The 55,409-nt window shown below is 73.0% G+C and carries 52 protein-coding genes (1 of these 52 running past the window's edge); 25 read left to right on the forward strand and 27 right to left on the reverse strand.

Annotated elements, in window-relative coordinates:
* Window positions 1-385 precede the first annotated feature (385 nt).
* Window positions 386-2,152 carry an RICIN domain-containing protein gene (locus ACZ3TI_RS32365; protein ID WP_465732538.1) on the forward strand — a complete coding sequence of 589 codons (1,767 nt, stop codon included), beginning with the start codon at window positions 386-388 and terminating at the stop codon, window positions 2,150-2,152.
* A gap of 149 nt (window positions 2,153-2,301) precedes the next feature.
* On the opposite strand, the gene ACZ3TI_RS32370 is transcribed toward ACZ3TI_RS32365, so the two are convergent.
* The 3 genes from ACZ3TI_RS32370 to ACZ3TI_RS32380 all read right to left on the reverse strand — a co-directional run bounded on the left by ACZ3TI_RS32370 (window position 2,302) and on the right by ACZ3TI_RS32380 (window position 3,622).
* Window positions 2,302-2,493 (reverse strand): DUF397 domain-containing protein, encoded by a 192-nt coding sequence (locus ACZ3TI_RS32370; protein ID WP_465732540.1) that lies wholly within the window; start codon window positions 2,491-2,493, stop codon window positions 2,302-2,304.
* Between the two features lie 75 nt (window positions 2,494-2,568).
* Window positions 2,569-2,760, reverse strand: coding sequence for a DUF397 domain-containing protein (locus ACZ3TI_RS32375; RefSeq protein WP_465732542.1), 192 nt, complete (start codon window positions 2,758-2,760; stop codon window positions 2,569-2,571).
* A gap of 1 nt (window position 2,761) precedes the next feature.
* Window positions 2,762-3,622, reverse strand: a complete 861-nt coding sequence (locus ACZ3TI_RS32380; RefSeq protein ID WP_465732544.1) for a helix-turn-helix domain-containing protein — start codon at window positions 3,620-3,622, stop codon at window positions 2,762-2,764.
* Between the two features lie 262 nt (window positions 3,623-3,884).
* Between ACZ3TI_RS32380 and ACZ3TI_RS32385 the strand changes: the two genes are divergently transcribed.
* Both ACZ3TI_RS32385 and ACZ3TI_RS32390 read left to right on the forward strand, forming a co-directional pair.
* Window positions 3,885-4,253, forward strand: coding sequence for an ATP-binding protein (locus ACZ3TI_RS32385; protein ID WP_465716813.1), 369 nt, complete (start codon window positions 3,885-3,887; stop codon window positions 4,251-4,253).
* Window positions 4,250-4,498, forward strand: a complete 249-nt coding sequence (locus tag ACZ3TI_RS32390; protein ID WP_465732546.1) for a hypothetical protein — start codon at window positions 4,250-4,252, stop codon at window positions 4,496-4,498. The genes ACZ3TI_RS32385 and ACZ3TI_RS32390 overlap by 4 nt, the downstream gene beginning before the upstream one ends.
* Before the next feature lie 174 nt (window positions 4,499-4,672).
* Here the strand turns inward: ACZ3TI_RS32390 and ACZ3TI_RS32395 are convergent, their stop codons facing one another.
* Window positions 4,673-5,041 (reverse strand): nuclear transport factor 2 family protein, encoded by a 369-nt coding sequence (locus ACZ3TI_RS32395; RefSeq protein ID WP_465732548.1) that lies wholly within the window; start codon window positions 5,039-5,041, stop codon window positions 4,673-4,675.
* A 144-nt stretch (window positions 5,042-5,185) separates the two neighbouring features.
* On the opposite strand from ACZ3TI_RS32395, the gene ACZ3TI_RS32400 reads away from it, so the two are divergent.
* Window positions 5,186-6,061, forward strand: coding sequence for a LysR family transcriptional regulator (locus ACZ3TI_RS32400; protein WP_465732550.1), 876 nt, complete (start codon window positions 5,186-5,188; stop codon window positions 6,059-6,061).
* 55 nt (window positions 6,062-6,116) lie between these two features.
* On the opposite strand, the gene ACZ3TI_RS32405 is transcribed toward ACZ3TI_RS32400, so the two are convergent.
* Window positions 6,117-6,704 carry a TIGR03086 family metal-binding protein gene (locus ACZ3TI_RS32405; protein ID WP_465732552.1) on the reverse strand — a complete coding sequence of 196 codons (588 nt, stop codon included), beginning with the start codon at window positions 6,702-6,704 and terminating at the stop codon, window positions 6,117-6,119.
* Between the two features lie 65 nt (window positions 6,705-6,769).
* On the opposite strand from ACZ3TI_RS32405, the gene ACZ3TI_RS32410 reads away from it, so the two are divergent.
* A complete protein-coding gene (locus ACZ3TI_RS32410) occupies window positions 6,770-7,561 on the forward strand; it encodes an AraC family transcriptional regulator (RefSeq protein ID WP_465732554.1) in 792 nt (263 codons plus the stop codon).
* Here ACZ3TI_RS32410 and ACZ3TI_RS32415 read toward each other — a convergent pair.
* From ACZ3TI_RS32415 to ACZ3TI_RS32435, 5 genes are all read right to left on the reverse strand, one after another.
* Window positions 7,543-8,250 (reverse strand): VC0807 family protein, encoded by a 708-nt coding sequence (locus ACZ3TI_RS32415; RefSeq protein WP_465732556.1) that lies wholly within the window; start codon window positions 8,248-8,250, stop codon window positions 7,543-7,545. The two genes, ACZ3TI_RS32410 and ACZ3TI_RS32415, sit on opposite strands and share 19 nt — an antisense overlap.
* Before the next feature lie 137 nt (window positions 8,251-8,387).
* Entirely contained in the window at window positions 8,388-9,371 is a 984-nt protein-coding gene (locus ACZ3TI_RS32420; RefSeq protein ID WP_465732558.1) for an ABC transporter substrate-binding protein, read from the reverse strand.
* Between the two features lie 136 nt (window positions 9,372-9,507).
* Entirely contained in the window at window positions 9,508-10,338 is an 831-nt protein-coding gene (locus ACZ3TI_RS32425) for an ABC transporter ATP-binding protein (protein WP_465732560.1), read from the reverse strand.
* On the reverse strand, window positions 10,338-11,384 hold the full coding sequence (locus ACZ3TI_RS32430; RefSeq protein WP_465732562.1) for a FecCD family ABC transporter permease: 1,047 nt from the start codon (window positions 11,382-11,384) through the stop codon (window positions 10,338-10,340). Before ACZ3TI_RS32430 ends, ACZ3TI_RS32425 begins: the two co-directional genes overlap by 1 nt.
* Entirely contained in the window at window positions 11,381-12,424 is a 1,044-nt protein-coding gene (locus ACZ3TI_RS32435) for a FecCD family ABC transporter permease (protein ID WP_465732564.1), read from the reverse strand. Before ACZ3TI_RS32435 ends, ACZ3TI_RS32430 begins: the two co-directional genes overlap by 4 nt.
* Before the next feature lie 98 nt (window positions 12,425-12,522).
* Between ACZ3TI_RS32435 and ACZ3TI_RS32440 the strand changes: the two genes are divergently transcribed.
* Window positions 12,523-13,152, forward strand: a complete 630-nt coding sequence (locus ACZ3TI_RS32440; RefSeq protein WP_465732566.1) for an HAD family hydrolase — start codon at window positions 12,523-12,525, stop codon at window positions 13,150-13,152.
* 52 nt (window positions 13,153-13,204) lie between these two features.
* On the opposite strand, the gene ACZ3TI_RS32445 is transcribed toward ACZ3TI_RS32440, so the two are convergent.
* Window positions 13,205-13,435: a hypothetical protein gene (locus tag ACZ3TI_RS32445; RefSeq protein ID WP_465732568.1), complete on the reverse strand. Its 231-nt coding sequence runs from the start codon at window positions 13,433-13,435 to the stop codon at window positions 13,205-13,207.
* Between the two features lie 473 nt (window positions 13,436-13,908).
* Here ACZ3TI_RS32445 and ACZ3TI_RS32450 point away from each other — a divergent pair, with 473 nt between their 5' ends.
* The gene (locus ACZ3TI_RS32450; RefSeq protein WP_465732570.1) at window positions 13,909-14,292 is read left to right on the forward strand and encodes a cold-shock protein; all 384 of its coding nucleotides are present in this window, start codon (window positions 13,909-13,911) and stop codon (window positions 14,290-14,292) included.
* An 11-nt stretch (window positions 14,293-14,303) separates the two neighbouring features.
* Here ACZ3TI_RS32450 and ACZ3TI_RS32455 read toward each other — a convergent pair whose 3' ends face one another.
* The 4 genes from ACZ3TI_RS32455 to ACZ3TI_RS32470 all read right to left on the reverse strand — a co-directional run bounded on the left by ACZ3TI_RS32455 (window position 14,304) and on the right by ACZ3TI_RS32470 (window position 17,986).
* Window positions 14,304-15,158: a 1,4-dihydroxy-6-naphthoate synthase gene (locus tag ACZ3TI_RS32455; RefSeq protein WP_465732572.1), complete on the reverse strand. Its 855-nt coding sequence runs from the start codon at window positions 15,156-15,158 to the stop codon at window positions 14,304-14,306.
* Window positions 15,151-15,960 carry a futalosine hydrolase gene (locus ACZ3TI_RS32460; protein ID WP_465732574.1) on the reverse strand — a complete coding sequence of 270 codons (810 nt, stop codon included), beginning with the start codon at window positions 15,958-15,960 and terminating at the stop codon, window positions 15,151-15,153. The genes ACZ3TI_RS32455 and ACZ3TI_RS32460 overlap by 8 nt, the downstream gene beginning before the upstream one ends.
* 23 nt (window positions 15,961-15,983) lie before the next feature.
* Window positions 15,984-16,514 (reverse strand): hypothetical protein, encoded by a 531-nt coding sequence (locus ACZ3TI_RS32465; RefSeq protein ID WP_465732576.1) that lies wholly within the window; start codon window positions 16,512-16,514, stop codon window positions 15,984-15,986.
* An 83-nt stretch (window positions 16,515-16,597) separates the two neighbouring features.
* Window positions 16,598-17,986 (reverse strand): MFS transporter, encoded by a 1,389-nt coding sequence (locus ACZ3TI_RS32470; RefSeq protein ID WP_465732749.1) that lies wholly within the window; start codon window positions 17,984-17,986, stop codon window positions 16,598-16,600.
* Window positions 17,987-18,641: 655 nt separating this feature from the next.
* On the opposite strand from ACZ3TI_RS32470, the gene ACZ3TI_RS32475 reads away from it, so the two are divergent.
* Entirely contained in the window at window positions 18,642-19,523 is an 882-nt protein-coding gene (locus ACZ3TI_RS32475; protein ID WP_465732751.1) for a DUF3027 domain-containing protein, read from the forward strand.
* A 92-nt stretch (window positions 19,524-19,615) separates the two neighbouring features.
* Here ACZ3TI_RS32475 and ACZ3TI_RS32480 read toward each other — a convergent pair whose 3' ends face one another.
* A complete protein-coding gene (locus ACZ3TI_RS32480) occupies window positions 19,616-19,993 on the reverse strand; it encodes a hypothetical protein (protein WP_465732578.1) in 378 nt (125 codons plus the stop codon).
* Window positions 19,994-20,122: 129 nt separating this feature from the next.
* Here ACZ3TI_RS32480 and ACZ3TI_RS32485 point away from each other — a divergent pair, with 129 nt between their 5' ends.
* A complete protein-coding gene (locus ACZ3TI_RS32485) occupies window positions 20,123-23,419 on the forward strand; it encodes a sacsin N-terminal ATP-binding-like domain-containing protein (protein WP_465732580.1) in 3,297 nt (1,098 codons plus the stop codon).
* Between the two features lie 3 nt (window positions 23,420-23,422).
* Here ACZ3TI_RS32485 and ACZ3TI_RS32490 read toward each other — a convergent pair whose 3' ends face one another.
* The 3 genes from ACZ3TI_RS32490 to ACZ3TI_RS32500 are packed head-to-tail and all read right to left on the reverse strand — an operon-like array spanning window position 23,423 to window position 26,558.
* The gene (locus ACZ3TI_RS32490) at window positions 23,423-23,680 is read right to left on the reverse strand and encodes a hypothetical protein (protein WP_465732582.1); all 258 of its coding nucleotides are present in this window, start codon (window positions 23,678-23,680) and stop codon (window positions 23,423-23,425) included.
* A 29-nt stretch (window positions 23,681-23,709) separates the two neighbouring features.
* Entirely contained in the window at window positions 23,710-26,202 is a 2,493-nt protein-coding gene (locus ACZ3TI_RS32495; RefSeq protein ID WP_465732584.1) for an HAD-IC family P-type ATPase, read from the reverse strand.
* A gap of 53 nt (window positions 26,203-26,255) precedes the next feature.
* Window positions 26,256-26,558 carry a DUF2530 domain-containing protein gene (locus ACZ3TI_RS32500; protein WP_465732586.1) on the reverse strand — a complete coding sequence of 101 codons (303 nt, stop codon included), beginning with the start codon at window positions 26,556-26,558 and terminating at the stop codon, window positions 26,256-26,258.
* Between the two features lie 207 nt (window positions 26,559-26,765).
* Between ACZ3TI_RS32500 and ACZ3TI_RS32505 the strand changes: the two genes are divergently transcribed.
* The gene (locus ACZ3TI_RS32505) at window positions 26,766-28,226 is read left to right on the forward strand and encodes an NCS2 family permease (RefSeq protein ID WP_465732588.1); all 1,461 of its coding nucleotides are present in this window, start codon (window positions 26,766-26,768) and stop codon (window positions 28,224-28,226) included.
* 112 nt (window positions 28,227-28,338) lie between these two features.
* Here ACZ3TI_RS32505 and ACZ3TI_RS32510 read toward each other — a convergent pair whose 3' ends face one another.
* On the reverse strand, window positions 28,339-28,788 hold the full coding sequence (locus ACZ3TI_RS32510; protein ID WP_465732590.1) for a VOC family protein: 450 nt from the start codon (window positions 28,786-28,788) through the stop codon (window positions 28,339-28,341).
* A 132-nt stretch (window positions 28,789-28,920) separates the two neighbouring features.
* Between ACZ3TI_RS32510 and ACZ3TI_RS32515 the strand changes: the two genes are divergently transcribed.
* Both ACZ3TI_RS32515 and ACZ3TI_RS32520 read left to right on the forward strand, forming a co-directional pair.
* Window positions 28,921-29,844, forward strand: coding sequence for a DUF4231 domain-containing protein (locus tag ACZ3TI_RS32515; protein WP_465732592.1), 924 nt, complete (start codon window positions 28,921-28,923; stop codon window positions 29,842-29,844).
* Between the two features lie 223 nt (window positions 29,845-30,067).
* Complete coding sequence (locus tag ACZ3TI_RS32520) at window positions 30,068-31,810, forward strand: hydrogenase maturation protein (protein ID WP_465732594.1); 1,743 nt, start codon at window positions 30,068-30,070, stop codon at window positions 31,808-31,810.
* Window positions 31,811-31,905: 95 nt separating this feature from the next.
* Here ACZ3TI_RS32520 and ACZ3TI_RS32525 read toward each other — a convergent pair whose 3' ends face one another.
* Window positions 31,906-32,745, reverse strand: coding sequence for an MHYT domain-containing protein (locus ACZ3TI_RS32525; RefSeq protein WP_465732596.1), 840 nt, complete (start codon window positions 32,743-32,745; stop codon window positions 31,906-31,908).
* Window positions 32,746-33,040: 295 nt separating this feature from the next.
* Window positions 33,041-33,472: a VOC family protein gene (locus ACZ3TI_RS32530; protein WP_465732598.1), complete on the reverse strand. Its 432-nt coding sequence runs from the start codon at window positions 33,470-33,472 to the stop codon at window positions 33,041-33,043.
* Between the two features lie 124 nt (window positions 33,473-33,596).
* Between ACZ3TI_RS32530 and ACZ3TI_RS32535 the strand changes: the two genes are divergently transcribed.
* Complete coding sequence (locus tag ACZ3TI_RS32535) at window positions 33,597-34,031, forward strand: MarR family winged helix-turn-helix transcriptional regulator (protein ID WP_030235202.1); 435 nt, start codon at window positions 33,597-33,599, stop codon at window positions 34,029-34,031.
* Window positions 34,032-34,418: 387 nt separating this feature from the next.
* Entirely contained in the window at window positions 34,419-35,708 is a 1,290-nt protein-coding gene (locus ACZ3TI_RS32540; RefSeq protein WP_465732753.1) for an MFS transporter, read from the forward strand.
* Window positions 35,709-35,774: 66 nt separating this feature from the next.
* Here the strand turns inward: ACZ3TI_RS32540 and ACZ3TI_RS32545 are convergent, their stop codons facing one another.
* Window positions 35,775-36,323, reverse strand: a complete 549-nt coding sequence (locus ACZ3TI_RS32545; RefSeq protein ID WP_465732600.1) for a GNAT family N-acetyltransferase — start codon at window positions 36,321-36,323, stop codon at window positions 35,775-35,777.
* A 44-nt stretch (window positions 36,324-36,367) separates the two neighbouring features.
* Here ACZ3TI_RS32545 and thpR point away from each other — a divergent pair, with 44 nt between their 5' ends.
* Window positions 36,368-36,955 (forward strand): RNA 2',3'-cyclic phosphodiesterase, encoded by a 588-nt coding sequence (gene thpR, locus ACZ3TI_RS32550; RefSeq protein WP_465732602.1) that lies wholly within the window; start codon window positions 36,368-36,370, stop codon window positions 36,953-36,955.
* Window positions 36,956-37,161: 206 nt separating this feature from the next.
* On the opposite strand, the gene serC is transcribed toward thpR, so the two are convergent.
* Window positions 37,162-38,280, reverse strand: coding sequence for a phosphoserine transaminase (gene serC, locus ACZ3TI_RS32555; protein WP_465732604.1), 1,119 nt, complete (start codon window positions 38,278-38,280; stop codon window positions 37,162-37,164).
* A 150-nt stretch (window positions 38,281-38,430) separates the two neighbouring features.
* Window positions 38,431-39,531 (reverse strand): citrate synthase 2, encoded by a 1,101-nt coding sequence (locus tag ACZ3TI_RS32560; protein WP_465732606.1) that lies wholly within the window; start codon window positions 39,529-39,531, stop codon window positions 38,431-38,433.
* Window positions 39,532-39,948: 417 nt separating this feature from the next.
* Here ACZ3TI_RS32560 and pdxH point away from each other — a divergent pair, with 417 nt between their 5' ends.
* From pdxH to ACZ3TI_RS32605, 9 genes are all read left to right on the forward strand, one after another.
* Window positions 39,949-40,581 carry a pyridoxamine 5'-phosphate oxidase gene (pdxH, locus tag ACZ3TI_RS32565; RefSeq protein ID WP_465732755.1) on the forward strand — a complete coding sequence of 211 codons (633 nt, stop codon included), beginning with the start codon at window positions 39,949-39,951 and terminating at the stop codon, window positions 40,579-40,581.
* Window positions 40,582-40,742: 161 nt separating this feature from the next.
* Complete coding sequence (gene fxsA, locus ACZ3TI_RS32570; RefSeq protein ID WP_465732608.1) at window positions 40,743-40,934, forward strand: FxSxx-COOH cyclophane-containing RiPP peptide; 192 nt, start codon at window positions 40,743-40,745, stop codon at window positions 40,932-40,934.
* A 243-nt stretch (window positions 40,935-41,177) separates the two neighbouring features.
* Entirely contained in the window at window positions 41,178-42,569 is a 1,392-nt protein-coding gene (locus tag ACZ3TI_RS32575) for a TIR-like protein FxsC (protein ID WP_465732610.1), read from the forward strand.
* Window positions 42,559-46,572 (forward strand): FxSxx-COOH system tetratricopeptide repeat protein, encoded by a 4,014-nt coding sequence (fxsT, locus tag ACZ3TI_RS32580; protein WP_465732612.1) that lies wholly within the window; start codon window positions 42,559-42,561, stop codon window positions 46,570-46,572. Before ACZ3TI_RS32575 ends, fxsT begins: the two co-directional genes overlap by 11 nt.
* Before the next feature lie 44 nt (window positions 46,573-46,616).
* Entirely contained in the window at window positions 46,617-47,864 is a 1,248-nt protein-coding gene (locus ACZ3TI_RS32585; RefSeq protein WP_465732614.1) for a radical SAM protein, read from the forward strand.
* A 444-nt stretch (window positions 47,865-48,308) separates the two neighbouring features.
* Window positions 48,309-49,385, forward strand: a complete 1,077-nt coding sequence (locus tag ACZ3TI_RS32590) for an aKG-HExxH-type peptide beta-hydroxylase (RefSeq protein WP_465732616.1) — start codon at window positions 48,309-48,311, stop codon at window positions 49,383-49,385.
* 305 nt (window positions 49,386-49,690) lie between these two features.
* A complete protein-coding gene (locus tag ACZ3TI_RS32595; protein WP_465732618.1) occupies window positions 49,691-49,876 on the forward strand; it encodes a hypothetical protein in 186 nt (61 codons plus the stop codon).
* Window positions 49,877-49,943: 67 nt separating this feature from the next.
* Window positions 49,944-52,346 carry an FxsB family cyclophane-forming radical SAM/SPASM peptide maturase gene (locus ACZ3TI_RS32600; protein ID WP_465732620.1) on the forward strand — a complete coding sequence of 801 codons (2,403 nt, stop codon included), beginning with the start codon at window positions 49,944-49,946 and terminating at the stop codon, window positions 52,344-52,346.
* A gap of 191 nt (window positions 52,347-52,537) precedes the next feature.
* Entirely contained in the window at window positions 52,538-53,251 is a 714-nt protein-coding gene (locus ACZ3TI_RS32605; protein WP_465732622.1) for an AAC(3) family N-acetyltransferase, read from the forward strand.
* Window positions 53,252-53,310: 59 nt separating this feature from the next.
* On the opposite strand, the gene ACZ3TI_RS32610 is transcribed toward ACZ3TI_RS32605, so the two are convergent.
* Together ACZ3TI_RS32610 and ACZ3TI_RS32615 are read right to left on the reverse strand one after the other, a co-directional pair.
* Entirely contained in the window at window positions 53,311-53,973 is a 663-nt protein-coding gene (locus tag ACZ3TI_RS32610) for a DUF4097 family beta strand repeat-containing protein (RefSeq protein WP_465732624.1), read from the reverse strand.
* Window positions 53,974-54,190: 217 nt separating this feature from the next.
* Complete coding sequence (locus ACZ3TI_RS32615) at window positions 54,191-54,385, reverse strand: DUF397 domain-containing protein (protein WP_465732626.1); 195 nt, start codon at window positions 54,383-54,385, stop codon at window positions 54,191-54,193.
* A gap of 199 nt (window positions 54,386-54,584) precedes the next feature.
* Between ACZ3TI_RS32615 and ACZ3TI_RS32620 the strand changes: the two genes are divergently transcribed.
* Window positions 54,585-55,409 carry the 5' portion of a TIR-like protein FxsC gene (locus tag ACZ3TI_RS32620; protein WP_465732628.1) on the forward strand. It continues 666 nt past the right edge of the window, so 825 of the gene's 1,491 nt are visible here — the first part of the coding sequence; it begins with the start codon at window positions 54,585-54,587; the stop codon falls past the right edge of the window.

Here is a 55,409-nt window from a genome sequence, read left to right on the forward strand (position 1 = left end):
CCTCCCTACCCGCCTAATATCCCCCCACCGCCCCCGGCGGGGGACCCCTACCCGCACGCGCGCTTAGGGTTCCGTACCGGCTGGGGGGGGGGTAGTGGGAAGTCGGCCGGGCCGACTTCCCACTCCCCGCCGGTCGGTGCCCGAAAAAAGACTTTCTCGATGCGCGGCAACCTTCCCGGGGGCGGTGGCAACTGGGTGGTGTCCGGACAGGCGGTCTGGTCAGAGGCAACGGCTGAAAGAGAGCATCGACATGTTCCCTCGCCCATCCACGTCGCCGGAGGCGTCTCCCGGCGGCCGCGCCCGCCGTGGTCGCGCGTCGCGCTCGCACCGTGGCCGTCGGCTGTACCGGCGTCGGAGTTTCTGGGCGGCCGTCGGCCTGGCGGTCGTGGGCGGCTCCGTGGTCGTGGTCAACACGGCCTCGGCGGGCACCGTGGACACGAACTCCTGGTACGTGCTGGTCAACCGCAGCACCGGCGAGGTGCTGGACGCCCCCGCCTACGCCACGAACGACGGTGTCCCGCTGGCGCAGTGGAGCCGTAACGGCGGGACCAATCAGCAGTGGAAGTTCATCGACTCGGGCGACGGGAACTACCGGCTGCAGAACCGGCACTCCGGCAAGGTGCTGGACGACTACAACTGGTCGAAGACCGAGGGCTCCGAGCTGGTGCAGTGGCGCGACCTGAACGGCGCCAACCAGCAGTTCCGCATGGAGAAGTCGTCGGACGGCTACGTGCGTCTGATCAACCGCTTCAGCGGCATGGCCGTCGAGGTCCCGGGCGGCTCCAAGGCCGAGGGGAGCCACATCGCCCAGTACCACGACTGGGCCGGCCCCCAGCAGCAGTGGCAGCTCGTCCCGGCCGGTAGTGCCGGCGGCACCGGGAACACGGGGAGCTCCGGTGGCAGCACCACGCCCGCCCCGTCCCCCACGGCTGCCCCGCCCACCGCCACCACCAAGCCCACGACGTCTGCCACGGCCTCCGCGCCGGGCGGTGGCGTCACGACGGGCCAGGCGCCGAGCGGCACCCGCCCGGCGTCGGCGCCGCCGGCGTCCCCGACCGCAGGCGGCGGCAGCTCGCAGAAGAGCTTCATGGGCGGCAACACGGTGCTCATCGGCGGCATGATGGAGGACTCCACGGCGAACGCCGCGCCGTTCGACGTGCGGTACGCCTATATCCACAGCCAGCCCGCGCCCTCGTCCGACGCCTACACGGCCTCGCGCTGCAAGTCCGAGTGGTCAGGCTGGTGGGGCTGCTGGACCGGCGACACCACGGCGCCCGGCACCCAGGTGACCCTGAACAACGACCGCGCGTCCAAGGCGACGTACCAGGGCAAGCCGCGCCCGCAGAAGTACCTCTTCACGTGGTACTCGCTGCGCGACCTCGGAGACATGGCGGGCCAGGGCGACGGTCCCGGCGAGGTCCAGGCCATCAACCGGGCCGACCTGCTCACCAAGTACCTGAACGACTACCGCTTCTTCCTCCAGAAGGTCGGCAACGCGCAGGACATGGTCGACATCGAGCCGGACTTCTGGGGCTACGTCCGGTCGCTCGGCAACCCGCACCAGGTCTCCGCGCAGGTCAAGGCCGCGAACCCGACGGACTGCGGATCGCAGGAGAACAGCGCCTCCGGCCTGGCCCAGTGCATGATCGCGATGAGCCACAAGTACGCGCCCAACACCGGCGTGGGCCTGCACCTGTCCTGCTTCGACTGGCAGCAGAACACCTCGCAGTGCGTCAAGGACTACGCGGACCTCGGGGCGAAGAACGCCGACTTCCTCGTCACCGACGTGACGGACCGCGACGCGGGCTGGTATGCGCTGCCCGCCCACGGCAGCAAGGACACCTTCTGGAACGACCAGAAGGGCTTCGCCGCCCTCGCGTTCTACAAGACGATGTCCGAGTCGGTGGGCAAGCCGGTGGTCCTGTGGCAGATCCCCCTGGGCAACATGGCGGGGAACAACACCCCCGGCCACTACAAGGACGACAAGGTCGACTGGTTCTTCTCGCACATGGACCAGGTGGCGAACGCACACGTCGGCGCCCTCCTGTTCGGCGCCGGCTGGTCGGAACAGACCACGCCCGAGACCGACGGCGGGAACCTGATCAACAAGACGACCGCCAACCACAACTCGGGCGGCACGCCGCTCAAGTAGGCACCCCCAGCCGGTCGAAAGCGGCAATCGGGTGCACAAAGGCAAAGCCCCAGGCCTCTGGCCTGGGGCTTTGCCCCTGGTCGGGCAGCCTCGTTCAACGCCAAAATGGAGCGGGAAGTCGGCGTGGCCGACTTCCCGCTCTGGGGTGCTCAGGCGTGGTGGTCGAATTCGCCGGTCTTGATGCCGTGGAGGAGGGCGGCGAAGGCGGCGGGGGTGGTGCGGAGGATGGTGTGGCCCTCGTCGGACTCGCGGAGTTCGACGGCCCCGTTGGCGGTCCGCACCTCTACGCAGTCGCCACCGGATCCACTGAAGGACGACTTCTGCCAGTTCGAGCCGGACATGTTGGCCTCCGCAGGGTTGGGTGGGTGGTGTGGCCCCTGCCCCTCGTGCGTTGTGAGCGCGAGGGGCAGGGTGCGTTAGGCGTGGTGGTCGAATTCGCCGGCCTTGATGCCGTGGAGGAGGGCGGCCATCGCGGCGGGGGTGGTGCGGAGGATGGTGTGGCCCTCGTCGGACTCGCGGAGTTCGACGGCCCCGTTGGCGGTTCGGACTTCCACGCACATCTCGCCGGAGCTGCTGAAGGACGACTTCTGCCATTGACTTTGAGACATCTCAGCCTTCCAAGTTCTTGATTGTCTGTTGGATCAGATCCTGCGAGTCCTCATGGCTGAGGGCAGATCGATCGATACGGTCGAAGATCTTGCGATAGGACTCAAGCTCACTCGGACTATCGAGGAAGATGGGGCCTTGCGACAACTCCACCTCGACGGTGTCTAGCTCGGGGACTTCCCCGAATGAGTAGACGAGATTCTCGATCGGGCCTGGGTAGGTGTGAGCAGTGAAGGGGACGACGCGGATGCTTACGTCCTCCCTGAGGGAGTCGTCTAGCAGAGAGTGAAGCTGGTTCCGCAGCACATCGGGACCTCCAAAGCGTGTGACGAGACTGGACTCGTGCACGTAGATCTCAAGCACCTTCCGTGGGTTCTGAAGGATCCTCCGTCTGCGCTCCAAGCGAAATGTGGTACGTAGGTTGAGCTCGCCAGCCGAAAGTGGTGGAATCCGACGATTGAAGATTCCACCCGCGTAGGCCTCCGTCTGCACTGGCCCAGGGAAGATGGTGGAGGTCCAATACCTGATCGTGCTTTCCGCGAAGTCCTCATGCTCGGCAGACTCAAGGATCGGGTCAGGGAGTCGGTCGCGATACTGATCCCACCAGGACTTTCGGCGTGAAGTGATCAGGCCGACAAGGGCGTTGATGAGTGGCAGGTTCTCACACTTGCATGCGTCGGCAATGCTCTGGATTCGTTCGGCGCTGGCGCTGGTCTTTCCGTTCTCCATCTGCGTGACCTGGGGTGCGCTTACTCCGAGCATGTGAGCAAGTTGGTTGCCGCCGAGACCGGCTTGCTCGCGCATCCTCCGGAGTTCGGCGCCCAGACGGCGCTGACGGAATGTTGGGTTCTGTCGACCAGGCATGGAGTCCTCTCAGATCATGTGGGGCCAGTGTGCCGCGCCGCCAGTCGATGGAGCCATCTGTCCCCCGGGAGGGCGAACTTCGGTGCATCTACCTAATCTTAGGTCGATGTGCGCTATGGTCGATGTCACATCGATCCGACGGATCGTCAGTAACGCCTGCTAGCAAGCACCGCAGAGCAGCCATGTCCTTTTCACCTGGCCTGGCTCACGGCGACATGTGTTCCGCCGGTTCTTCCCTCACTCACGCCTCGGGAGAAGTCCCATGCGTCACCTCAACACGCCCTCGATCGCCATCGCCCGTCAGTCCCTCGGCGACACCATGACCCGCGTCGGCTGGTCCCCCTCCGCCATCTTCGACGCGCAGCTCGCGCTCGTTGAGCTCCTGGTCAACGCCTGGCGGCACGGCGCGACCCCTGCGCCGATCGTCCAGATCATCTCCGCGAACCAGACCCTCCGTGTCTCCGTCACGGACGAGAGCCCGATCCCGCCCTCCCCGCAGGCGCCCGACCTGCTCGCGGAGTCCGGGCGCGGCCTCCAGCTGGTCGCCGGCCTCACGCACCGCTGGGGTGTCGACCCCCAGGAGCGCGGCAAGTCCGTCTGGTTCGAGCTGACGCTGGACGGTGCCGCGTGAAGCGCCACCCCATGAAGCCGACCGACCCCCGGATCCGGCACTTCACGGACGAGCACATCCGCACCCTCCTGGCCGAAGTCCAGGAGCGCGGTAAGAAGTTCGGCCTGATCTGGCCCTCGGCCTCCACCGACCAGACCCTCGACGGCCGCGTCCTCGTCTGCTTCAACACCGCGCCCGCGTCGACGCTCCTCAACCTCCTCACCCTCCTCCTCGACGCCGAACGCGAGACCCCGTGCGATTCCTGATCGGGACGGCCTTCGCTGTCCTCCTCGCCCTCGCCTTCGCGACCGTCGCCCTGGGCGTCGTCACCGCCCTCCGTGCGACCCCGCCGGACGAGGACGCGTAGGAGCAAACGCAGAGGAGGGCCGTCACCGCCCTCGGCGGCCACGGCCCTCCTGCTTGCTCTTCCCTCTTCCCGGTCAGCTCTTCTTCTCGAATCCGGCGAGCAGTGCGCGCGGGTCGAAGGTGACCCGGATCCGGGCGATCTTCCCGTTCTCCACGTGCATCCAGTTCACCGTCGGCGTGGGCTCCGCGACGCTGGTGTGCAGCTCGAACCAGGTGATCACCTCGTCGCCCTCGGCGACGCGCACCTTCACGTCGATCTTCTCCAGCACCCGCCCGAGGCCCTGCAGTCCGGCCAGCGCCTCCTCCACGCCGGAGGCCGTTCCCAGGGCCCCGACGAAGTCCACGTCGTCGGCCAGCAGTCCCCGGATGGTGTCGAACTCGCGCGCCTCCCAGGCGGTGAAGTAGGTCTCGGCAAGCTCACGTGCGGTCTTCGTCGTCGTCATGCCTCCATGCTCCCGCCGCCCCCTCTCATGCGTCCAACAGATAGACCAGATGACTGATATCACTACTGGTTATGGACGGGCGGGGCCACCCCACTGCGGCATCCGCCGTACGGATGAGCCGCCCGTCGAATATCGTCAGCACTCATGGAGATGCACCAGCTGCGCTACTTCGCCGCCGTGATCGACGAGGGCTCCTTCACCGCCGCGGCCGCGCGCCTGCACGTGAGCCAGTCCGGCATCAGCACCCAGGTGGCGAAGCTGGAGCGCGAGCTGGGGCAGCAGTTGCTCGACCGGTCCGGCCGGGGGATCCGCCTCACCCCGGCGGGCGAGGCCGTCCTCCCGCTGGCCAAGAACGCCCTCGCCACCCTCGACGCCATCCAGTTCACCGCCGCCGAGTACGCCGACGCCGTGCGCGGCCGGGTGCGCCTCGGCATGATCATGGGCTGCTCGATCCCGCCGTTCCTGGACACCGTCGCCGATCTCGGCCGGACCCACCCCGGCATCGTGCTGAGCCTGCACGAGGGCCACTCCGACCTGCTCCAGGCGCAAGTCCTCTGCGGCGCCCTCGACCTGGCCCTGATCGGCTACGCGGGTGAGGTCGCGGCCGGCCTGGACGTCGGTGTCGTCGTGGACGAGCAGATCGCCGCCGTCGTCCCGACGGGGCATCCGCTCGACCGGCCCGGACTGACCCTCGCCGACCTGGGCGGCGAGAAGATCCTCTGCCTCTCCCCGGGCACCGGCATCCGCGCCGCCTACGAGCGCTCCTGCGCGCAGCTCGGCCTCGACCCGCGCGTTGACATCGACGCCAGCTCCCCGGCGACCGTCCTGCGCCTCGCCGAACGCGGCGCCGGCGTGGCGGTCCTCAGTCCCTCCTCCGTCGAGGGCCCCGGCCTGAGCACGATCCCGATCGCCGACGCCGCCGTCCGTTCCCGGCTCGGCCTCGCCGGCCGCCGCGACCAGCAGTCCCCGGCCGTCCGCGTCCTGCGCACCAAGCTCCGTGCCGCGTTGGGGACTTCCTAGGATCCGTCCTCTAACCGCGGGCGTCGCCCCGCAGGCGGGGGTTCGACGACGGACCCTAGGCCTTCCAGTGCGGGTCGCGCCCGGAGGCGGCCAGCGCGCGGTCCCATGCGGAGGCGCCGTCCGGCAGCGCGACCACCTCGGCGAAGCCTTCGTACTGCCGGTACAGCTCGGCGTTCTCGGCGACGATCTCCAGGGCCACCAGGGCGAGCTCCTCATCGACCGGGATCTGCGCGCCGACGGCCCGGGCGACGTCCCAGCCGTGCAGCAGCAGCTCCAGGACCAGCATCCGGGCGATCCCCACCGCCGGGACCGGAGAGCCGCCGAGATCGACGTCGCCCTCCCAGGCGGCCGGCTCGGCCCAGGCCGCCACCGCCTGCTCCAGCTGCGCGGCGTAGGCGGAGCGCCATTCCGCGTCCGCCGTGAAGTCCCGCGCGATCAGCTCCTCGGGCAGGTCGGCGCGCCGGGCCCGGTGCTCCAGGCCGTGCGAGGTGTAGAGCACCCAGTGGTTGATCAGCGCGCGGGTGTCGAACTCCCCGCAGGGCGTCGGCGCGTCCAGCGGCTGCCCGGTCGGGACGGCGGCCGCGACCTCGGCGGCGGCGGAGGCGGCGCGGGCGAGGAAGGGGTGCATGGGGTGGGCGTTCATGCCCCGATCCTCGGCCGCACCCGGCTCCGGCGTCTTGAAGAAACGCGACGCTAACCTTGGCCGCCATGGACTCCGCCGACTCGCCCGACCTCGGCCGCGGTGTGCTGCACCCGGCCCGGGCGGCCGAACTGATCAGCGTGGACCGGCTCGCACCCGCGGTCGAGGTGGCGCGGTTCGTGGAGTACTACTGGCTGGTCCGCTGGGACCTGCAGGGCCTGCCCCCGTACGAGCAGAAGGTGCTCTCCCACCCCAACGTCCACCTGGTCTTCGAGGCCCCGCGGGCCCGCGTCTACGGGGTGGACCGCTCGCTGTTCGTCCGCCGCCTGGAGGGTGCCGGTCACGTGCTGGGCGTACGGTTCCGGCCGGGCGCCTTCCGTCCCTTCGCGGACCGCCCGGTGAGCGCGCTGGCCGACCGGTCCGTCCCCGCCGCCGAGTACTTCGGCGCCGAGGCGGACCAGTGCAACGCAAGGATCCTCGACGAGCCGACAGCCGAGCGGGTCGATGACTTCCTCCGGCCCCGCCTCCCCGCGCCCGACCCGGTCGCCGAGCAGGTCGCCGCGATGGTGGACCGGATCACCGGCACCCCGGACCTGTGCCGGGTGGACGACCTGGCGGAGGAGTTCGGCATCGGCGTCCGGCACCTCCAGCGGCTGTTCGCCGAGTACGTCGGCGCCTCCCCGAAGTGGGTGCTGCGCCGCGCCCGGCTCCACGAGGCGGCCGAACGGGCGGGCAGCGGCGGCGAGTCGGACCTGGCCGCACTCGCCGCCGAACTGGGCTACGCCGACCAGGCCCACTTCACCCGTGACTTCACCGCCGCCGTCGGGGAGTCCCCGACCCGCTACGCGGCGGCGGGCTGACCGGCCTCGGCAGCCGCCGCGGCCGCGGCAGCGGCCCGGCCCCGGGCGCTGGCCCGCTTGGCGTAGGCGATGGTGAAGTAGACCAGCCCGCCGAGCACCACGTACGGAAGGATGTTGTTGACCGTCACCACCGTGCCGTGCGACAGGGTGTAGACCAGCACGATCCGCAGCACTGCCTCCAGGACGAAGGTGGTGCCCCACACGATGGTCAGGACGCGCTGGGTCTTGCGGAAGCCCGGGTACTGCCACATCGAGTTCCACCAGGAGACCATCTCCGGTGTGCCGTCGGTGGCGAACTTGCGCCCGAAGTAGAACATGATCGGCTTCGGTGCCGCGAGGGACGCCAGGTAGACCACGCCGAGCAGGCCGGAGACGAAGGAGTCCTTGGCCAGCAGCATCTTCGGGTCCTGCGGACCGACCAGCGAGACCACCAGCGTCAGGGCGACGAAGACCAGCGAGACGATGGCGAACTCGTCGATCCGGCGGTGCCAGAGGAGGTAGATCACGCTGTCGACCACCGGCCCCAGGCCGGAGAGCAGGATGGCGGTGGATTCGCTGTAGCCGTGGTCGTGCAGCTGGTTGTAGATCATGATCGGCGCGACGACGTTGAAGCCGATGCTGATCAGCCAGCCGAGGGCGGACGCGCCCCCCTTTCGGGCAGGGGCCTGCGGAGCTGCGGAAATTGACACTGTGTTTTCCCCCGGGAGTGAACTGCGATTGCGGCTCATTCTGACGGACCCGCAGGTCAAGCGCCTAACGCCAGAGCCGAATCGTGATCGATCGTGCGCGAGCGGGCCCCACCTCGGGCCCTGCTCCGGATCCCGGTTCACGCCCCGAGGAAGCGCTGCAGCTCGTCCAGCACGTAGTTGGCCCCGGTGTAGCCGATCCCCTGGAACCACAGCTGGTCGTCCACCGGGATCGCCCGGTGCGCCCTGACCGCCCCCAGCGCCTGCCAACCCGGGCTCGCCAGCGTGGCGTTGGTGCCCGCCCGCTCCGGGTCGCCGTACGTCGCGTACAGCAGCAGGTCGCCGTCCGCCTTCCCGATCTGGTCCGGCGGGACCTCGACGTCCGGCTGGTCGACGTTCTGCGCGTCCGGGCGTCCGACCTGGGCGTCGGCGAGCACCGTCCCGGGGAAGCTCTGCCGCCCGTACAGCCGGATCCCGCCGCCCTCCACGAAGCGCACCAGGCTCACCTTGCGCCCCGACAGCTTCGCCGCCGACAGCGCCTGCGCCACCTGCCCGGCGTGCTTCTGGTAGGCGGCGACGAAGGCCGCCGCGGCGTCCTCCCGGCTCAACGCCTGGGCGTGCAGCTGGAAGTTCGCCTTCCACGGCGCGCCGGTGGTCTGGGTGAGCACGGTCGGGGCGAGCTCGCGCAGCTGGTCGTACCGGTCGCCGTCGCGCGCCTGGTTGGAGAGGATCAGGTCCGGCCGCAGCGAGCGTACGGTCGGCAGGTCGGGCGAGCCGGCCGGGCCGACCAGCCGGATCCCGGTCGTCCGCGGGGCGGGCCAGTACTCGGGGTACTCGGTGTCGCGGGCCGGGAGCGCGGCACCGACCGGGGTGATGCCGAGGGTCAGCGCGGAGTCGAGCACGTCGGTGTCCAGGACGACCACCCGCATCGGCCGGCCCGGCACCTGCACCGTCCCGGTGGCGGTGTTCACCGTCACCGGCGGCACCGGGGCGGCGGACGGCGAGCCGCTCGCGTCGAGGCTGTCGGCGGTGGTCGGGGCCGAATGCCGGGTGTCGCCGGTGCACGCCGCGAGCGCGGCCCCGCCGAGGCCGGCGAGGAGGGTACGGCGGGCGATCCGGTGCATCGGCGGTCCTCGGGAAGCGCGGGAAGCTCTGTGAACTCGGGAAGCTCAGGGAGCCGGCAGGCGGGTCGGGATGCCGTCGATTATGTCCGAAATCGCACCTAAAGCGCCGTTAAGCGTGCTCGTCAGCCGTCAGCCGTCAGCCGTCCACCACCGCCGCCCTGGCCGCCCACGGGGCACCCGGGACCACCAGCGGCGTGCCCGTCACCGGATCCGGCACCACCACCGAGTCCAGCCGGAACACCTCGCGCACCAGCTCCGCCGTCACCACCTCTCCGGGCGGGCCCTGCGCGACCACCCGCCCGTCCCGCATCGCCACCAGGTGGTCGGCGTACCGGGCCGCCTGGTTGAGGTCGTGCAGGACGGCGACGACCGTCCGCCCGCGTTCGACGTTCAGCCGCCGGACCAGGTCCAGCACCTCCACCTGGTGTGCGATGTCCAGGTAGGTGGTCGGCTCGTCCAGCAGCAGGATGTCGGTGCCCTGGGCGAGTGCCATCGCGATCCAGGCACGCTGGCGCTGGCCGCCCGACAGCTCGTCCATGCTGCGCTCGGCCAGTTCCGCGGTGGAGGTGCGCTCCAGCGCCTCGGCGACCGCCGCCTCGTCCTCCGACGACCACTGCTGCCACCAGCTCTGGTGCGGCTGGCGGCCGCGCGAGACCAGGTCCGCCACCGAGATGCCCTCCGGGGCGGTCGGCGACTGCGGCAGCAGGCCGAGCCGCTGGGCGATCCGCTTGGTCGGGATCCGCGCCAGCTCCTCGCCGTCCAGCAGCACCGCTCCGCGGACCGGCTTCAGCAGCCGGCCGAGGGCCCGCAGCAGGGTCGACTTGCCGCAGGCGTTCGGACCGACGATCACCGTCACCCGCCCGTCGGGGATGCGGACGTCCAGGCCCTCGACGACCGTGCGCGCCTCGTAGGCCAGGGTGAGGCCCCGGGCCTCCAGACGGTGAGCGGACGGCCGGTGTGCGGACATCAGGAGCCTCCACGGCGGGATCGGATCAGCAGCCACATCAGGTACGGCGCGCCGACCATGCCGGTCACCACGCCCACCGGCAGCTCGGTCGGCGCCAGCAGGCGCCGGGCGATCAGGTCGGCGAGGACCACCACCAGCGCGCCGGTCAGCGCCGAGCAGAACAGCGGGATCTGCGCCGAGCGGGCCAGCCGCAGCGCGATCTGCGGGGCCATCAGCGCGACGAAGTCCACCGGTCCGGCGGCCCCGGCCGCGCAGGAGGCCAGCACGATGCCCAGCAGTGCCATGCCCAGCCGGATCCGGTCCAGCCGCAGTCCGAGGCCGACGGCGGTCGCGTCGTCGAAGGAGATCGACCGCTGGGCACGGGCCGCCCAGAGCGCGACCGGGAGGGCGGCGAGCAGCACCCGGGCGAGCCATCCGGCCTGGTCGTAGCCGGAGCCGTTCAGGCTGCCCGTCATCCAGACCGTGGCGGCCTGGGCCTGGAAGCCGTCGCCCTTGGTGAGGAACACCGAGGTGAGGGAGGACAGGGCGACGCTGATCCCGATGCCGATCAGCACGAAGCGCTGGGCGTGCAGTCCGCGCCGCCAGGCCAGCGCGTAGACCAGCAGCCCGGCCACCAGACCGCCGGCCACCGCCGCGTACGGCGCCTGGCCGGTCGAGCCGACCACGCCGTACGCCGTCAGGCCGACCACGGTCGCGGTCGCGCCCCAGGTCACGCCCACCACGTCGGGGCTGGCCAGCGGATTGCGGGCGACGGTCTGGATCAGCGCCCCCGCCAGCCCGAGCGCCGTGCCGACCAGCAGCCCGACCACCACCCGGGGCAGCCGGAACTCGCCGACCACCAGCTGGTCCGGGCTCGGCTGCCCGAGCACCACCTTCACCACCTCGGCCGGCGACACGGTGGACTCGCCCAGGCACAGCGAGGCCACCACCGCCCCGGCGAGCGCCGTCAGCAGTCCGACCGCGACGAGCACCGAGCGCCGGTGCAGCAGGAAGGAGGCCCCTCCGGCCCGCACCACGGAGTAGCCGCGCAGCGGAACCGCGCTCATGCCGCGACCACCTTCCGGCGGCGGACCAGGGCCACCAGCACCGGGACGCCGACCAGGGCCGTCATCACGCCCGCCGGGACCTCGGACGGCGGGAACAGCACCCGGCCGAGGGTGTCGGCGAGCAGCAGGAGCGACGGGCCGAGGACGGCGGAGAAGGCGAGGATCCAGCGGTGGTCGGCGCCCGCGAGGGCGCGGGCCGCGTGCGGGACGGCGAGCCCGACGAAGGCGATCGGACCGGCTGCCGCGACCGCCGAGCCGGTGAGGACGGTCGCACCGAGGGCGCCGACCGCGCGGACCGGTCCGGTCTTCGCGCCCAGGCCCTTCGCGGTGTCGTCACCGAGCGCCAGCGCGTCCAGCCCGCGCGCCACCGCGACCACCAGCACCGTGCCGACCGCCAGGAAGGGCAGCAGCTGCCAGGCCACGTCCGAGGTCCGCCCGGAGAGCGAGCCGACGTGCCAGAACCGGAACCGGTCCATGGCGGCCGCGTCCGTGGTCAGCACCAGGGTGTTGAACGAGGCGATGAAGGCCGACATCGCCGAGCCAGCCAGCGCCAGCTTGACCGGTGTCGCCCCGCCCCGGCCGCGCCCGGCGAGGCCGTGGACCAGCACGGTGGCGATGACCGCGCCCGCGAAGCCGAACCAGACGTACCCGGTGAGGGTGGAGACGCCGAAGCCGGAGATGGCGACCACCACGCCGGCCGCCGCGCCCTGGGAGACGCCGAGGATGCCGGGGTCGGCGATCGGGTTGCGGGTCAGGCCCTGCATGACGGCCCCGGCCAGGCCGAGCGCCGCGCCGACGGCCAGGCCGACGACCGTGCGCGGCACCCGCAGCTCGCGGATCACCACGGCGTCGGCGCTGTCGCCGCCGTGCAGCAGGGCGTCGAGGGTCCCGCCGAACGGGACGGTCCGGCTGCCGACCGCCAGGCTCAGCAGTACCGCGCCGGCCAGGACGGCCAGCGCGGCGGTGAGCCACGGTATTCGGCGCCGCGGTGCGCGGTCGGGCGTGCGCGGCGCGTCGGCCGGTGCGGTGTCGTCGGTCATGGGCCTCTCCGCAGACAACTCAGGTAAACCTAAGTTCCGCTGCGAAGCCGGGGCAACTTGCCTCGTGGGGCGATCCGTCCGTTGGATAGCCTGGCGGCATGCCCGCGACCTCACAGGCCCCGCTCACCGTCGGCTTCGACCTCGACATGACGCTGCTGGACACCCGGCCGGGTATCCGTGCCACCTATCTGGCGCTCTCCGCCGAGACCGGCACCCCGATCGACGCCGACCTGGTGGTCACCCGGCTCGGCCCGCCGCTGCACGACGAGATCCGCAACTGGTTCCCGGAGCCGGAGGTGGAGCGGGCCGTGACGCGCTACCGCGAGCTCTACCGCGACTACGCCTTCGCCCCGACCGTGGCCCTCCCCGGCGCGCACGCCGCCGTCGAGGCGGTCCGCGCCCACGGCGGCAGGGTCGCCGTGATCACCGGCAAGTACGAGCCGAACGCCCGCCTCCACCTGGAGCACTCCGGACTGGCGGCGGACACCGTGATCGGTGACCTCTGGGCCGAGACCAAGGGCGAGGCGCTGCGCGAGCACGGGGCGAGCATCTACGTCGGCGACCACCTCGGCGACATCCGGGGCGCCCGGCACGCGGACGCCGTCGCGGTCTGCGTGCCCACCGGCCCGTACGGGGCGGACGAGCTGCGCGAGGCGGGCGCGGACGTGGTGCTGGCGGACCTCACCGAGTTCCCGGCCTGGCTCGCCGCGCACCTGGCCGCCGCCTAGGACCCGAGGCGGCGGGACTCCGTCGGCCGGGTCCGGCGGCTGGGGCCGCGCCCTACGGCTCGACCCGGCGGCGCTGGGCGCGGGCGTTCAGGAACAGCCCGGTCAGCGCGGTCAGGAAGCCCGCCGGCATCAGCATGCTCAGCCAGTACGCGGCCGTCGGCAGCGGCGTCAGGTGCAGGAACAGCGGGACGAAGGTGGCCAGGGTGACGAGCGTGCCGACGCCGAAGACGATCGTCCCGGCCTTGACGTACACGTCGCCGGGATCGGCGCTCTGGCTGCTCACGACTGCTCACTCCTCGGGGCTGGGCCGGACCGTCCCCAGTGTGGCAGAGCGCCCTTCCGGGCCGCCCACCGGAGCGGCCCGGTCACGTTGCGCAGTTTCCCGGCAGCTCAACGTTTTGATCCCTGTTGAGCGGGGGTATGCAGGGGGTGCCGAGGGGCGCGACAGGTGCGCCCCGTGTCCTCAGACCCGGGGGTGTGAGCCGATGGACCGCGTGGAGACGCGACCCGGCCGTGCCAGTACCGGGTCGCCCGAGACCGCGAGATCCTCGCGCCCCCGCCACCCGGAGCGGGCCTCGGGCGCGGATCCTTCGCGGAACGCGGATGAGGCAGTCACGGACCGTTAGTCTGCTCTTGACAGCGTGCTGACCATGAGCGCCCACGGGCGCCGAGCCGAGGTCGGCCGCATCTTTCCCTCCACCCAGTGATCCTCGGCCAGGGCCGGGATCCCTCACACCCATTCGAGGACTGTTCGAGATGCCCACCGGCCAGGTCAAGTGGTTCAACGAGACGAAGGGCTTCGGCTTCCTGTCGCGCGACGACGGCGGCGACGTCTTCGTCCACACCAAGGCGCTGCCCGCCGGTGTCACCGCGCTGAAGCCGGGCCAGCGGGTCGAGTTCGGTGTGGTCGCGGGCCACCGCGGCGACCAGGCGATGGCCGTGCAGCTGCTGGAGGCGCTGCCCTCGGTGGCCGCCGCCCAGCGCAAGAGCGCCGACGACATGGCCCCGATCGTCCAGGACCTGATCACCACCCTGGACGCGGTGCTGCCCGGCCTCCAGCGCGGGCGCTACCCCGCCAAGCCGACCGGTCAGAAGCTGGCCGGCCTGCTGCGCGCGGTGGCCGACCAGTTCGACGTCTAGAACATCTCGGGCTACCCGAACGCGAGCGCACCCGGGTCGAGCGGGGGCACCAGCCCCTCCGCCGCGGCCCGGGTGAGCAGTGCGCGGACGGCGGCGTAGCCCTCCTCGCCGAGGTCCTCGGTGAACTCGGTGACGTACAGCCCGATGTGCTGCTCCGCGACGTCCAGGTCCATCTCCTGGGCGTGTTCCAGCACGTACGCGCGGCTCGCTTCCGGGCTCGCCCAGGCCTGCCGGACGGAGGCGCGGATCGCGTCGGTGAGGGCCCGCAGCCGCTCGGCGCCGAGCGAGCGCTTGGCGACGATCGCGCCCAGCGGGATCGGCAGCCCGGTCTCCCGCTCCCAGGCCTCGCCCATGTCGGCCAGGCTGTGCAGCCCGTACTGCCCGTAGGTGAAGCGGGCCTCGTGGATCACCAGGCCGGCGTCCACCCGGCCGTCCCGGACGGCGGGCATGATCTCGTGGAACGGCAGGACGACGATCTCGCCGAAGCCGCCCGGCACCGCCTTCGCCGCCCAGAGCCGGAACAGCAGGTACGCGGTGGAGCGCTCGGAGGGCACCGCGACGGTCTTCCCGGCGAGGTCCGCGGGGGATGCCACGCCCGGCAGGGTGAGCACCAGCGGGCCGCAGCCACGCCCGAGCGCGCCGCCGCAGGGCAGCAGGGTGTACTCGTCCAGGACCCACGGCAGCGCGCCGTAGCTGATCTTCAGGACGTCCAGCTCGCCGCGCTCGGCCAGGCCGTTGGTGATGTCGATGTCGGCGAAGGTCACCTCGGGGGCGTCCGCCCCGGGCACCAGGCCGTGCGCCCAGGCGTGGAAGACGAAGGTGTCGTTCGGGCAGGGCGAGTACGCGATGCTCAGCCGTTCAGCCACGGCCGGCCTCCTCGATCGGTTCGTGCCGCGCAGCCGGTTCCGGTTCGTACCGTGCGGCCAGTTCGTGGACGGGCAGCGCGGCGAAGGCCCGCTCCAGGCCGGCCAGCGCCTCGCCGATCCGCCAGGCGGCCCGGTCGCGCGGGCCCACCGGGTTGGACACGGTGCGCAGTTCGAGGGCCGGCACGCCGTACCGGGCGGCGGCCTCGGCCACGCCGAAGCCCTCCATCGCCTCGGCGGCGGCGCCCGGGTGGCGGGCGGCCAGCGCGGCGGCCCGCTCGGCGCTGCCGGTGACGGTGGAGACGGTCAGCACCGGGCCGGTGACGGCGCCCGGGCCGTCCAGGCCGGCGAGCGCCTCGGTGACGAGCGCGACGGCGGCCGGGGGAGGGGTGTGCCGGGTGGTGCCGAAGCCCAGTTCGGTGACGTCGGCGAAGCCCTCGGGGGTCTCGGCGCCGAGGTCCGCGGCCACGATCGCGTCGGCCACCACGGTGGCGCCGACCGGGGCGTGCGGGGCGAAGCCGCCGGCGATCCCGGCCGAGACGGCCAGGGCGTACGGGTGGGCGGCCAGGGCGGCGGAGGCGCCGGCCGCGGCGGCGGCCGGGCCGACCCCGGCCGCGAGGACGTCCACCGGGGCGCCCTCGGACCGGTGCAGCGTGCCGCCGGGCAGCGGCAGGGCGGCGGAACCGCCGGGCAGCCCGCGCAGCACGGCCGCCGCCTCGGCGGCCACCGCGACGACGACGAGCAGCCGGGCCCGCGCGGGGCCCGACTGCTCGTGCGCGCCGTTCCCGGCGTCGTCCGCGGTCATCGCAGGACCGTTCACAGGACCGTTCAGCTGTCCTGGGTGTTCATCTGGAAGTACCAGACGGCGATCGGGTTGTCCGAGTTCTTGTCGCCCTCGACCACGGTGACCAGGGTCTTGCCGCTGGCGTTGAGCACCTTGTTCGCCTGCTGGGAACCGGACCAGGTCGGGCCCTTGGCGTACGAGGCCAGGCTGGTGCGCCCGCCCTGGTTGGAGGAGCCGCCGTTGGTGAAGGCCCACCAGCCCGAGTCGGCCACGTTCGGGGAGACCCCGACGCCGACCCGGTCGCTCGCCACCACGTCAGAGGTGGGCAGGGTGCCGTTCTTGAGGGCCTCGGTGGCCTTGTCCTGGCACTCCTGCTGCAGGTCCTCGGTGATCGGGCTGCCGTTGTTCCAGCACAGCGGGTCCGCGACGACCGAGGAGTTGCCGACCGCGAGGGTGGCACGGTGCGAGATGTGCTCGGTCTGGTCGGCGGCGATAGCGACGGAGGTGCCCACCGTGGCGGCGCCGACCACGACGACGGCGCCGAGGGCGGCGATGGCACGGGAATTGAGGCTCATGCGTCAGAATCTACCGGGCCTGGCCGATCACGCTACGCGGGGGTCGGCCACCGCGTGTTGCCGCGCCCCGCCGCACCGCCCGGTCAGGCCGCCCGGGGTGCCGTCGGGTGCCGCCGCAGGCCCACCCGGAAGAGCGAGCGGAACGTCCACAGCAGGACCAGGCCGACCACCGCGGCGGCGATCGACAGGCCCAGCTTCCCGTTCAGCGGCAGCAGGATGCCCACCGCGCCGCCGGCCACCCAGGACAGCTGCATCAGCGTCTCCGAGCGGGCGAAGGCCGAGGTCCGCACCGCCTCCGGGACGTCCCGCTGGATCAGCGCGTCCAGGGCCAGCTTGCCCAGCGAGGCCGCCATCCCGGCGACGCCCGCGACCAGAACCACCGTCACCACGCCGTACCAGAGCGCCGCGGCCGCCGTCGCGCAGGTCGCCAGCAGCAGCATAGCGGTGACCGTCGCCTCCGGGCTGCGGGTGCGCAGCCAGGAGCCGAGCACGGAGCCGAGCGCGTTGCCCGTGCCTGCCGCCAGCGCCAACAGGCCCAGCGCCACCGTCGGCTGCAGGCCGCCGATCGGCTCCTCCCGCAGCAGGAAGGCCAGGAACATCACCAGGAAGCCGACCAGCCACTTCATCGCCGACATCGCCCGCAGCGCCAGGATCACCGACGGGCCGACGGTGCGCAGCGAGGACTTGACGGGCGGGGGCCTGTGGTGGATCAGGTGCGAGCCCTCGCCGGGCACCTCGGCGTGCAGCACGGCGCGCTGCTCGCCCTTGGCGGAGTCCACCTCGTGCGGGAGGTGGAAGGCCATCAGGGTGCCGATCACGAACACCAGGAAGGCGCCGCGCAGCGGCCAGCCCGGGCCGATCAGGTGCAGCAGCCCGCCCACCGCGGCCGCCACGCCGGTGGCCAGCAGACCGGCCAGGGTGACCCGGGAGTTCGCCTTCACCAGGGAGAGCCGGCTCGGCAGCAGCCGGGGCACCACGACGCTGCGCACCACCCCGTACGCCTTGGACGCGACCAGCACGCCGAGCGCCTCCGGGTAGAGCGCGAGGCCGCCGCCGGCGACCACCCCGGCCATCGTCCAGGCCAGCACCGCGCGGGCCAGCATCGACATCGCCATGGCCGCCCGGCGGCCGTGCGGCAGGCGGTCCAGGAGCGGGCCGATCACCGGGGCCAGGACGGCGAACGGGGCCATCGTGATCAGCAGGTAGAGCGCCACCCGGCCGCGGGCCTCGCCGGTGGGCACCGAGAAGAAGATGGTGGAGGCCAGCGCGATGGTGATCAGCATGTCGCCGAAGGAGTTGAGCGCGTGCAGCTCGATCAGCTTGGCGAGCCCGGACTCGCCCGCGCCCTCGGCGGAGGTGGCCCGGCGGATCCGGCGGCCGGTGCCGTGCACCACCTTGCCGGTGCGGGAGCCGGCGGCGGAGGCGGTGCGGATCAGGAAGTGCCGGCGGGGCTCGGGGGCCTCCTCCTCCAGGTCCTCGTCGAGGGCGGCGAGGTGACGGGCGTGGGAGCCGTCGGTTCCGGGAGCGAGGGCGGGAGCGTCCTCGGGTGCGGCGGGCTTGACCGGGTCGGCCGGGTCGACCGGCGCTGCGGGCTTGACCGGCTTGACCGGCTTGACCGGCTTCACCAGGCTGACGCGTTCGACGGGCCCGCTGGGCTCGACGGCTTCGACGGACGCTTCGGCGCCGTCCGCCGACCGCGGTTCGCCCGCGCCGGGGACCGGCTGCTGTCGCGGCACGGCGTCCGCCTCGTCGGGGCTGCCGGCCTGCGAGGCGCGCAGTGCGTGCTGCGACGGGTTGTCGTCCGCCACAAGCCCATCCTGCCCCAGATTCGCCGCGCCGACGCGGGATTGCGGTCCGCTCGGCGCGGTCGCGGAGGGCTCGCCGGACGCCCGCGGAACGCCTGCGTCCGCCCCGGACTGTGCCGGGGCACCGACCGGCGGGTAGCCTGCCCAGGGTCCGCCCGTCGGGGCGCCGGGGCGCCGGCAGGCCGGGCGAGCGGCGCGGCCGGTACCCGAGGGGGCCTCCGGTCGCGCAGAATGGACGAGGGACTACCGAGCCGCGACGGAACAGGCAACACGCCGTGGGTGACAGAAGAACTGGGAGAGAATCGACGCCGTGAGTGCTGCGATGCGAAGCCGTACCCCCGACCGGCTCTGTGCCGAGGCCGTCGAACTCGCCCGCCAGGCAGCCGAGGAGGCCGTCGGTGCGGAGGCCGTCGGGCTGCACCTCCGCGTCCAGGCGGACGCCGACCGCGTCGTCACCCACACCTTCGAGTGCCTGGACGCGGCCTACCGCGGCTGGCACTGGGCGGTCACCGTCGCCCGCGCCCCGCGCGCCAAGAACGTCACCCTGGACGAGGTCGTGCTGCTGCCCGGCCCCGACGCCGTCCTCGCCCCCGAGTGGGTGCCGTGGAGCGAGCGGCTGCGCCCCGGCGACATGGGCCCCGGCGACCTGCTGCCGACCGGTGCCGACGACCTGCGGCTGGAGCCCGGCTGGAGCGGCGAGGACGAGCCCGCGCCGAACTCCGCGGTCGCCCTCGCGGACGACGAGGACCTGGTCGTCACCGACCCGCACATCCAGCCCGCCCCGGCCCGCGCCCAGATCAACGCCGTCGCCGAGGAGCTCGGCATGGGCCGCAGCCGGGTGCTCTCCCGGATGGGCCTGCACCTGGCCGCCGAGCGCTGGGAGAAGGCCCACGGCCCGCAGACCCCGATGGCGCAGGCCGCCCCGGCCTCGTGCGGGAGCTGCGGCTTCCTGATCCCGATCGGCGGCTCGCTCGGGCAGGCCTTCGGCGTGTGCGGCAACGAGTTCGGACCGGCCGACGGCCAGATCGTCTCCTTCGCGTACGGCTGCGGCGGGCACTCCGAGGCGGCCGTCATCCCGGCCCCGCCGGCGCCGTCCGAGCTGATCCTGGACGAGCTGGTGGTCGAGCCGCTGCAGCTCCACCCGGACCGCGCCTCCGGCTCGGTCGAGCCCGACGCCCCGGCCGAGGAGCTCGGCCACTCCTGAGCAGGCACGTCCGGCGGCCCGCCCACTCGACGAGTGGCGCGGGCCGTGGGCGTTCCGGCCCCGGTGCCGGGACCTCGGGTCGGGCCCCGGGCTCAGCGGCGGCCGAACAGGCCGCGCTTGGGCGGCACGGCGTCCTTCGGCGGGGTCGTCGGGCGGGGTGGCGGGGCGTCCTGCCCGCTGTGGAGCAGCTCGGCGACCGACACCCGGAAGTGGCGCCTCCAACCGCGGTGGTTGAGCTCGACCAGGAAGCTGCCGTCGGGCATCCCGAAGATCCGTCGCAGCGGCGGGCCGTCCGGCTCCGAGCCCTCGCGGGGGACGTACGTGCGGGCGGCTTCCTCCGCCAGCCCGACCGCCTGCTCCCGGCCCAGCGGGGCCTCCTGGGGAGGGGCCAACTGCCACCGGTAGGCGCCGTCCTCGTTGATCCGTCGGTCGCGCTCGATCAGGACGTACCAGGAACCGTCGGAGACCATGCGTCTTCCCCCCTCGCCAACCGGAACAGGGGCCTCAGCATAGGCAGCGGGCGCCCCTGGTCCGCCGGGGGCGCCGCGGCAGGGAAGAATGCCCTACGACGTACAGGTCGGCGGAAGGCGGCAGGTCCAGTGGAACCTCGGATCATCGGCAGCGGCACGGACGAGCACCTCGCGGACCCCTTCGGGAGCACCGCGCTGCGGCGGCGGGTGCTCGACGCCTGGGCCGCCTCGCCGGCCCGGTTCCGGGAGGACGCCAACGCCGAGGAGGAACTGGCGCTCGGCGGCTACCGGGACCGCCTGGTGGTCGAGTTGGCGCAGAACGCGGCCGACGCGGCGGTCCGCGCCGGGCACGGCCCCGGCCGCCTGCGGCTGACCCTCGCCGACGGTGTGCTCGCCGCCGCCAACACCGGCGCCCCGCTGGACGCGGCCGCCGTCGAGTCGCTGTCCACCCTGCGCGCCTCCTCCAAGCGCGGCGAGCAGCCCGCCGTCGGCCGCTTCGGCGTCGGCTTCGCCGCCGTCCTCGCGGTCACCGACGAGCCCGCCGTGCTCAGCGCCACCGGCGGGGTGCGCTGGTCGCTCGGCGAGGCCCGCTCGCTCGCCGAGGCGCAGCCCGCGCTGGTCGAGGAGCTGCGCCGCCGGGACGGCCACGTGCCGCTGCTGCGGCTGCCGTTCGCCGCCGAGGGGCCGGCCCCCGAGGGCTACGACACCGTGGTCGTCCTGCCGATGCGGGACGCCGCCGCCGAGGACCTGACCCGCCGCCTGCTGGCCGGGATCGACGACGCGCTGCTGCTCACCCTGCCCGGCCTCGCCGAGGTCGTGGTGGAGACCCCGGAGGGCACCCGGACGCTCACCCGGTCCGCCGCCGAGACCCGCCCGGACGGTGTCACCGAGGTGACCGTCACCGACGACGCGGGCGGCCGGCTGCGGCAGACGGTCTGGCAGACCGCCGGCGCCTCCGGCAGCCTCGACGCGGAGCTGCTCGTCGACCGGCCCACCGAGGAACGCGCCCGCCCGTACTGGACGGTGACCTGGGCTGTCCCGGTCGGCGCGGACGGCATCCCGCAGCAGCCCGGCATCGCCTCCGTGCTGCACGCCCCGACCCCCAGCGACGAGCCGATCGGGCTGCCCGCGCTGCTGATCGCCTCCTACCCGCTGGACTCCACCCGCCGGCACGTCGCGCCCGGACCGCTCGCCGACTTCCTCACCGAGCGCGCCGCCGACAGCTACGCGGACCTGCTGCGCGCCCGCGGCGCCGACCTCGGCTCGCTCGGCCTGGTACCCGGGCCGCTCGGCCAGGGCGCGCTGGACAACGCGCTGCGCGCGGCGGTGCTGTCCCGGCTGCCCGGCACGCCGTTCCTGCCGCACCCGGCCCCGGTCGAGGAGGGCACGCCCGCGCTGCGCCCCCGCGACGCGACCCTGCTGGAGGGAGCGGACGGCTCGGTGGTCGAGGCGCTCGCGCCGATCTTCCCCGGGCTGCTGCCGGCCGGCCTGGAGCGCCGCACCGAGCTGCGGGTGCTGAACGTGCGCCGGGTACCGCTGGCCGAGGTGGTGGACCAGCTCGGCGGCCTGGACCGCGAGCCCGGCTGGTGGCGCAACCTGTACGCGGCGCTCGGCGGCGCCGACCCGGAGGCGCTCGGCGCGCTGCCCGTGCCGCTCGCGGACGGCCGGACGGTCACCGGGCCGCGCCGCGTCCTGCTGCCCTCCGAGGACGCCGACTGGGCGGCCTTCCCCGGCTACCCCGAGTCGCTGGCCGCCGCGCTGGCCGCGCTCGACCTGCGGCTGGCCCACCCCCAGGCCGCCCACCCGCTGCTCGCCAAGCTCGGCGCGGGCACCGCCACCCCGGCCGGGGTCCTGGACACCCCCGAGGTGCGGGCCGCCGTCGCCCGCTCCTACGAGCTGGCCGAGGACGACCTGGATGCGGCGCTCGAACTCGCCGAAGCCGTCCTGGCGTTGGTGAAGGCCGCCGCCCCCGAGCCGGGCGAGCACCCCTGGCTGGCCCGGCTGGCGCTGCTCGACGACGAGGGCGAGCCGGCCCGCGCCGGCGAACTCGTGCTGCCCGGCAGCCCGTTCGCCGCGCTCGCCCGCGAGGAGGACGCCGGCTGGGTGGACGACGAGCTGCTGGAGCGCTGGGGACCCGAGGTGCTCGCCGCCGTCGGCGTGCTGGCGGACTTCGTGCTGGTGCGCGCCGAGGACGTGGTGCTCGACCCGGACGACCTGGAGCGGCTCGACCCCACCGTCCCCGCCGACCGGGCGGCCGGCGGCCACGCCACCGGCCTGCTGGACGAGGCGCCGGACGGGCTCGCCGAATGGGCCGAGGACGCGCTGGAGGCCCTGCAGGCCGACGAGGCGGTCGGCGTCCCGCCGGTGGCCGCCGAGCTGCTGGCCGTGCGCGACCTCGACCTGGTGGACGACGACGCCTGGCCCGAGGCGCTCGCCGCGCTGGCCCGGCCGCCGTACCGGGACGCCGTGGTCACCCCGGTGCGCACCCTGCTGCCGGACGGCTCGTACGCCGACCTGCCGCCGTACACCGCGTGGTGGCTGCGCGACCACCCGGTGCTGGACGGCCGCGAGCCCGCCGGGCTGCGCGCCGCTGGGGCCGACCCACTGCTGCGCGGCCTCTACGACGAGGCCCGCACCACCCTGGACGAGCAGTTCCTGCACGCGCTCGGGGTGCGCACCACGCTGGCCGCGCTGCTCGCCGAGCCGCACGGGCCGGACGAGGTGCTGGACCGGATGACCGACCCGGCCGCCGTCGTCGGGCACCGCCAACTGCACGGCCTCCACAGCGCGCTGGCCCGGGTCGAGCGCGAGCGGATCGAGGCGCTGGACGTGGTGCGGGCGCTGCCGCCGCTGGACCCGGACACCGGGCGCCGCCCCGCCCACACGGTGGTGGTGGACGCCACCGAGGCGGTCGTCGCGGACGCCCCCGACCTGGTCCAGCTGCTGCACCCGTACCCGCTGCTGCCGGTCGCCCCGGCGCTCGCGGCCGACCTCGCCGAGCGGCTGCACGTGTCGCTGGCCAGCGAGGTGGCCGGCGGCCGGGTGCTCTCCGAGGGCGTGCTGCACCGGGTCCCGGCCGTGGTGCGCGAGCTGCTGCCCGGCTGCCCGGTCGCGTACGAGGAGCACGAGGAGCTGCTGGTGGTCGGGCCGGACGGCGGCGAGGCCGCGGTGGACTGGCGCTGGGACACCGCAGCGGACGCCCCGGAGCCGCCGTACGACCCGGAGCTGGCCGAACCCGGCGACGAGGAGGACGAGTTCGAGGTCCCGCCGGTGCCCGGCCTGCTGCACGCCGCCACCCCGGAGGGCCTCGCGGCCGGTCTCGCCTGGTCGGTCGGCCAGTGGCACCGGCGCTTCGAGGTGCTGGCCGCCCTCAGCGAGCCCGACCGGGCCTACGAGCTCTCGGCAGCCCGCGACTTCGAGGGCTGAGCCTCAGGCCCTGCTCCGCCGGCGCTTGAGCCGGAGGTAGACGAGGACGGTGGTGGCCGACCAGACGGCCACCACCAGGGCCTTCCGGGCCGCCGGGATCCACGGCTGTGCGGGCGGCGTCAGCTCGCCGGCGTTCATCAGCCAGCCGCCGCCCAGCAGTGCCAGGACCGTCAGCCCGGCCGCGAGCAGGCCCGCCAGGAAGGCGGCGAAGGCCTCCACCTGCCCGTTCTCGCGCTCGGATTCCCCGTCCGTGTGAGCCATGTGTGCGTGGCACCCCCTCGGTGGTCACGCTATTCGTACCCATGCCGCTTCATGTAACGCCAGGTGATCTCCAGGGCGATGCCGCAGACCGCCGCGATGGCGACGCCGATCAGCGGGTCGCGGGTGCCGACCAGGGAGAGCTCGAAGAAGTCGGACAGCGGGGGGACCAGCAGGACCAGCGCGAACGCGCCGCCCATGGTGCCGATCAGCAGCAGGCGCCACCAGGTGTACGGGCGGGCGACGATGGCGAGGACCCACATGGCGATCAGGAACAGCGTCAGGGTGGCCACGCTGGTGTCGGCCTTGAGGTCGGTCGCGTGGTTGGCGCGGGCGAGCGCGTAGGCGACGAAGGTGCCCGTCCCGGCGATGGCGCCGCCGGGGATCGCGAGCCGCAGCACGCGCTTCACGAAGCCGGTGCGGGCCCGCTCGTTGTTGGGGGCGAGGGCGAGGAAGAAGGCCGGGATGCCGATGGTCAGCGAGGACAGCACGGTGGAGTGCCGGGGCAGGAACGGGTACGGCGAGTGGGTGAAGATCACCAGCAGTGCCAGGACCACCGAGTAGACCGTCTTCACCAGGAACAGCGACGCGACCCGCTCGATGTTGCCGATCACCCGGCGGCCCTCGGCGACCACCGAGGGCAGCGTCGCGAAGGAGTCGTTGAGCAGCACGATCTGGGCGACCGCCTTGGTGGCGTCGGAGCCGGTGCCCATCGCCACGCCGATGTCGGCGTCCTTGAGCGCCAGCACGTCGTTGACGCCGTCGCCGGTCATCGCCACGGTGTGGCCGCGTGACTGCAGGGCCCCGACCAGCAGCCGCTTCTGCTGCGGGGTGACCCGGCCGAAGACGCTGGTCCGGTCGGCGGTCTCGGCGAGCTCCTCGGGGTCGTCGGGCAGGGTGCGGGCGTCCAGTGGGTGGTCGGCGCCGGGCAGGCCCAGGTGGTCGGCCACCGCGCCGACCGAGACCGCCGCGTCGCCCGAGATGACCTTGGCCCGGACCCGCTGCCCCTCGAAGTACCGCAGGGTCTCGGCGGCGTCGTCGCGCAGCCGCTGCTGCAGCACCACCAGCGCGAGCGGGGTGAGGTCGGCGGCCGGGTCGGGGGAGTCCAGCGGGACGGGCGTGCGGCCCAGCAGCAGCACCCGCAGGCCCCGCGCGCCCAGCTCGTCCACCTCGGCCAGCGCCGGGTGCCCGGCGGGCAGCAGTACGTCGGGGGCGCCGAGCAGCCAGCTGGCCTCGCCGCCCTGCGGTTCCAGCAGCTGCACGCCGCTCCACTTGCGGGCGGAGGAGAAGGGCATCGCCTCGATCACCCGCCAGCCCTTGCGGCCCGAGGGGGCGCCCGGCGCGTCGCTGCCGTTGCCGCCGTCGCTGCCGCCGTCGCCGCGCCCGTACGCGTCGATGACGGCCTGCATGGACGGGTTGGGGCGGGCGTCGGCACCGGCCATCACGGCGAGTGCGTGCTTGATGGTGTCCTTGTCGACGGTGGCGGGTTCCCCGTTGGAGAGCACCCGCAGGTCGATGACGTCCATGCCGCCCTCGGTGAGGGTGCCGGTCTTGTCCAGGCAGACGGTGTCCACCCGGGCCAGGCCCTCGATCGCCGGGAGTTCCTGGACCAGGCACTGCTTGCGGCCGAGCCGGATCACGCCGATCGCGAAGGCCACCGAGGTCAGCAGCACCAGGCCCTCGGGGACCATCGGGACGATGCCGGCCACCATCCGCCGCACCGCCTCGCGCCAGTCCCGGCCCTCGACGGCCAGCTGGCTGATGATCAGGCCGATCGCGGTGGGGATCAGCAGGTAGGTGATGAACCGCAGGATGCTGTCGATGCCGCTGCGCAGCTCCGACTTGACCAGGGTGAACTTGCTGGCCTCCTCGGCGAGCTGCGCCGCGTAGGCCTCGCGGCCGACCTTGGTGGCGGTGAACGCGCCCGCGCCGGCCACCACGAAGCTGCCGGACATCACCTGGTCGCCGGGCTGCTTGAGGACGGGGTCGGGTTCGCCGGTGAGCAGCGACTCGTCGATCTCCAGGCCGTCCGCCTCGGTGACCTCGCCGTCCACGACGACCTTGTCGCCGATGCCGAGCAGCACGGTGTCGTCGAGGACGATCTCGGAGACGCCGATCTGCTGGACGGAGCCGTCCCGGCGGACCTGGGGGCGGGCCTCGCCGATCAGGGCGAGGCTGTCCAGGGTCTTCTTGGCGCGCAGTTCCTGGATGATGCCGATCGCCGTGTTGGCGACGATGACCAGGCCGAACAGGCCGTCCTGGATCGGTCCGACGATCAGGATGATCCCGAACATCACGCCGATGATCGCGTTGAAACGGGTGAAGACGTTGGCCCGGACGATCTCCCTGGTGGAGCGGCTGGAGCGCACCGGGACGTCGTTGACCTGCCCCTTCGCCACCCGCTCGGCCACCTCGGCGGCGCTCAGGCCGCCGCGCCGGCCGGGCAGCAGCCCGAGGGGGTGGGCTCCGTCCGGACGGTCCCCTTCGGTCGGCTGCTCTTCCGCCGGCTGCGCAGGCTGCGTCATGGCACCGACTCTACGGGTGCCTTATGTCCGATGCGTGCTACTAAAGGACCATCTCAGTCCGACTGGGTGGCCGGGTCCTGACCGTCGCCCTCGGCCACGCGCCCGGCCGCCTCGGCGGCGCGGCTACGGGCGATCGCGTCCCGCCGGGCGCGGCAGTACCAGAGGCCGATCAGGCCCAGCAGACCGCCGGAGAGGCAGATCCAGGGCCAGGTGCCGTGGCCGTGCTCGGAGAGCGTGCTCTGGAAGGGGAGTAGGGCGAGGAAGGCGACGAACCACACCACCGTGCCGCCGCCGACGATGGCGACGTCGTTGGCCTCCAGCGGAGGGGGCGAGGGGTGCAGCGGCGTCTTGGGCATGGGGCCTAGCGTACGGTGCTCGCGGTGATGGAGGCCCTGCGCGGGCCGTACGCGGGCTCCACGGGGGCTCTGTATCGGCCCCGCTCCGGCTCTACGCGCGAAGATAGCGCGTGTGCGATGTCGAAACCATACTTAATGGTCTGAGCCCGGCCACCGTCGCCCCGGGTGTCAACTCCCCTCCTCAGCTCCCCCACAGAGGACGCACGCATGCCTGTGGTCCAGCCGACCACCGAGTCGCCCGAACCCGCCGACGCCGCGCCCGAGCCCCCCACCGGCGCGGTCGACCGCTATTTCCGGATCAGCGAGCGCGGCTCCACCCTGTCGCGTGAGATCCGCGGCGGTGTCGCCACCTTCTTCACCATGGCGTACATCCTGGTGCTGAACCCGATCATCCTGGCCAGCGCCACGGACATGACCGGGGCTCACCTGGACAGCGCCCAGCTGGTCACCGCCACCGCCCTCACCGCGGGTCTCACCACCCTGCTGATGGGCGTGATCGGCAACGTCCCGATCGGTCTGGCCGCCGGCCTCGGCGTCAACACCATCGTGGCGCTCCAGCTCGCCCCGAAGATGACCTGGCCGGACGCCATGGGCATGGTCGTGCTGGCCGGATTCGCGATCATGCTGCTGGTGGCCACCGGTCTGCGCGAGCGGGTCATGAACGCCGTCCCGCTCGGCCTGCGCAAGGCCATCGCGATCGGCATCGGCCTGTTCATCACCCTCGTCGGCCTGGTCGACTCCGGCTTCGTCAGCCGCATCCCGGACGCCGCGCACACCACCGTCCCGCTGCAACTCGGCGGCAACGGGCACCTGCTCGGCTTCCCGGTGCTGGTCTTCGTCGTCGGCCTGCTGCTCACCCTGATCCTGGTGATCCGCAAGGTGCCCGGCGCGATCCTGATCAGCATCGCGGTCTCCACCGCGCTCGCCGTGATGATCGACAAGGTGGTCGACATCCCGGCGCTCAAGTGGGGTCTCACCGTCCCGACCTGGCCGGGCAACCCGGTCGCCGCCCCGGACTTCGGGCTGGTCGGCAAGGTCAGCCTGTTCGGCGGCTTCGAGAAGGTCGGCGTCCTGACCGGCGTGCTGTTCGTCTTCACCGTGCTGATGTCGTGCTTCTTCGACGCGATGGGCACCATCCTCGGCGTGGCCGACGAGGCCCACCTGCTGGACGAGAAGGGCGACCTGCCCGGCATCAACCGGATCCTGATGGTCGACGGCATCGCCACCGCGGCCGGCGGCGCCACCTCCTCCTCCGCCAACACCTGCTTCGTCGAGTCCACCGCGGGCGTCGGCGAGGGCGCCCGGACGGGCTTCGCCTCGATCGTCACCGGCCTGCTCTTCGTGGTGGCGCTCTTCCTCACCCCGCTCGCCACCATGGTCCCCGCCCAGGCCGCCACCCCGGCGCTGGTCACGGTCGGCTTCCTGATCCTGGCCAACTCGGTCAAGGAGATCGACTGGGCCGACTACACGATCGCGATCCCGGCCTTCCTGACCATCGTGATGATGCCGTTCACCTACAGCATCACCAACGGCATCGGCTTCGGCTTCATCGCCTTCTGCGTCCTGCGGCTCGCCGCCGGCCGCGGCCGCGGCGTCCCGGCGCCGCTCTACGCGGTCGCGGCGGTGTTCGCCTTCTACTACCTGATGCCGGCCTTCGGCCTGCTCTGACACCGCACACCCCGCGGCCCCGCACCCACCCGGGTGCGGGGCTTCGGCGTTTCCGGGGGCGGGCGCGGTGCCGGGACCTGGGGGCGGGCGCGGTGCCGGGACCCGGGGCGGGTCAGTGGACGCAGAACTCGTTGCCCTCGGGGTCCTGCATGACGGTCCACTCGCCGCCGGGCTCCTTGACGTCCCGCAGGACGGTGGCGCCGAGGGCTTCGAGGCGGGTGACGGTGGCGGCGCGGTTGCCCGGGCCGGGGTGGACGTCCAGGTGCAGGCGGTTCTTCGCCTGCTTGGACTCGGGGACGGCCTGGAAGAGGATGCGGCGGCCGAGGCCGGTGTCCGAGGCGGGGTCGAACGGGTCCTCGGGGTGGCGGACGGCGGCCAGGGCACGCCAGGCGGGGTGGCCGTCCACCTCGGTGGTGGCGTCGGGGCCGACCGCGCCGGCTTCGAGCAGGCGGGCGACCAGCGGGCCGTGGTCCTCCAGCGCGTACTCCAGGGCGGCGGCCCAGAAGGAGGCCTGGCGGTGCGGGTCGGTGCAGTCGATGACGAGCTTCCAGTGCAGCGGCATGTAACCGTTTATATCGGTTACGAGGCCGGCCGGGCAATCACCGATTGTCGGAAGGTGTCAAAAAGGCGCCTGTGTAGGCCAGTTGGCGGCGGGAATACTGGCTGGACGGAGAAGGGGGAGGGGACTCGACCGATGGTGCAACAGGATCCGCCCGGGGGAGTCGAGGCGCAGCTGCTGCCGGAGCTGTTCTGGACGGCGGACAAGGCCTCGCTGGACGGGCAGCGCGGGACGCTGCGCTGGTACCGCGGCCTCATCGCGATGCTGGTGGTCGCCGCGCTGATCGGGTCGTTCCCCGGCCCGGACCGCAAGGGCGACTTCGACGTGTGGCCGCTGTTCTCGGTGGCCGCCTTCGTGGTGGCCGGCTACTTCTGGTCCCGGTTGCGCCGCAGCAACCCGCAGGGCCGCTGGTACGAGGCGCGGGCGGCGGCCGAGTCGGTCAAGACGCTGGCCTGGAAGTACACCGTCCGGGCCCGTCCGTTCGACGGCGAGGCCGAGTCCGCGGACGTGGACCGCGGCTACCTGCTGCAGCTCGAGGACGTGCTGCGGGCCTTCGAGGACCCGGAGATCGTGCCGCCCGACACCGTCGCCGAGATCACCCCGGAGATGCGCCGGCTGCGCGCCGAGAGCCTGACCGCCCGGCGCACCCTCTACCTGCGCACCCGGGTCGAGGGGCAGCGCACCTGGTACCGCTCCCGGGCCGAGGCCTGCGACTCGCAGGCGGTCTCCTGGGGGCTCGGCATCGCGGTGCTGATCATCCTCGGCGCGGCGGCCGCCATCGCCCAGTCCACCGGCGCGCTGCAGGTGCACGTCTTCGGTGCCAGCTCGGCCGCGGCCGCGGCGATCATCGCCTGGACGCAGCTCAAGCAGCTCCGCCCGCTGGCCGCCGCCTACCAGCTGGCCGCGCGCGAGCTGGAGAACGTCGGCAACCAGCTCTCCGACCTGGACCTCAGGGCGCCGGACGCCGAGGCGCGCTGGGCCCGGCTGGCCGCCGAGGCGGAGGACGCCGTCTCCCGCGAGCACACCACCTGGCGGGCCCGGCGGGCGTTCCCCCGGTAGTCCGGACGGGGCCGGGCCGGTCGGCCGAGGGCGTCGAAGGGCTTCGGCGCCAGTCCGGCTCGGAGAAGGGACTGGGGAGATACCGCGAAGCGCGGACCACGCCGGGGCCACAGGTGTGCGGGATGCGTGAGGGTAGAGCGCCGAGGTACGGACCGTAATCATTACGTGTCCATGCCCTGGTTTCATCGCCTCCGCGCGACCCCTGTACTGCCGGAGGCTCCCCTTGCGCATTCTCCTGATCGCCAGTGCGTTCAACAGCCTGACCCAGCGCGTCCACACCGAGCTGCGCGAGCGCGGCCACCAGGTCGCCGTCCAACTCGCCCTCGGCGAGGACCAGATGAGGGCAGGGGTGGAACGCACCGACCCCGAACTGATCATCTGCCCGATGCTCACCAAAGCCGTCCCGCAGGACATCTGGTCCAGCCGGACCGTCCTGATCGTGCACCCGGGGCCCGTCGGCGACCGCGGCCCGTCCTCGCTCGACTGGGCGATCACCGAGGGCGTCGAGCGCTGGGGCGTCACCGTGCTGCAGGCCGTCGAGGAGATGGACGCCGGGGACATCTGGGCGTCCGTCGAGTTCGCCGTCCCCGGCTCCGGTCCCGGCTCCGCTCCGGGCTCCGGCTGCGGCAAGAGCGAGCTGTACCGGGGCGAGGTCGCCGACGCCGCCGTGGAGGCCGTCCTGCTGGCCGTCCAACGGTACGAGGGCGGGCTGTTCACCCCCGAACCGCTGGACTACGCCCGCCCGGACGTCCGCGGCGAGCTGCGGCCCCTGCTGCGCCAGGAGACGCGCCGGATCGACTGGGAGCACGACGACACCGCCACCGTGCTGCGCAAGCTGCGCGCCGCCGACTCCCAGCCCGGCGTGCTGGACGAGCTGTACGGGCGCGAGTTCTTCCTGCACGGCGGCCACCCCGAGGACGTGCTGCGCGGCCCGGTGCCCGGCGCCGTGCTGGCCACCCGGGACGGCGCGATCTGCCGGGCCACCGTGGACGGCGCGGTGTGGATCCCGCAGCTGCGCCCGCGCCGCACCCCCGGCGGGCCGGCCACCTTCAAGCTGCCGGCCGCGACGGTGCTCGCCGACGAGCTGCACCGGGTCCGCGAGGTGCCGGTGAGCCCGGCGGCGGCCGCCCGTCGCGACACCTGGTCGGAGCTGCGCTACCGCGAGGAGGGCGAGGTCGGCTACCTCGAATTCGCCTACCAGGGCGGGGCGATGAGCACCGAGCAGTGCCGCCGGCTGCTCGCCGCCTACCGCGAGGCGGCGGACCGGCCCACCTCGGTGCTGGTGCTCGGCGCGCCGCGGGACTTCTACTCCAACGGGATCCAGCTCAACGTCATCGAGGGCGCGGCCTTCCCGGCGCTGGAGTCCTGGGAGAACATCAACGCCATGGACGACGTCGTCGAGGCCGTCCTCACCACGACGGACAAGCTGACCGTCGCGGCCCTCGCCGGGAACGCCGCGGCGGGCGGGCTGATGATGGCGCTCGCCGCCGACGAGGTGTGGTGCCGCGACTCGGCGGTGCTCAACCCGCACTACCGCCTGATGGGCCTGTACGGCTCCGAGTACTGGACGTACACCCTGCCGAACCGGGTGGGCGCCGCGCAGGCCGAGCGGCTCACCATGGAGGCGCTGCCGGTCGGCGCCGAACACGCGCGCCGGATCGGCCTGGTGGACCGTACGGCCGGCGGGGACGCGGCGGAGTTCCGCCGCTGGGTGGCCCGGGAGGCGGCCCACCTCGCCGCCTCGCCGGAGCTCACCGGACGGCTGGTGGACAAGAAGCGCCGCCGCGCCGCCGACGAGGAGGCGAAGCCGCTGGCCGAGTACCGGGCGGAGGAACTGCGACGGATGCACGCCAACTTCTACCGGGCGAGCGAGCCGTACCACGGGCTGCGGCGGAACTTCGTGCGCAAGGTCTGCCCGGTGGCCACGCCGGAGCACCTGACCGGGCTGCTCGGGCGCCCCGAGTAGCGCATCGGCCCGGGAACACGTGACGACGTCCGGCCGGGTCCCCCGCCCCGGCCGGACGTCGTCACGTGTTCCCGCGTGCGCTTGTTCGGCGGACCCTAGCGCCGGGCGCCGGCCCCGCCGAGGTGCTGCCGCCTGGGCTCCCGCTGCTGCGGGACGCGGGGCGCCCGCGGGGGCAGCGGGGCGGCCGGACCGGCCAGCAGGGGCTGCGAGTCGGGGCGGCTGGGCGAGACGGCGAAGGCCAGCGAGCCGAAGAAGACGTAGCAGCCGAGCCCGACCCCGAGCGGGAAGATGAACTGCAGCGCCATCACGCCGCCCTGGGTGGGGTGTGACAAGTCCACCTGAACGGACAGCGCCGCCATGCCCGTGTAGTGCATCGCGCAGACCGCGACGCCCATCACCGGCGCCGCCGCCAGCACGGCGAGCGTGCCCCGGATGTTCAGCGCGGCCCAGAGCGCGGCCGTCGCCGCGAACACCGCGATGCCGATCGAGATCCCCACCGTGGTGTGGTCGTAGCCGAGCCGGCCGGGCAGGACCATCGCGGCCATGCCCAGGTAGTGCATCGCGGCGACCCCGAGACCGGTGGTCACCCCGCCGACCAGCAGCGCCAGGGTGGGCCGCCGGCGCCAGTACCCGACGGTGAACAGCCCGACGCCGACGAAGGCGACGGCGACCAGCAGGCTGAGCACGGTCAGTCCGGGCTGGTAGCTGATCTCGACGCCGGTCACCGAGAAGCCGAGCATCGCGATGAAGTGCATGGACCAGATCCCGGCGCCGAGTGAGGTCGACGCGAAGAGCAGCCACACGGCCCGGGTGCGGCCCTTGGAGACGAGCGCCCAGCGGGCGCTGCGCAGGGCCACGAAGGAGCCGAGGCAGGCGACGAAGTACGAGACCGCCGGTGTCACCCAGCCGTGGTCGGCATGGTGGATCGCACCCAATTGAACTCCCTGGACTGGGGGTTGAGGGCGCCAGGGCTCGGGCGGACGCGGTGGGCCGGGGCCGGCCGGGGAAGGCGCGCGGCACGACGGGCGCGCAACGGGAACGGGGTCCGCCGAGGGGAGACCTGGCGTGCGGTGCCCCTGACAACTGGGGAGAGTAACCTCTACCCGGCGGTCGCACAACGTTCGTGTTTTTCGTGAAGTCCCAGGTCAGGATGGTCCTTTACGGTGCCTACATGATCTTGGCACCAATCCCTGACACCGCCTGCGCACGGCCCCCGGGCCCGTTCGCCCCTTACTCCAGCGGTGCTAGCCCGAACGGGTGGCCGGCCGGGTCGATCAGCACCTTGAGCGTGCGCCCGTGCTGGTACTCGGGCTCGGTCGCACCGAGCGCGAGGGCCTTCGCGGTGGACTCCTCCAGGTCGTCCACGTAGAAGTCGAGGTGGAAGTGCTTGCTCCCGTCCGGCTCCGTCCACGGCTCCGGCCGGTACCCCTTCACCCGCCCGAAGCCCAGCGGGCTGCCGCCCTCCGGGTTGTCCAGGATCGCGAAGTTCTCGTCCACGTGGCGGGTCTCCCAGCCCAGCAGCTCGCCGTAGAAGGACGCGAGCGCGACCGGGTCGGCGCAGTCGATGGTGACCATGGCGAGCCGGGCGAAGCCGGTGTCGCCCTGCCCGGGCTGCCCGGACTGCACGGGCGGCGCGGACTGCTCGGAGACGAGGTCGGACATGACTGGTCGGCCCTTCTGGGAGACGAGACCTGAGGCCCATGACCAATATGGCACCGGCCAGATGCTCCGGCGCGGTGGCGGGATCCAATTTTCCTTAGCGAGAGTAATGACGTAAGCTAAAGAGATGCCCGAGATGTCCGAGCAGGACCTCGCAGCGATCAGTCAGCTGCGGTCGTCCACGATGCGCCTCTCCCGACGACTCAAACACCAGCGGGTGGAGGAGTCGCTCAGCCCCACCGAGATGGGGGTGCTGGGCACCCTCGCCCGGTGCGGGAAGGCGACGCCGGGTGAGCTCGCCCGGAAGGAGCACGTGCAGCCTCCTTCGATGACCAGGATCGTCGCGATGCTGGAGGAGAAGGGGCTGGTGCGGCGGGAGCCGCACCCCGAGGACCGCCGACAGGTGGTCGTCAGCAGCACCGAGCAGGCCGAGACGATCCTCGCGGAGAGTCGCCGGCGCCGGAACGTCTGGCTCGCCGAGCTCGCCCAAGGGCTCGACGAGGAGGAATGGGCCGTCCTCCGGGAGGCCGCGCCCGTGCTGTACAAGCTCGCACACCTGTAGCACGCACCGCTTCGGCTCGTACGCCTCGAGGCACACCGACTCCGGCCCGCCGGCCGGGAGAAGAAGGAGTACCGCATCACCGCAGGACCGACCACCGACACCAGGAGCGCGACGGCCACCGCCATGGCCGTCGCGCCGCGAGGGGAGACCACCGTGACACCGCCGGCCGCAGCCAGCGCCGCCGCCATCCGTACCGACGAGCCGACCACCGACCCCGCCGCGGCGAGCGCCGCGGCCGCCGACGCCCAGGCACCCGCTCCCACGGGGCTGCCCGGCAGCGGCGACGACGACCCCGACGAACGCACCGCGGCGGACGACCCCGCCGCTCCCGGCCACAGCCACGTGGCCACGTCTCCCACAGGCGCCCGGTTCACCAGGCCCGGGGGGATGTTCTCCTCCCTGTGCGTTCGCAACTACCGCTACTACTTCGCCGGCCAGGTGGTGTCCAACACCGGCACCTGGATGCAGCGGATCGCCCAGGACTGGCTGGTGCTCAGCCTTACCGGCAGCCCGCTCGCGGTCGGCATCACCACGGCCATGCAGTTCCTGCCGATGCTGCTGCTCGGCCTCTTCGGCGGCGTGCTCGCCGACCGGATGCCCAAGCGCCGGCTGCTGATCCACACCCAGGGCGCGATGGGCCTGCTCGCCGCGGGCCTCGCCGTGCTGACCATCGGCGCAGTGGTGACGCCGTACTACGTGTACGCCTTCGCGCTGCTGCTCGGCCTGGTCACCGTGGTGGACAACCCGACCCGGCAGGCCTTCGTCTCCGAGATGGTCGGACCCAAGGATCTCGCCAACGCGGTCAGCCTGAACGCCGCCAACTTCCAGACCGCCCGCCTGGTCGGCCCCGCCGTCGCGGGTCTGCTGATCGCGGCGGTGGGCAGCGGCTGGGCCTTCGCCGTCAACGCGCTGTCCTTCGCCGCCGTGATCGCCGGACTGCTGGCGATGCGGGAGAGCGAACTGCGCCCGACCGAGCCGATCGCCCGCGAGAAGGGGCAGCTGCGGGAGGGCCTGCGGTACGTGAAGGAGCGGCCCGAGCTGCTCTGGCCGATGGTGCTGGCCGGGTTCATCGGGACCTTCGGCTTCAACTTCCCGACGCTGCTCTCCGGTTTCGCCTACGACACCTTCAAGGTGGGTGCCGGCCAGTACGGCCTGCTGAACAGCGCGATGGCGGTCGGCTCGCTGGCCGGTGCGCTGCTCGCCGCCCGCCGGGGCGCGCCGCGGCTGCGCGGGCTGGTCGGCGCGGCGCTGGCCTTCGGTGCGCTGGAGGTGGTCGCGGCCTTCGCGCCCGACTACTGGACCTTCGCGCTGCTGCTGATGCTGATCGGGGTGTTCGGGCTGAGCTTCAACACCTCGGTCAACTCCTCGCTGCAGCTGGCCACCGACCCCGAGGTGCGCGGCCGGGTGATGGGCCTGCTGGTGCTGGTCTTCACCGGCGGCACGCCGATCGGCGCCCCGATCGTCGGCTGGGTGACCGCCTCGTACGGGCCCCGGCTCGGCCTGCTGGCCTGCGGGCTGGTGTCCGCGCTGGCGGCCGGTACGGTCGGCCTGGTGCTGGCCCGCAGCGCGGACCTGCGGGTGCGCTTCGACCTGCACCCGGGCCGAGGCGGCCGGGTGGTGGCCTTCGTGCCGCGGACCGTCGCGACGCGCAAGTCCGAGCTGGCCGCCGCCTGCTGACGTTCAGTCAGGTTCGTTGGTGAGACGTCCGACCCCCCGAGGGCTCTCCTCGGGGGGGTCGTGGCATCAGAGCCGGATGGCGAGGACCTGCCCGGGCCAGACGTCGTCCGGCCGCTTGACCTCGAAGCTCTCGGTCTCGGTGAAGCCGAGCGCCCGGTACTGGGCGACCAGCTTGCGGTCGGCGCCGCCGTAGCAGTCCACCCGCAGCAGGCCGATGCCGCGCCGGCGGGCCTCCTCGACCGCGTCGGCGATCAGCGCGGCGCCGATCCCCGTGCCCTTGCGGGTGCGGTCGGTGACCAGGTTGCGGACGTACAGCTCGCGCTCGTCCACGGTGGGGATGTACTTCCCGCAGTCCTCGGACAGCACGCAGGAGCCGACCGTGCGGCCCTCCTCGTCCACGGCGAGGCGGATCAGGAACGGCTCGGTGGCGTACTGCTCGATGTGCTCGACCCGGGCCGGGACGGTGCTGAACGGCTGGTCGCCCCACTGGCCGGTGCGGCCCCGGGCGGCCAGCCAGGCGACGGCGCCGTCGAGCAGGGCGAGGATCTCGGGGATGGACTCGGGGCCGCCGGTGCGGATCGTCAGGCCGCTCTTCATGCCGCTGGAATCGATCATGGACCCGTTCTAGCGGAAACGGCGGTGCGCGGGAAGATGGGCGTATGAGGTTGTTCGTGGCCGTGCTCCCACCGGTCGCGGCGCTGCAGGGGCTCGCCGACGCCGTGGCGCCGGTGCGCGGGCTGCCCGGGGCGGACCGGCTTCGCTGGACCACCGCCGAGGGCTGGCACCTGACCCTGGTCTTCCTCGGCGAGGTGGCGCCGGACAGGCTGCCGGAGCTGGAGGCCGGGCTGGCGGAGGTGGCCGAGGTGCACCCGGTGCACCGGCTGCGGATCGCGGGCGCCGGCCGGTTCGGCGACCGGGTGCTCTGGGCCGGGCTGGAGGGGCAGACCTGGGCCCTGCGCCGGCTCGCGGAGGCCGTCAACGAGGCCACCGAGGAGGTGGTCGGCGAGGTCGACGCCTTCCAGTTCCACCCGCACCTGACCCTGGCCCGCGCTGGCTCCCACCGGGGCCACCGGCGCGCCGTCCTGCGGGTCGCCGCGGCCGAGCTGGACGGCCTGGCGGCAGCCCTGGCCGAGTACCGCGGGCCGGAGTGGGAGGCGAGCGAGCTGCACCTGATGCGCAGCGAGCAGGACGGCGGCCGTTCGCACTACACCTCGCTGGGCGCCTGGCCGCTGGCCGACTGGAGCTGAGACCTCGGGTCGGCTCCGGTGTGAGGCGGAGGTACGCTCGTTGACCGTGGATCCCAAGACTCGTATGCGCATCGTCTCCGGCACCCTGGTGCTGCTGCTGGTCGTCGTGCTGATCAGCTCACTGGTGAGCCGGTAGACCGGAAACGGCCGTGAGGGCCACCACCCGGGTGGGTGGTGGCCCTCACGCACGCCTCGGGGGCAGGTGATCAGAGCTGCTCGACCACGTAGTCGATGCAGTGGGTGAGCGCCTCGACGTCCGCCGGGTCGATCGCCGGGAACATCGCGATGCGCAGCTGGTTGCGGCCCAGCTTGCGGTACGGCTCGGTGTCCACGATGCCGTTGGCACGCAGTGCCTTGGCGACCGCGGCGGCGTCCACCGACTCGTCGAAGTCGATGGTGCCGACCACCTGGGAGCGCTCGGCCGGGTTCGCCACGAAGGGGGTGGCGAAGGAGGACTTCTCGGCCCAGGCGTACAGCCGGGACGAGGAGTCGGCGGTGCGGGCGACGGCCCAGTCCAGCCCGCCGTTGCCGTTCAGCCACTCCAGCTGGTCGGCCAGCAGGAAGAGCGTGGAGATCGACGGGGTGTTGTACGTCTGGTCCTTCGACGAGTTGTCGATGGCCGTCGGCAGCGAGAAGAACGGCGGGATGTAACGGCCGGAGGCGGCGATCTCGGCGGCGCGCTCCAGGGCGGCCGGGGAGAAGGTGGCCAGCCACAGGCCGCCCTCGGAGGCGAAGGACTTCTGCGGGGCGAAGTAGTAGACGTCGGTCTCGGTGATGTCGACCGGCAGGCCGCCGGCGCCAGAGGTGGCGTCCACCAGGACCAGCGAGCCCTCGTCCGCGCCGACCGGGCGCTTGATCGGCATCGCGACGCCGGTCGAGGTCTCGTTGTGGGTGAGCCCGTATACGTCCACGCCGGCCTCGGCGACCGGCAGCGGGTGGGTGCCCGGGGCGGTCTTGATCACGCTCGGCTCGGCGAGCCACGGGGCGGCCTTGACCGAGGAGCCGAACTTCGAGGAGAACTCGCCGAAGTCCAGGTGCTGGGACTTCTCCCGCACCAGGCCGAAGGCGGCGATGTCCCAGAAGGCGGTGGAGCCGCCGTTGCCGAGGACGACCTGGTACTCGTCGGGCAGCGAGAAGAGGCTGCTCACGCCCTCGCGTACGCGCTTGACCAGGTTCTTGACCGGGGCCTGGCGGTGCGAGGTGCCGAGCAGGGAGGTCTGGGTGGCGGCGAGGGCACTCAGGGCCTCGGGGCGCACCTTGGACGGTCCGCAGCCGAAACGGCCGTCTGCGGGCTTGATGTCAGCGGGGATCTGGATCTGAGCCACGCGCGCAGCCTACCGGCCGGGAGCCGGGCGGGGGTATGGTTGTCCGCCCGCTGAGACTGTGATCTTGACTGCTCGTAGACACCGACAGCGGGCCCGGCCGAGGCCGGACCCGCTGCTCAGGGGCACTGTTCGGACGGTCGTCCGGGATCGTCAGTGGGCGATGGCGTCCCAGCCCTCGATCTCCTCGGGGCGGCGCGGGCCGGGGCCCACGTAGCGCGCGGAGGGGCGCACGAGCCGCCCCGTGCGCTTCTGCTCCAGGATGTGCGCCGACCAGCCGGCGGTGCGGGCGCAGGTGAACATCGAGGTGAACATGTGCGCCGGGACCTCGGCGAAGTCCAGCATGATCGCGGCCCAGAACTCGACGTTGGTGGCCAGCACGCGGTCGGGGCGGCGGTTGTGCAGCTCCTCCAGGGCGGCCTTCTCCAGCGCCTCGGCGACCTCGAAGCGCGGCGCGCCGAGCTCCTTGGCGGTGCGGCGCAGCACGCGGGCGCGCGGGTCCTCGGCGCGGTAGACGCGGTGGCCGAAGCCCATCAGGCGCTCGCCCTTGTCCAGGGCGTTCTTGACCCACGCGGTCGCGTCGCCGGTGCGCTCGATCTCCTCGATCATGCCGAGCACGCGGGAGGGGGCGCCGCCGTGCAGCGGGCCGGACATCGCGCCGACGGCGCCGGAGAGGGCGGCCGCGACGTCGGCGCCGGTGGAGGCGATGACCCGGGCGGTGAAGGTGGAGGCGTTCATGCCGTGCTCGGCGGCCGAGGTCCAGTAGGCGTCGACGGCCTTGACGTGCTTCGGGTCCGGCTCGCCGCGCCAGCGGATCATGAACCGCTCGACGACCGTCTCGGCCTTGTCGATCTCGCTCTGCGGGACCATCGGCAGGCCCTGGCCGCGGGCCGACTGGGCGACGTAGGACAGGGCCATCACGGCGGCGCGGGCGAGGTCGTCGCGGGCCTGCTCGGCGGAGATGTCCAGCAGCGGCTTGAGGCCCCAGACCGGGGCGAGCATGGCGAGCGCGGACTGCACGTCGACCCGGATGTCGCCGGAGTGCACCGGGATCGGGAACGGCTCGGCGGCCGGCAGGCCGGGGTTGAACTTGCCGTCGACCAGCAGGCCCCAGACGTGCCCGAAGGAGACGTTGCCGACCAGGTCGTCGATGTCGACACCGCGGTACCGCAGGGCGCCGCCTTCACGGTCGGGCTCGGCGATCTCGCTCTCGAACGCGACGACTCCCTCAAGCCCGGGTACGAAATCGGACATGCGACGGCTCCTTCAGTTCTTTGATCGGCGCTCCGCCGTGGTGGGGCGGCGCGCCAGTGACCGAATCGTGGTTGGCACTCGGTGCCAGAGTGACAGGCACGGGGTGCATTGCGCCATACACCACCGTGGTGATGTTTGCCGCTGACCCGCTTGACTTTTCCGTCGGGGGTCGGTCGTGCCCGGGAGAGTCCCGGAACCAAACGCCAGGTTCCGGACAATTTCCCGTACGACGGACGGCCAAGCGGTGGCGAGTCACCTTATCTCCCACCGCGGTTTGTCCGGAGGTAGCGGTGCCGGTTGCTTGTCGTACGGGATGATGTTGGCGTGCAGACCCCGGAACGCGCCCAGTCGACGCCCCCGAGCCCCGCCACCCGGACCCCGGTCACCGAGGCCCGCCCCGGGCCGGACCTCACCGTGATGCGCAAGCACTACACCCATGAGGGCCTGGTCGAGGAGCAGCTCGCGCCCGAGCCGATCGGCCAGTTCACCCGCTGGTTCCACGAGGCGGACGACGCCGGGGTGGTGGAGCCCAACGCGATGGTGCTCTCCACCGCCGACGCCGAGGGGCGGCCCAGCTCGCGCACCGTCCTGCTCAAGGGCTACGACACGCGGGGCTTTGTCTTCTTCACCAACTACGGTTCCCGCAAGGGCTCCGAGCTCGCCGCCAACCCGCACGCCGCCCTGCTGTTCCCGTGGATCGCGCTGGCCCGCCAGGTGATCGTCCGGGGCCGGGTGGAGAAGGTCGGCCGCGACGAGACCGCCGCCTACTTCCGCACCCGCCCGCACGGCTCCCAGCTCGGGGCCTGGGCCAGCGAGCAGTCCAGCCCGGTCGGCGGGCGCGAGGTCCTCGAACAGCGCTACGCCGAACTGGAACGCCGCTACCCGGAGGGCGAGGGCGTGCCCGTCCCGCCGTTCTGGGGCGGGTACCGGGTGGTCCCGGAGAGCGTCGAGTTCTGGCAGGGCCGCGAGAACCGCCTGCACGACCGCCTCCACTACTTCGCCGACCCGTCCAGCCCGACGGGCTGGCGGGTGGAGCGGCTCTGCCCGTGAGGGCGGCGGGTGCCCCGTGGGCCGACCGGGTCGGCCCGGGCGCGGCGTCCGCGGAAGCTGACTGAGCGTCATGCCTCGGGTGTAGGATGCCCGTCGCGGACCTGGGTCGATGCGTTTCCGGCCAGCTACGCGCTGTGCCGACACGATCGAGTGAGGGACTGATGGGCGTCACCGGTGCGGAAACCGCCGCTGGACTCGGCTCTGACCTGGTCGACGTCGCCGCCCTGCCGCTCGAGGAGCTCGACGCCCTGCCCGACACCGTCCTCGGCGACCTGCTGCGCCGGGTGGTCGCGGACGCCCTGACCCCCGGCGCGGAGCCGATCGCCAAGTTCCAGTCCTCGCTCGACCTGTAGCGCGATCCCCGCCCGCGAGCCGCTTCGGCGCGCCCGCGCCCCCGCCGGCGCGCCCCCGGGCGCCGGAGTGCTCCCGTCCCAGGTCGTGCGCCTGACCACCGGCTAAACCCCCCGAGGCGGCCGAATCCGCCAACTCACCAGCGGGGCCGGTGGAGTTCACGACATGCTGGGGTATGAAACCAGCGCCGTCGCGGTACCGCCGGGCGCGGGTCGCGGCACCGTCGGGCACGGGGGGACCAGGTGATGGAGCAGGAACAGCAGCGGCCGTACTTCTTCTTCAGCTACGCGCGTCGTGACTACGAGGCCGAGGACGCCTTCGTCAACCAGTTCTTCAACGACCTGCGCGACGAACTCGGCCGGCTCGTCGGTACGGGCGTCCGCGTCGAGGAACTGGCCTACCGCGACACCGAGCAGCTGCGGCTCGGCGACGACTGGGCCGAACGGCTGGCGACGATGCTGGGCCGCAGCCGGACCATGATCGCGCTCTACTCCCCGGCCTACTTCACCAGCCTGTACTGCGGCAAGGAGTGGACCGCCTTCCGCGGCCGGGTCCGCCGCCACCACGAGGACACGGGGGAGCTCGTCCCGGCACTGATCCCGGTGCTCTGGGAGCCCGTCGTGCCCGGCGACCTGGCCGACGAGGTGACGAAGATCCAGTGGGCCCAGCCGGACATGGGCGAGGCCTACGCCCGGCACGGCCTGCGGGCCCTGCTGCGCACCGCGCAGAGCGGGGCGTACGAGCAGGTCGTCCGGGTGGTCGCCGAGCGGGTCCGGGACGCGGCCGCGCGGCGGCTCGGCGAGCTGCCCGAGTTCGACCTCGGTGCGGTGCGCGGCTACTTCCCGCCCCCGGCGGCACCGGAGACGGTCTCCACCCCCGGCATGGTACGGCTGTTCATCGCGGCCGGCCGCGCCTCGGAGGCCGCCGCCGAGGGCGGCTCGTACGCGGGCGGCGGCTGGTACGGCGCCAAGCCCTGGCACTGGGCGCCCTACCACCCGCCCACCCACCCGCCGCTGGCGGCGCGCGCCCAGCAGGTGATCACCGCCGCCGGGCACACCACCACGTTGGAGGAGGTCGACGACGGCCTCGGCGGGAAGCTCGACCAGGCCCGCGAGGACAGCCAGGTCAGCATCCTGCTGGTGGACCCGTGGGTGGCCGGCGGCGAGCGCTACAGCACCGCGCTGCGCCAGTACGACGACCAGAACCACCCGGTCACCGGCGTGATGGTGCCCACCGGCAGCGCCGACCCCGCCGACGGGCCGGAGCGCGACGCGCTGTGGGCGGGCGTGCGCGACGTGTTCCGGCGCAACTGGCTGCGCCGGAGCGACCTGGAGCACTTGTTCCGGGTCAAAGTGAGCCGGGAGAGCTTCGACACCGACCTCACCATCATGGTGACGGTCGCTCAGAACAAGCTCATGGACGACAACTTGGATTGGGGGGACGATGGCGGCGACGCCTTCGGCTTCGGCGGCAGCCCGGCCATGCCCGAGCTGTCCATCCCGGCCGGCCCGCCGGGACCCCGCCCGGTCCCGCCCGCGCACCCGCACCCGTACCCGGGCCGCAGGGACCTCCCGCACCAGAACCGTGGCAAGGACAATGCCGTCCCGCTGAGGGGAGACCAGGACGATGACCACTGAGCCCGGCGCAGAGCTGGAGCGCGGCGGACCGGGTTCGGTCGTCACGTTCTACTCCTTCAAGGGCGGCACCGGGCGGACCATGGCCCTGGCCAACGTCGGCTGGATCCTCGCCAGCCGGGGCCTGCGCGTCCTGGTCGTCGACTGGGACCTGGAGGCGCCCGGCCTCCACCGGTACTACCACCCGCTCCTGGTCGACCCCGAACTGCACTCCACCGACGGCCTGATCGACCTGCTGCGCTGCTACGTCAAGCAGGCGCTGCCCTCCGCCTCCGGGCCGGTCGGCCTCTCCCCGGCGGCCTGGCTGGACGAACCCGGGCGCCTCGACGGCTACCTCTGCGGCCTCGCCCTCGACCTGCCGCCCGGCGGCCGGCTCGACTTCCTGCCCGCCGGCCGCCAGAACGCCGCCTACGCCGCCGCCGTCACCAGCTTCAACTGGCGCAGCTTCTACCACGGCCGGGACATCCGCGGCGGCGAGTTCCTGCGCGAGCTGCGCGAACGCTGGGCCCGCGGGTACGACTACGTGCTCATCGACAGCCGTACCGGCGTCAGCGACACCTCCGGCATCTGCACCGTCCTGATGCCCGACACCGTCGTCGACTGCTTCACCTTCAGCGCCCAGAACATCCGCGGCGGCGTCGACGCCGCCCGCGCCATCGCCGAGGCCGAGGAGCGGGCGATCCGGGTGCTGCCGGTGCCGATGCGGGTCGAGGACGCCGAGCAGGAGCGCCTGGAGGCCGGCCGCGACTACGCCCGCGAGGCCTTCGCGCCCTACCTCGGCCGCTGGCTGCCCGGCGACCGCCGGGCCGGCTACTGGGCCGACGTCGAGGTGCCGTACAAGCCCTTCTACGCCTACGAGGAGGTGCCCGCCACCGTCGCCGACCGGCCGCAGGAGGCCCGCAGCCTGCTCAACGCCTTCGAACGGCTGGCCGGCTGGATCACCGACGGGCGGGTCCGCACCCTGCGCCCGCTCACCGCCGAGAACCGCCGCCGGCTCTACGGCGCCTACCTGCGCTCCGCCCGCGCGGTGCCCCGCCAGGTCTTCGTCAGCTACGCGCCCGAGGACCGGATGTGGGCCGAGTGGGCCGCCGGGACCCTCACCCGCTTCGGCTACCAGACCTCCCTGCACAACGCCGCCGAGGCCTACACCGGCCCCCGGCCGCCGGAGGTCGCCGGACCGCTCGAAGGCCAGGGCCGGCTGCTCGCCCTGCTCTCGCCCGAGTACACCGCGCTGCCCCGCGCCGCCGAGGTCTGGCAGCTCCTGCAGGGGCGCGAACTCGCCACCGGCTCACCGGCGTTGGTCGCCCTGCGGCTGCAGGACTCGGACGAGCCGGTGCCCCGCCCGTTCGCCGGGCAGGCCGCCCCCGACCTGGTCCGCTCCTCCGCGGCGGGCGCCGAGTCCCAGCTGTACGGCGAACTCGGTCCGCCGCCCGGCAGCAACCGCCAACTCGACACCGACAGCGGCGAGATCATCGCGCCCGCGCGCTTCCCCGGCACCGCGCCGCAGGTCCAGGAGGCGCCCTCGCGCAACGCCGCCTTCATCGGTCGCGGCAAACTGCTCGAACTGCTCCGCAACCGCTTCACCGGCGGCCCCGCCGCCGTGCTCAGCCAGGTGCTCTACGGCTTCGGCGGCGCCGGCAAGTCCCAGATCGCCGCCGAGTACGCGCACCGCTTCAAGGCCGCGTACGACGTGGTCTGGTGGGTGCCCGCCGAGGAACCCGCCAACATCCCGCAGAAGCTCGCCGAACTCGCCCCCCGGCTCGGCGTGCCCACCAGCGACGACGTCGCGCACACCGCCGCCGCCGTCCTCGACGCGCTGCGCCGCGGCCAGCCGTACCGCCGCTGGCTGCTCGTCTTCGACAACGCCGGCACCCCCGAGGAACTCGCCCCCTGGCAGCCGGCCGGCTCCTCCGGCGGGCACGTGCTGATCACCTCCCGCAACCAGGGCTGGGCCCGGCACGCCGGCCTGGTGGAGGTCGACGTCTTCCTCCGCGAGGAGAGCGTCCGACTGCTGCGCCGCTTCAACAGCGGCGTCTCCCCGGAGGACGCCGACCAGGTCGCGCACCGCCTCGGTGACCTGCCGCTCGCCGTCGGCCAGGCCGCCGTCTGGCTCCAGGAGACGTCGATGCCGATCGCCACCTACCTCGAACTCCTCGACGAGGAGCTCACCGAGATGCTGGAGCGCACCCGGCTGCGCACCGCCGACTACCCGCACTCGGCGGCCGCGACCTGGCGCATCTCGGTCGAGGAACTGCGCCGGATGAACGCCCCGGCCGCCCAGATCCTGGAGATCTGCGCCTTCTTCGGCCCCGACGCCATCCCGATGCGGCTGCTCTACAGCCGCGCCGTCACCCGCGCCCTGCGGCTGCCCCCGCGCGCGCCCCGCGACAAGCTCGCGATCGGCGAGTTCCTGCGCGCCATCAACCGGTTCGGGCTCGCCCGCACCGACCAGGGCAGCGAGACCATCACCGTGCACCGGCTGGTCCAGGCCGTGCTCCGGGACCAGGTCGAGGAGGAGCGGCGGGCCGAACTGCGCGGCGTCGTCCACGCCGCGCTCGCCACCGCCAACCCCGGCGACCCGGACGTGCCCGTCAACTGGGCCGAGTACGCCGAACTCCTGCCCCACCTCTGGCCGTCCGGCGCCGTCGACAGCGCCGACGAGGACGTCCGGCAGTGGATCATCGACTCGGTCCGCTACCAGTGGAAGCGCAGCCTGCACGAGTCCGGCCGCGAACTCGCCGAGCGGACCCTGGAGCACTGGCGCCAGGACGGCTACGGCGGGCCCGACTTCGACGTCGACAACGACGCCCAGACGCTCATGCTGCGCACCCAGCTGAGCAACATCCGCCGCTCCCAGGGCGCCCTCCAGGAGGCGTACGAGATGGACCGGGACATCCTGGAGCGCTTCACCGCGACCCTGGGCCCGGAGCACTCGCACACCCTCGCCGTCGCCAACAGCCTCGGCGCCGACCTGCGCTTCCTCGGCCGCTACGACGAAGCCCGCGCGCTCGACCGCCGGACCCTGGACGCCGCCCGGCGCACCCTCGGCCCCGACCACCCGCGCACCCTGATGATCACCAACAACCTCGCCGTCTCCGACTACCTGGCCGGCGACCGCCGGGCCGCCCTGGAACGGCACCGCAGCAACTACCTCCAGCAGCGCGACGCGCTCGGCGCGCACAGCCTGTACGCGCTGTCCTCCGCCTCCAACTACGCCCGCGACCTGCGCGAGACCGGGCGACTGCGGGAGGCCCTGGACCTGCTGGAGGAGACCGTCCGGATCTACCAGCAGACCATCGGCGACGCCCACACCGACACCCTGCGCGCCCGCAAGAACCTCGCCGTGGCTCTGCGCCGGGCCGGCCGGTACCACGAGGCGCTGGAGATCGACGAGGACATCTACCAGCGCTACCTGGACATCAACGGCGCCGAGCACCCCGACACCCTGGCCGCCGCCACCAACCTGGCCAGCGACCTCAACGCCCTCGGCGACACCACCCGGGCGATCCCGCTGGCCGAACGGGCACTGGCCCGGTACCGCGACTACCTGGGCGAGAACCACCCGGTGACGCTGGCCGGCGCCAACAACCTGTCCGTCTACCTGCGGCTGGCGGGGCGCACCCAGGAGGCACTGGAGCTGTCCGGGCGCACGCTGGCGCAGTTCCGGACCGTCCTCGGCGCCCACCACCTCTACATCCCGATCGCGATGATGAACCACGCGAACGACCTGGCGCTGGCCGGGCAGACGCAGGCCGCGCTCGAGGTGGAACTGGAGGCCGCGCCGCTGATGACCGAGGCCCTCGGGCCGGACCACTACGACTCCATCGGCATCAACTCCAACCTCTCGCTGTCGCTGGCCACCGCCGGGCACACCGAACGCGCCGCCGAGCTGCGGACGGACTGCATCCGGCGGGCGCGGGTGACGCTGGGGGAGGAGCACCCGACCACGGTGGCCGTGCGGGCGGGGACGCGGCTGGACTCGGACGTGGAACCCCCGCACGTGTGACGGAAGGTCAGAACGGCCCGCCGGGCGGCGCTAGGCTCACGGGCATGGTGCCGTTCCGGCAGTTCCTGCTGAAGATCCACAGTCGGTGCAACCTGGCCTGCGACTACTGCTACGTGTACGAGGGCGCGGACCAGAGCTGGCGCGGACGGCCGCGGCGGATGGAACGGGCGACGGTCCGCCGCACCGCCCGGCGGATCGCCGAGCACGCGGCCGAGCACGGGCTGGACGAGGTCTCCGTGGTGCTGCATGGAGGCGAACCGCTGCTGGTGGGAGCCCGGCACCTCGAGGCACTGCTGGGCGAGTTGAGCGGCGCGGTGGCGGGCGGGCCGCGGCTGCGGTTCAGCCTGCAGACCAACGGGCTGCGGCTGCTGGACGAACCCGCGCTGCTCGACGTGCTGCACCGGTACCGGGTCGCGGTCGGGGTCTCGCTGGACGGCACCCGGGCCGATCACGACCGCCACCGCCGGCTGCCCTCCGGCGCGGGCAGCTGGGCCCGGACCGCCGAGGCGGTGCGGCTGCTCGGCTCCGACCGGCACCGGGAGTTGTTCGCCGGTCTGCTGTGCGTCGTCGACCTGGCGGCGGATCCGGTGGACACCTACGAGGCGCTGCTGGAGTTCGCACCGCCCCGGCTCGACCTGCTGCTGCCGCACGGGACCTGGGTCGCCCCTCCGCCCGGGTTGCCGCGGCGGGCGGTGCCGGGGTCGGTTGGGGGGTGGGCGTCGGGTGGGGAGTTGGCGCCGTACGGGGAGTTGGCGCCGTACGGGGAGCGGGCGCCGGGTGGGGAGCGGGCGCCGTACGGGGAGTGGCTGATCGCGGCTTTCGACCGCTGGTACGGGGCGCCGCGGCGGGAGACCGGGGTGCGGCTGTTCGAGGAGCTGGCCGTGCTGCTGCTCGGCGGTCGGGCGGCCAGTGAGGCCGTCGGGCTGGCGCCGGTCGACCTGGTGGTGGTCGAGGCGGACGGAACCATCGAGCAGGCGGACAGCCTCAAGGCGGCGTACGACGGCGCCCCGGGGACGGGCCTGGACGTGTGGCGGCACGGCTTCGCGGAGGCGGCCGCGCACCCGGCCTTCCGGGCCCGCCAGCGCGGCCTCGCCGGGCTCGGGCCGGTCTGCGTGAGCTGTCCGCTGGTGCGGGTCTGTGGTGGCGGGCTGTACGCGCACCGGTGGGCGGGGGATGGCTTCGGGTACCCGTCGGTGTACTGCGCGGACCTTGACCGGCTGATCCGGCACATGGCGGGGCGGTTGCGGGCGGGGGTGGCGGGGTTGGGGGTTCCGCTGCGTGGGGCTCGGTGAGGGGGGGTGTTGGTGCTGGGGGGTGGGGGGCTTTCGGGAGGGTGGGTGCCGGGGGCGGCTCCGGGGGTGGTCGCTCCGAGGGGCTGGATGATTTTCCGACTGCCGGTTCTGTGGGTGGGGTGTTTGGACCGTTGGCAGTCTGAAAATCACCCGCAACGCCCCTCTCCGGACCACCCCCTGCGCCGCCCCCTCCCGCAGCGCGTCCCTCTCGCCGGAGGGGGAGGGAGGGGGAGGGAGGGGGGAGGGAGGGGGGTGGGGTGGTGCGGGTGGGGGGTGTGGGTGGGGTGGTGCGGGGTGGTGCGGGTGGGGGGGTGTGCGGGGTGGTGGGGGTGGGTTCGTCCGTTCGGGGCATGTGCGGTGGTTGGCCGGATTGTCCGGGGTGTCGGGGGGAGACTGCGGGCGGAGTCTGCCGGTGCGGCTGCACGTGGATGAGGAGGAGGACTGGTGGTGGGTACGGGCGAGGTGGTGGCGGCCGGGGTGCCGGGCGCGCGTGGGGCGGACGGGCTGCCCCGGCACGGTGTGGACCGGGTGATGTTCCGGGCGATCGCGGGCGCGCGTGGCGGGCCGGAGGCCGTCCGGCTGCTGCGTGGTGGGCAGTTGAGCAAGCGGGCTCTGCTGCTGCTCGCCCTGCGCCGGGCGGCGCCGGAGCACGAGGGCTACCGGGAGGCGTACGCGGGGGTGCGGGCGCTGCAGGGCGAGGACCGGGTGCGGTGGGAAGAGGTGCTGCTGCGGCCCGAGTTGGACGCGTGGGCGGCCGACTGCCTGCGCGGCGTCGCGGCCGGTGAGGACGTTCCGCTGGACGGGCTGGGCGAGTTCCTCCGGACCGACACGGGGCGGGCGCTGGTGCTGGAGTGCGACGGGCTTCGTTGGGCGCCGTCCGTCGACCACGCCGTGCCGCGCCGGGTGGACTACGGGCGCCCGCCCGCCGGGCCGCTGTCCGATGACGAACTGCGATGCTGGGATGAGCAGTTGGCTGAGGCCTGGCGGATCCTGGTGCGCCGCCACCGGCGCCACGCGGAGGCGGTCGCGGCCTGTGTCACCACGATCGTCCCGCTGCGTCCCGCGCCCGGCGGGGAGGCGGTGAGTGCCGCGGCCCGGCGGGCGTACGGCGCGGTGGCGGCCTCGCTGCCGGGTGATCCGGTGCTGCTGGCGCTGGCGCTGGTCCACGAGTTCCTGCACGTCCAACTCGGCGCCCTGCTGGACCTGATGCCGCTGCACCGCCCCAACGGCCCGGCCGTCTACCATGCGCCCTGGCGGCCCGATCTGCGTCCGGCCGGTGCGCTGCTGCAGGGGACGTACGCGCACCTCGGCGCGGCGGACTTCTGGTGCGCCGAGGCGGCTGCGGGCGGGGGTGGAACGGCGCGTGCGGAGCGGGAGTTCGCGCGGTGGCGGGAGCACACCCTGGCGGCCGGGGACACGTTGTTGGGGTGTGGCGAACTGACCGATTGCGGGAGGGAGTTCACGGAGGAGTTGGTTCGAGCGGTGGGCGAACTGGGCGGCGGTCCGGGGCGGCGGGGCTGAGGTCTACCGTGGCGTCCCCTCATCTTTGGACGAGGGGAATCAGCCGGTGGACTCGAACGCTTACCCGGATGCTTGGCCCGGTAGCGCGCTTCGGCGCGCGCCAGGGCGAAGTGCGCGACCGCTGAACGGGTGATTTCCACGGGGTTCTGAGCCCCGTCGTGCGACGTCGGCTGCTTGGCGAGCCCAACGTGACTGCAACGCGAGTATGCAACGTGCCGCGCGGAGTCTTCGCGGGCACTACATTGGTCGCAATCGGGTGGCTTACCCGCCCTCGGCAGGTCCTAACCGCGCCTAAGGAAACGAATATGACTCCGGTAACCAGCACCAGGCCGGCCGGCACCCTCACTGACCTTCAGGAGACGCCGGAACGCCCCTCCCTCGCCGACCTCGCCGCCCTCGGAGCGGAGGAACTCGCCTCCCGCCTCCAGCGCGCGCTCCCCGGCGCGGAATCCGGCCTCGTGCCGGTCGCGGCCTTCAACTCCTCGATCTGAACCGGCCCGTACCGCCGAGCAGGACCAGACCGAGCCCATCGATCCGAACGGATCCCCGAGAAGTTCCATGACGACGTCGATTCCGCTGCCCTTGACGCAGTTCGTGGTCAAGATGCACAGCAGGTGCGATCTTGCTTGCGACCACTGCTACGTCTACGAGCACGCGGACAGCAGCTGGAGCTCCCGCCCGAAGGTCATCGCGGACGGGATCCTGGCCAAGGCCGCCGAGCGCATCGGCGAGCACGCGGCCGCCCACCGGCTGCCCACCGTCCGGGTCGTCCTGCACGGGGGAGAACCCCTGCTCGCCGGCCCGGACCGCTTGCGCCGCGCCGTCGAGGCGTTCCGGGCCGCGCTCCCGCCCGGCTGTGCGCTCGACCTGCGCATCCACACCAACGGCGTGCTGCTGAGCCGCGCCTTCTGCACGCTGTTCGCGGAGCTGGACCTCAAGGTCGGCATCTCGCTGGACGGCGACAGGGCCGCCAACGACCGCCACCGGCGCTTCGCCGACGGACGCAGCAGCCATCCGCAGGTCCTGCGGGCGGTCGCGCTGCTGAACGAGCCCGAGTTCCGGCACCTGTTCGCCGGGCTGCTCTGCACGATGGACGTCGAGAACGACCCGGCGGCCGTGTACCGGGCGCTGGCCGAACTCCGGCCCCCCGCCGTCGACTTCCTGCTCCCGCACGCCACCTGGGACCAGCCGCCGAAACGCCCCGCCGTCCTCGGCGCCACCCCGTACGCGGACTGGCTGCTGACCGTCCACCGGCTGTGGGAGGCGGACGGGCGGCCGTTCGGCGTGCGGACCTTCGAATCCGTGCACCGGACCCTGCGCGGGTTCTCCAGCCTCACCGAGTCGCTCGGGCTGGAGCCTTCGGACCTTGCGGTCCTCGAGACGGACGGCACCTTCGAGCAGGCGGACAGCCTGAAGACCGCGTACGACGGCGCGCCCGCGACCGGGATGAACGTCTTCGCGCACAGCCTCGACGACCTCGCCCGCCACCCCGGCATCGCCGCCCGCCAGTCCGGCCTGGCCGGGCTCAGCGAGGCCTGCCGGGCCTGCCCCGTGGTGCGCTCCTGCGGCGGCGGGCTGTACGCCCACCGCTATCGGAGCGACGATGGGGGAGGCAGCTTCGACCATCCCTCCGTCTACTGCGGTGATCTCATGACGTTCATCAAGGGTCTTGCGGGGAGCGGTGGTTCGGCTGCCGTTTCCACTGTTCCGGCTGTTCCGGCGCAGGGGACCGAGCCGCTCCTGCCGGGTGCGCTCACCTCGTCGCAACTCGACGAGCTCGCCCGGGGGTACGGGGGCGCCGACACCGTCACCGCGCTCGGACGTTCCCAACTCGCCCTCACCCGGGCGATGCTGGCCGCCGCCTGGGACGCCTCCGGACAGGGGCGCCCCGAGGCCTGGGCCCTGCTGTCGGCGCTGGACGTCGAGGCACCCGCCGCCGTGGACGCCGTCCTAGCCCACCCGTACGCCCGCGCCTGGGCGGCGCGGCGGCTCGCCGGGGACCTCCAGGTCGGGCTCGGCCCGCTGGCCGCGCTGGCCGCGGCCGCCGCCGTCCGGGCCGGGCGGGGGGACGCGGTGGCGGTGCCCGTCCGGGGCGGCCGACTGCACCTGCCGACGCTCGGGCGGATCGCCGTACCGGACGGGGAAGCGGTGGTCACCGGGCGGGCGGACGGCTTCGAGGTACGGGCCTCCGACGGCTCGGTGCGCACGGCGCTGGACGAGCCGCTGCGGCGGGTCCGGCTGGCCGGCGGCTGGACGGTCGCCCTGGAGGACTCCGACCCGCTGCGCGACTGCCACGACCACCCGGTCGCGGACCGGCTGCCGGACGGCGAACTGCTCGACTGGACGGGCGCGTTGCGTGAGGCCTGGGAGCTGCTCGGGCGGGACCTGCCCGGGTACGCGGAAGGCATCCGGACCGGACTGGCGACGGTCACCCCGTTGCGGTCGGGCCCGGCGGGCCGGGACGTCAGCTCGGCGGCCCGGCAGGCGTACGGCGCGGTCGGCATCGCCCGGCCGGCCACCGCGCCGACCCTCGCGCTGCTGCTCGCGCACGAGTTCCAACACGTCAAACTCGGCGCGGTGCTGGATCTGATGGACCTGTACGACCGCGCCGACACCGCGCTCTACCTCGCCCCCTGGCGGCCCGACCCCCGGCCGCTCGAAGGGCTGCTCCAAGGCACGTACGCCCACCTGGCCGTCACCGAGTACTGGGGCACCCGCACCCTGGCGTACGACGGCCTGCCGGGCGAGACCGCCGAACGGGCACGCGCACAGTTCGCGCTCTGGCGGCGGTACACCGCCGAGGCCGTGGAACGGCTGGTCGAGTCCGGGGCCCTGACCGGGACCGGCTTGCGCTTCGCCGACGGAATGCGCGCCACCGTGGCACCCTGGCTCGCCCTGCCGCTGCCCGTCGCCGCCGAGCAGGCGGCCGACCGGGCGCGCCGGGAACGGGCCGGGGTCTGACCTCCCACTCGCCCCGCCCCGGGGCCTCCCTCGCCCGGGGCCGTCAACCCCGGGGAACCGTCATCCTCACCGAACCCCGCGTCGGCAGCGCCGCCGTCGCAGACGCATCCGCAGCCGTTCCGGATCCCGCCCGCTCCCACGTCCGTCCGTTCCGCCGCGAGTTCGCCGAGCTCGGGGTCCGCCCGGGGACGGTGCTGCACGTCCAGGCGTCCCTGCGCGCCCTCGGACCGGTGCCGGGCGGGGCCTGCGGCGTGATCGACACCCTGCTGGACCTCCTGGGCCCCGACGGCACCCTGGTCGCCTACACGGGCACCCCGGAGAACTCCGCCACCTCGCGCATCCACCGGTCCGCCACCGCCGGTCTCTCCCCGGCGGACGTCGACGCGTACCAGGCCCGGATGCCGCGCTTCGACCCTGCCACCACGCCGGCCTCCCCGACGATGGGGGCCCTGTCCGAGGCCGTCCGCCGTCTCCCCGGCGCGCTCCGCAGCCGCCACCCGCAGACCTCCTGGGCGGCCGTGGGACCTCGCGCGGAGGAGATCACCGGCAGCCACCCGGACGACTGCCACCTCGGCACCGGGTCCCCCCTGGGCCGGCTCTACGACCTGGACGCCCGGGTGCTGATGATCGGCGTCCCGATGGACCGCTTCACCGCCTTCCACCTCGCCGACCTGCGAATGCCCGACGTGGCGCTGCGCGAGTACCGATGCGTGGGGGAGGACGGCTGGACGGTCTTCAAGGCGCCCGACCTGGACGACCTCCACTTCGGCGCCCTCGGCGAGGAGGTCCTCCGGACCGCCCGCGGCATCACCACCGCCCGCATCGGCGACGCCGACTGCCGCCTCGTGCCGATCCGGGAGGCCGTCGACCTCGCGGAGCAGGTCCTGCGCCGCGCCCGTACCTGAATCCTGCGGTCGCGTTCCTGGCCGCGGCCCTGGTCCCGCCGCCGACCACGGGGGCGGGATCAGAGGCTGCGGGCGGTGATGTCGCCCTTGGAGGTGGTGGCGCGGATGTCGAGCTCGGTGGTGCCGTCGTTGCGCAGGGCGTTGTTGATGCGGCCGTAGCCGGTGGAGGCGTCGAGGGCGGCGGAGACGCCGGGGGCGGCGCCGACGGTGATGTCGCCGAGCTGGGTGCCGAGGACGACGGTGCCGCGCGAGGCCTGGGCGATGCGGATGGTGCCGCGGGTGGTGCTGATCTCGCCGGGCCCGGTGAGACGGCCGACCTCGATGTCCCCGTCGACGGCGGTGAGGCGTACGGCCGCGGCCTCGTCGATCTTGATCTGCCGGTAGGCGCCGTCGAAGGCGACGTCGCCGAGGCGTCCGACGACGCGCAGCTCGGAGGCGGAGGCCTTGGCCTCGACGTCGGAGCCGGCCGGCAGCTGGATGGTGACCTCCACCGAGCTGGCGCCGATCAGTCGGTTCTCGCCCTCGGGGACCCGGACGCTCAGGACGCCGTCGGTGTAGGAGACGGTGGTCTGCTCGGCGGTGCGGACGTCACGGCTCTTGCCGGGGTCGACGGGGCGGATCTCGACGGTGGTGTCGGTGCGGTCGGCGGCGATCAGCTGGACGCGTCCGGCGGGGATGTCGAGGACGGCGGTGATCGCGGCGGGGGTGTCGAACTTCTGCATCGTGCTCTCCTTCGTCGAACGGCGGGCGCTCCGTCGGCCCGCTGTTTCTGATGATGGAAAAGCTACGTTGCGTTCAAGGATGTGGCAACAAGCTCGTTGCGCAAAAACTGCATCAGTGCAGGTAGATGCAGGGAGATCGTTGCAACTGTCGTAGATCTAATGCAACGTCATGAGCTTTTCTCATTGCAATGACCTGAAGGTGAACGCACCGGCGGGCTCAGGCGACGAAGTGGTCGAACTCGCCGGCCTTGGCGCCGCGGACCCAGGCGAGGAACTTGGTGCGGGTGGTGGTGACGATGCGGGTGGGGTCGTTCGACTCGCGGATGTAGACGAGCTCGCCGTCGGAGGCGATTTCCAGATAGTCGGCCCGGTCGCCGCTGAGACTGGACTTCTGCCACTCGAGGTGTTCCACGGGGTGCCCCTCCTGATCGTGTGCGACGGCCGGAACGAGGGTACTGCTCCCGCGAGGAGGACGGCGGCATCGTTTCGGTCATGTCAATTCGTGTGAGACGTTGTGCTATTCCATTGGGGTGTCAGTCGTTCCTACACTGAAGCCCCGCCGCACGGGGGCTGCGGGAGGCAGGGTGCCGACGGGCCCGGGGGAGGCGCGAGTGACTGACCGGGGCTGGGACGACGACGACACCCGGCCGTACTTCTTCCTCTCCTACGCGCACACCCCGAAAGCCGGTGCGCGGGGCGCCGGTGACCCGAACCACTGGGTCCGGCAGCTGTACCGGGACCTCTGCGAGGCGGTGCTCCAGATCACCACCGTCCCCGACGGGGTGCCGGTGGGGTTCATGGACGAGTCCATGCACCAGGGCGAGTTGTGGGCCGACCGGCTGTCCGACGAGCTGGCGAGCTGCCGGGTGTTCGTCCCGCTGTACTCCCCCCGGTACTTCAACAGCGTGCCGTGCGGTCAGGAGTGGCACGCCTTTACCCGCCGCCCGGTCTACCCGGCGAACCTCGACTCCGAGCGCACCAGCGGCATCGTCCCGGTGCTGTGGGCGCCGATGACCCGCTACCGGCTGCCCAGGGTGGCCAGCGAACTCCAGTTCAACCACGCGAGTTTCGGGCCCGACTACGCCACCGAGGGCCTGTACGCGCTGATGAAGCTCAGCTACTTCCGCGCCGCCTACGAGCTGGCCGTGCACCGCCTCGCGGCCCGGATCGTGCAGGTGGCGGAGGAGACGGTGATCCCGGTCGGGCGGCGCCTCGAATTCAACGCCCTGCCCAGCGCGTTCAACGTCACCGCCCCGACCAAGCAGCTACGGATCTCGGTACTCGCCTACCACCAGGGCGAGCTGCCCCCGGACCGCAACCCCGACTACTACGGCGAGCGGCGCACCGACTGGCATCCGTACCGGCCGGTCGGCTCACCGATCGCCCAGCACGCGGTCCGCCTGGCACGGCAGTTGGGTTTCCAGCCGACCGTGCAC

The organism is Kitasatospora sp. NPDC023120 (assembly GCF_055560835.1).

What these genes read in the sequence shown, in the direction of transcription:
- ACZ3TI_RS32370 (WP_465732540.1), bottom strand. Translation starts at nt 2,493, where the DNA reads ATGTCCGGCTCGAACTGGCAGAAGTCGTCCTTCAGTGGATCCGGTGGC.
- ACZ3TI_RS32375 (WP_465732542.1), bottom strand. Translation starts at nt 2,760, where the DNA reads ATGTCTCAAAGTCAATGGCAGAAGTCGTCCTTCAGCAGCTCCGGCGAG.
- ACZ3TI_RS32380 (WP_465732544.1), bottom strand. Translation starts at nt 3,622, where the DNA reads ATGCCTGGTCGACAGAACCCAACATTCCGTCAGCGCCGTCTGGGCGCC.
- ACZ3TI_RS32385 (WP_465716813.1), top strand. Translation starts at nt 3,885, where the DNA reads ATGCGTCACCTCAACACGCCCTCGATCGCCATCGCCCGTCAGTCCCTC.
- ACZ3TI_RS32395 (WP_465732548.1), bottom strand. Translation starts at nt 5,041, where the DNA reads ATGACGACGACGAAGACCGCACGTGAGCTTGCCGAGACCTACTTCACC.
- ACZ3TI_RS32400 (WP_465732550.1), top strand. Translation starts at nt 5,186, where the DNA reads ATGGAGATGCACCAGCTGCGCTACTTCGCCGCCGTGATCGACGAGGGC.
- ACZ3TI_RS32405 (WP_465732552.1), bottom strand. Translation starts at nt 6,704, where the DNA reads ATGAACGCCCACCCCATGCACCCCTTCCTCGCCCGCGCCGCCTCCGCC.
- ACZ3TI_RS32410 (WP_465732554.1), top strand. Translation starts at nt 6,770, where the DNA reads ATGGACTCCGCCGACTCGCCCGACCTCGGCCGCGGTGTGCTGCACCCG.
- ACZ3TI_RS32420 (WP_465732558.1), bottom strand. Translation starts at nt 9,371, where the DNA reads ATGCACCGGATCGCCCGCCGTACCCTCCTCGCCGGCCTCGGCGGGGCC.
- ACZ3TI_RS32425 (WP_465732560.1), bottom strand. Translation starts at nt 10,338, where the DNA reads ATGTCCGCACACCGGCCGTCCGCTCACCGTCTGGAGGCCCGGGGCCTC.
- ACZ3TI_RS32430 (WP_465732562.1), bottom strand. Translation starts at nt 11,384, where the DNA reads ATGAGCGCGGTTCCGCTGCGCGGCTACTCCGTGGTGCGGGCCGGAGGG.
- ACZ3TI_RS32435 (WP_465732564.1), bottom strand. Translation starts at nt 12,424, where the DNA reads ATGACCGACGACACCGCACCGGCCGACGCGCCGCGCACGCCCGACCGC.
- ACZ3TI_RS32440 (WP_465732566.1), top strand. Translation starts at nt 12,523, where the DNA reads ATGCCCGCGACCTCACAGGCCCCGCTCACCGTCGGCTTCGACCTCGAC.
- ACZ3TI_RS32450 (WP_465732570.1), top strand. Translation starts at nt 13,909, where the DNA reads ATGCCCACCGGCCAGGTCAAGTGGTTCAACGAGACGAAGGGCTTCGGC.
- ACZ3TI_RS32460 (WP_465732574.1), bottom strand. Translation starts at nt 15,960, where the DNA reads ATGACCGCGGACGACGCCGGGAACGGCGCGCACGAGCAGTCGGGCCCC.
- ACZ3TI_RS32465 (WP_465732576.1), bottom strand. Translation starts at nt 16,514, where the DNA reads ATGAGCCTCAATTCCCGTGCCATCGCCGCCCTCGGCGCCGTCGTCGTG.
- ACZ3TI_RS32475 (WP_465732751.1), top strand. Translation starts at nt 18,642, where the DNA reads ATGCGAAGCCGTACCCCCGACCGGCTCTGTGCCGAGGCCGTCGAACTC.
- ACZ3TI_RS32480 (WP_465732578.1), bottom strand. Translation starts at nt 19,993, where the DNA reads ATGGTCTCCGACGGTTCCTGGTACGTCCTGATCGAGCGCGACCGACGG.
- ACZ3TI_RS32490 (WP_465732582.1), bottom strand. Translation starts at nt 23,680, where the DNA reads ATGGCTCACACGGACGGGGAATCCGAGCGCGAGAACGGGCAGGTGGAG.
- ACZ3TI_RS32495 (WP_465732584.1), bottom strand. Translation starts at nt 26,202, where the DNA reads ATGACGCAGCCTGCGCAGCCGGCGGAAGAGCAGCCGACCGAAGGGGAC.
- ACZ3TI_RS32500 (WP_465732586.1), bottom strand. Translation starts at nt 26,558, where the DNA reads ATGCCCAAGACGCCGCTGCACCCCTCGCCCCCTCCGCTGGAGGCCAAC.
- ACZ3TI_RS32505 (WP_465732588.1), top strand. Translation starts at nt 26,766, where the DNA reads ATGCCTGTGGTCCAGCCGACCACCGAGTCGCCCGAACCCGCCGACGCC.
- ACZ3TI_RS32510 (WP_465732590.1), bottom strand. Translation starts at nt 28,788, where the DNA reads ATGCCGCTGCACTGGAAGCTCGTCATCGACTGCACCGACCCGCACCGC.
- ACZ3TI_RS32515 (WP_465732592.1), top strand. Translation starts at nt 28,921, where the DNA reads ATGGTGCAACAGGATCCGCCCGGGGGAGTCGAGGCGCAGCTGCTGCCG.
- ACZ3TI_RS32530 (WP_465732598.1), bottom strand. Translation starts at nt 33,472, where the DNA reads ATGTCCGACCTCGTCTCCGAGCAGTCCGCGCCGCCCGTGCAGTCCGGG.
- ACZ3TI_RS32535 (WP_030235202.1), top strand. Translation starts at nt 33,597, where the DNA reads ATGCCCGAGATGTCCGAGCAGGACCTCGCAGCGATCAGTCAGCTGCGG.
- ACZ3TI_RS32540 (WP_465732753.1), top strand. Translation starts at nt 34,419, where the DNA reads ATGTTCTCCTCCCTGTGCGTTCGCAACTACCGCTACTACTTCGCCGGC.
- ACZ3TI_RS32545 (WP_465732600.1), bottom strand. Translation starts at nt 36,323, where the DNA reads ATGATCGATTCCAGCGGCATGAAGAGCGGCCTGACGATCCGCACCGGC.
- thpR (WP_465732602.1), top strand. Translation starts at nt 36,368, where the DNA reads ATGAGGTTGTTCGTGGCCGTGCTCCCACCGGTCGCGGCGCTGCAGGGG.
- ACZ3TI_RS32560 (WP_465732606.1), bottom strand. Translation starts at nt 39,531, where the DNA reads ATGTCCGATTTCGTACCCGGGCTTGAGGGAGTCGTCGCGTTCGAGAGC.
- pdxH (WP_465732755.1), top strand. Translation starts at nt 39,949, where the DNA reads ATGCGCAAGCACTACACCCATGAGGGCCTGGTCGAGGAGCAGCTCGCG.
- fxsA (WP_465732608.1), top strand. Translation starts at nt 40,743, where the DNA reads ATGGGCGTCACCGGTGCGGAAACCGCCGCTGGACTCGGCTCTGACCTG.
- ACZ3TI_RS32575 (WP_465732610.1), top strand. Translation starts at nt 41,178, where the DNA reads ATGGAGCAGGAACAGCAGCGGCCGTACTTCTTCTTCAGCTACGCGCGT.
- fxsT (WP_465732612.1), top strand. Translation starts at nt 42,559, where the DNA reads ATGACCACTGAGCCCGGCGCAGAGCTGGAGCGCGGCGGACCGGGTTCG.
- ACZ3TI_RS32585 (WP_465732614.1), top strand. Translation starts at nt 46,617, where the DNA reads ATGGTGCCGTTCCGGCAGTTCCTGCTGAAGATCCACAGTCGGTGCAAC.
- ACZ3TI_RS32595 (WP_465732618.1), top strand. Translation starts at nt 49,691, where the DNA reads ATGACTCCGGTAACCAGCACCAGGCCGGCCGGCACCCTCACTGACCTT.
- ACZ3TI_RS32600 (WP_465732620.1), top strand. Translation starts at nt 49,944, where the DNA reads ATGACGACGTCGATTCCGCTGCCCTTGACGCAGTTCGTGGTCAAGATG.
- ACZ3TI_RS32610 (WP_465732624.1), bottom strand. Translation starts at nt 53,973, where the DNA reads ATGCAGAAGTTCGACACCCCCGCCGCGATCACCGCCGTCCTCGACATC.